The 57,671-nt window shown below is 62.4% G+C and carries 44 protein-coding genes, 1 tRNA gene and 2 riboswitches; of the genes, 27 read left to right on the top strand and 18 right to left on the bottom strand.

Translation table 11 applies throughout. The annotated features are described in order from the left end of the window. Positions 1 to 733: 733 nt before the first annotated feature. The 3 genes from H8S23_RS01775 to H8S23_RS01765 are packed head-to-tail and all read right to left on the bottom strand — an operon-like array spanning position 734 to position 1,611. A complete protein-coding gene (locus H8S23_RS01775; protein ID WP_186886594.1) occupies positions 734 to 931 on the bottom strand; it encodes a hypothetical protein in 198 nt (65 codons plus the stop codon). A gap of 40 nt (positions 932 to 971) precedes the next feature. Next, complete coding sequence (locus tag H8S23_RS01770; RefSeq protein ID WP_186886593.1) at positions 972 to 1,400, bottom strand: hypothetical protein; 429 nt, start codon at positions 1,398 to 1,400, stop codon at positions 972 to 974. Beyond that, positions 1,387 to 1,611, bottom strand: a complete 225-nt coding sequence (locus H8S23_RS01765) for a helix-turn-helix domain-containing protein (protein WP_186886592.1) — start codon at positions 1,609 to 1,611, stop codon at positions 1,387 to 1,389. The genes H8S23_RS01770 and H8S23_RS01765 overlap by 14 nt, the downstream gene beginning before the upstream one ends. Before the next feature lie 192 nt (positions 1,612 to 1,803). Here H8S23_RS01765 and H8S23_RS01760 point away from each other — a divergent pair, with 192 nt between their 5' ends. After that, positions 1,804 to 1,992, top strand: coding sequence for a hypothetical protein (locus H8S23_RS01760; RefSeq protein WP_186886591.1), 189 nt, complete (start codon positions 1,804 to 1,806; stop codon positions 1,990 to 1,992). 641 nt (positions 1,993 to 2,633) lie between these two features. Here H8S23_RS01760 and H8S23_RS01755 read toward each other — a convergent pair. Both H8S23_RS01755 and H8S23_RS01750 read right to left on the bottom strand, forming a co-directional pair. Continuing rightward, on the bottom strand, positions 2,634 to 3,830 hold the full coding sequence (locus H8S23_RS01755; RefSeq protein WP_186886590.1) for an MFS transporter: 1,197 nt from the start codon (positions 3,828 to 3,830) through the stop codon (positions 2,634 to 2,636). Beyond that, positions 3,827 to 4,879 carry an ROK family protein gene (locus H8S23_RS01750; RefSeq protein ID WP_243165858.1) on the bottom strand — a complete coding sequence of 351 codons (1,053 nt, stop codon included), beginning with the start codon at positions 4,877 to 4,879 and terminating at the stop codon, positions 3,827 to 3,829. Before H8S23_RS01750 ends, H8S23_RS01755 begins: the two co-directional genes overlap by 4 nt. A 237-nt stretch (positions 4,880 to 5,116) precedes the next feature. Continuing rightward, positions 5,117 to 5,253: riboswitch (THF riboswitch) on the top strand. Between the two features lie 98 nt (positions 5,254 to 5,351). Here H8S23_RS01750 and H8S23_RS01745 point away from each other — a divergent pair. Both H8S23_RS01745 and H8S23_RS01740 read left to right on the top strand, forming a co-directional pair. Beyond that, positions 5,352 to 5,960, top strand: coding sequence for a folate family ECF transporter S component (locus tag H8S23_RS01745; protein ID WP_186886588.1), 609 nt, complete (start codon positions 5,352 to 5,354; stop codon positions 5,958 to 5,960). 784 nt (positions 5,961 to 6,744) lie between these two features. Then, a complete protein-coding gene (locus H8S23_RS01740; RefSeq protein ID WP_186886587.1) occupies positions 6,745 to 7,440 on the top strand; it encodes a DinB family protein in 696 nt (231 codons plus the stop codon). An 889-nt stretch (positions 7,441 to 8,329) separates the two neighbouring features. Here the strand turns inward: H8S23_RS01740 and H8S23_RS01735 are convergent. After that, positions 8,330 to 10,240 (bottom strand): NAD(+) synthase, encoded by a 1,911-nt coding sequence (locus tag H8S23_RS01735; protein WP_186886586.1) that lies wholly within the window; start codon positions 10,238 to 10,240, stop codon positions 8,330 to 8,332. Positions 10,241 to 10,449: 209 nt separating this feature from the next. Between H8S23_RS01735 and H8S23_RS01730 the strand changes: the two genes are divergently transcribed. The 6 genes from H8S23_RS01730 (at position 10,450) to H8S23_RS01705 (ending at position 20,412) form a co-directional block, all read left to right on the top strand. Next, a tRNA-Ala gene (locus H8S23_RS01730) sits at positions 10,450 to 10,525 on the top strand. Between the two features lie 477 nt (positions 10,526 to 11,002). Further along, positions 11,003 to 13,138 carry an ATP-binding protein gene (locus H8S23_RS01725; protein ID WP_186886585.1) on the top strand — a complete coding sequence of 712 codons (2,136 nt, stop codon included), beginning with the start codon at positions 11,003 to 11,005 and terminating at the stop codon, positions 13,136 to 13,138. Further along, positions 13,135 to 14,460, top strand: a complete 1,326-nt coding sequence (locus H8S23_RS01720) for an ABC transporter substrate-binding protein (protein ID WP_186886584.1) — start codon at positions 13,135 to 13,137, stop codon at positions 14,458 to 14,460. The genes H8S23_RS01725 and H8S23_RS01720 overlap by 4 nt, the downstream gene beginning before the upstream one ends. 52 nt (positions 14,461 to 14,512) lie before the next feature. Beyond that, complete coding sequence (locus tag H8S23_RS01715; protein ID WP_186886583.1) at positions 14,513 to 15,991, top strand: GntR family transcriptional regulator; 1,479 nt, start codon at positions 14,513 to 14,515, stop codon at positions 15,989 to 15,991. 100 nt (positions 15,992 to 16,091) lie between these two features. Further along, complete coding sequence (locus tag H8S23_RS01710; RefSeq protein WP_186886582.1) at positions 16,092 to 17,648, top strand: diguanylate cyclase domain-containing protein; 1,557 nt, start codon at positions 16,092 to 16,094, stop codon at positions 17,646 to 17,648. Positions 17,649 to 17,655: 7 nt separating this feature from the next. Then, the gene (locus H8S23_RS01705; RefSeq protein WP_186886581.1) at positions 17,656 to 20,412 is read left to right on the top strand and encodes a putative bifunctional diguanylate cyclase/phosphodiesterase; all 2,757 of its coding nucleotides are present in this window, start codon (positions 17,656 to 17,658) and stop codon (positions 20,410 to 20,412) included. Positions 20,413 to 20,849: 437 nt separating this feature from the next. On the opposite strand, the gene H8S23_RS01700 is transcribed toward H8S23_RS01705, so the two are convergent. The 5 genes from H8S23_RS01700 to H8S23_RS01680 form a co-directional block, all read right to left on the bottom strand. Continuing rightward, positions 20,850 to 22,529, bottom strand: a complete 1,680-nt coding sequence (locus H8S23_RS01700; RefSeq protein WP_186886580.1) for a sensor domain-containing diguanylate cyclase — start codon at positions 22,527 to 22,529, stop codon at positions 20,850 to 20,852. A gap of 367 nt (positions 22,530 to 22,896) precedes the next feature. After that, entirely contained in the window at positions 22,897 to 23,697 is an 801-nt protein-coding gene (locus H8S23_RS01695; RefSeq protein WP_186886579.1) for a response regulator, read from the bottom strand. Beyond that, positions 23,651 to 24,988, bottom strand: coding sequence for a sensor histidine kinase (locus H8S23_RS01690; RefSeq protein WP_186886578.1), 1,338 nt, complete (start codon positions 24,986 to 24,988; stop codon positions 23,651 to 23,653). Before H8S23_RS01690 ends, H8S23_RS01695 begins: the two co-directional genes overlap by 47 nt. Before the next feature lie 63 nt (positions 24,989 to 25,051). Further along, positions 25,052 to 26,989, bottom strand: a complete 1,938-nt coding sequence (locus tag H8S23_RS01685; RefSeq protein WP_186886577.1) for an elongation factor G — start codon at positions 26,987 to 26,989, stop codon at positions 25,052 to 25,054. Between the two features lie 38 nt (positions 26,990 to 27,027). Then, positions 27,028 to 27,414, bottom strand: coding sequence for a VOC family protein (locus H8S23_RS01680; RefSeq protein WP_186886576.1), 387 nt, complete (start codon positions 27,412 to 27,414; stop codon positions 27,028 to 27,030). A gap of 369 nt (positions 27,415 to 27,783) precedes the next feature. Here H8S23_RS01680 and pepF point away from each other — a divergent pair, with 369 nt between their 5' ends. Then, the gene (pepF, locus tag H8S23_RS01675) at positions 27,784 to 29,556 is read left to right on the top strand and encodes an oligoendopeptidase F (RefSeq protein ID WP_186886575.1); all 1,773 of its coding nucleotides are present in this window, start codon (positions 27,784 to 27,786) and stop codon (positions 29,554 to 29,556) included. A 201-nt stretch (positions 29,557 to 29,757) separates the two neighbouring features. On the opposite strand, the gene H8S23_RS01670 is transcribed toward pepF, so the two are convergent. The 3 genes from H8S23_RS01670 to H8S23_RS01660 form a co-directional block, all read right to left on the bottom strand. Then, positions 29,758 to 30,027 carry a hypothetical protein gene (locus tag H8S23_RS01670; protein ID WP_186886574.1) on the bottom strand — a complete coding sequence of 90 codons (270 nt, stop codon included), beginning with the start codon at positions 30,025 to 30,027 and terminating at the stop codon, positions 29,758 to 29,760. A 305-nt stretch (positions 30,028 to 30,332) separates the two neighbouring features. Further along, positions 30,333 to 31,172 (bottom strand): tyrosine-type recombinase/integrase, encoded by an 840-nt coding sequence (locus tag H8S23_RS01665; protein WP_186886573.1) that lies wholly within the window; start codon positions 31,170 to 31,172, stop codon positions 30,333 to 30,335. Between the two features lie 312 nt (positions 31,173 to 31,484). Then, positions 31,485 to 32,195, bottom strand: coding sequence for an epoxyqueuosine reductase QueH (locus H8S23_RS01660; protein WP_423717446.1), 711 nt, complete (start codon positions 32,193 to 32,195; stop codon positions 31,485 to 31,487). Between the two features lie 167 nt (positions 32,196 to 32,362). Here H8S23_RS01660 and H8S23_RS01655 point away from each other — a divergent pair, with 167 nt between their 5' ends. The 14 genes from H8S23_RS01655 (at position 32,363) to H8S23_RS01590 (ending at position 48,000) form a co-directional block, all read left to right on the top strand. Further along, positions 32,363 to 32,698, top strand: a complete 336-nt coding sequence (locus H8S23_RS01655; RefSeq protein WP_186886572.1) for a hypothetical protein — start codon at positions 32,363 to 32,365, stop codon at positions 32,696 to 32,698. 56 nt (positions 32,699 to 32,754) lie between these two features. Continuing rightward, positions 32,755 to 34,950, top strand: coding sequence for an SF1B family DNA helicase RecD2 (gene recD2 / locus H8S23_RS01650; protein ID WP_186886571.1), 2,196 nt, complete (start codon positions 32,755 to 32,757; stop codon positions 34,948 to 34,950). Positions 34,951 to 34,970: 20 nt separating this feature from the next. Continuing rightward, positions 34,971 to 35,693, top strand: a complete 723-nt coding sequence (locus tag H8S23_RS01645; RefSeq protein ID WP_186886570.1) for a ComF family protein — start codon at positions 34,971 to 34,973, stop codon at positions 35,691 to 35,693. Beyond that, positions 35,680 to 36,705 (top strand): rod shape-determining protein, encoded by a 1,026-nt coding sequence (gene mreB / locus H8S23_RS01640; protein ID WP_186886569.1) that lies wholly within the window; start codon positions 35,680 to 35,682, stop codon positions 36,703 to 36,705. The genes H8S23_RS01645 and mreB overlap by 14 nt, the downstream gene beginning before the upstream one ends. 343 nt (positions 36,706 to 37,048) lie before the next feature. Beyond that, positions 37,049 to 37,405 (top strand): OadG family transporter subunit, encoded by a 357-nt coding sequence (locus H8S23_RS01635; protein WP_186886568.1) that lies wholly within the window; start codon positions 37,049 to 37,051, stop codon positions 37,403 to 37,405. Positions 37,406 to 37,423: 18 nt separating this feature from the next. Beyond that, the gene (locus H8S23_RS01630; protein WP_186886567.1) at positions 37,424 to 38,605 is read left to right on the top strand and encodes a sodium ion-translocating decarboxylase subunit beta; all 1,182 of its coding nucleotides are present in this window, start codon (positions 37,424 to 37,426) and stop codon (positions 38,603 to 38,605) included. A gap of 200 nt (positions 38,606 to 38,805) precedes the next feature. After that, positions 38,806 to 41,220 carry an ATP-dependent helicase gene (locus H8S23_RS01625; protein WP_186886566.1) on the top strand — a complete coding sequence of 805 codons (2,415 nt, stop codon included), beginning with the start codon at positions 38,806 to 38,808 and terminating at the stop codon, positions 41,218 to 41,220. Positions 41,221 to 41,290: 70 nt separating this feature from the next. Further along, positions 41,291 to 42,067 carry an FAD-dependent thymidylate synthase gene (gene thyX / locus H8S23_RS01620; protein ID WP_186886565.1) on the top strand — a complete coding sequence of 259 codons (777 nt, stop codon included), beginning with the start codon at positions 41,291 to 41,293 and terminating at the stop codon, positions 42,065 to 42,067. Between the two features lie 3 nt (positions 42,068 to 42,070). After that, entirely contained in the window at positions 42,071 to 42,733 is a 663-nt protein-coding gene (locus H8S23_RS01615; protein WP_186886564.1) for a dTMP kinase, read from the top strand. Between the two features lie 94 nt (positions 42,734 to 42,827). Beyond that, positions 42,828 to 43,724 carry a DUF2156 domain-containing protein gene (locus tag H8S23_RS01610; RefSeq protein ID WP_186886563.1) on the top strand — a complete coding sequence of 299 codons (897 nt, stop codon included), beginning with the start codon at positions 42,828 to 42,830 and terminating at the stop codon, positions 43,722 to 43,724. A gap of 29 nt (positions 43,725 to 43,753) precedes the next feature. After that, complete coding sequence (locus H8S23_RS01605; protein WP_186886562.1) at positions 43,754 to 44,584, top strand: GNAT family N-acetyltransferase; 831 nt, start codon at positions 43,754 to 43,756, stop codon at positions 44,582 to 44,584. 45 nt (positions 44,585 to 44,629) lie between these two features. Then, positions 44,630 to 45,175, top strand: coding sequence for a DJ-1 family glyoxalase III (locus H8S23_RS01600; RefSeq protein ID WP_186886561.1), 546 nt, complete (start codon positions 44,630 to 44,632; stop codon positions 45,173 to 45,175). Between the two features lie 154 nt (positions 45,176 to 45,329). After that, positions 45,330 to 46,439, top strand: coding sequence for an endolytic transglycosylase MltG (mltG, locus tag H8S23_RS01595; RefSeq protein ID WP_186886560.1), 1,110 nt, complete (start codon positions 45,330 to 45,332; stop codon positions 46,437 to 46,439). Between the two features lie 343 nt (positions 46,440 to 46,782). Continuing rightward, on the top strand, positions 46,783 to 48,000 hold the full coding sequence (locus tag H8S23_RS01590; RefSeq protein ID WP_186886559.1) for a peptidase U32 family protein: 1,218 nt from the start codon (positions 46,783 to 46,785) through the stop codon (positions 47,998 to 48,000). A 709-nt stretch (positions 48,001 to 48,709) separates the two neighbouring features. Here the strand turns inward: H8S23_RS01590 and H8S23_RS01585 are convergent. Genes H8S23_RS01585 through H8S23_RS01575 form a run of 3 tightly spaced genes read right to left on the bottom strand, consistent with a single transcriptional unit; the run spans position 48,710 to position 51,083 of the window. Then, entirely contained in the window at positions 48,710 to 49,426 is a 717-nt protein-coding gene (locus H8S23_RS01585; RefSeq protein ID WP_186886558.1) for an ABC transporter permease, read from the bottom strand. Beyond that, positions 49,423 to 50,292, bottom strand: coding sequence for an ABC transporter ATP-binding protein (locus H8S23_RS01580; protein WP_243165800.1), 870 nt, complete (start codon positions 50,290 to 50,292; stop codon positions 49,423 to 49,425). The genes H8S23_RS01585 and H8S23_RS01580 overlap by 4 nt, the downstream gene beginning before the upstream one ends. Next, positions 50,289 to 51,083 (bottom strand): MerR family transcriptional regulator, encoded by a 795-nt coding sequence (locus H8S23_RS01575; protein ID WP_186886557.1) that lies wholly within the window; start codon positions 51,081 to 51,083, stop codon positions 50,289 to 50,291. Before H8S23_RS01575 ends, H8S23_RS01580 begins: the two co-directional genes overlap by 4 nt. A gap of 819 nt (positions 51,084 to 51,902) precedes the next feature. Here H8S23_RS01575 and H8S23_RS01570 point away from each other — a divergent pair. Together H8S23_RS01570 and H8S23_RS01565 are read left to right on the top strand one after the other, a co-directional pair. Then, entirely contained in the window at positions 51,903 to 53,444 is a 1,542-nt protein-coding gene (locus H8S23_RS01570; RefSeq protein WP_186886556.1) for an oligosaccharide flippase family protein, read from the top strand. Positions 53,445 to 53,674: 230 nt separating this feature from the next. Further along, positions 53,675 to 54,685: a nucleoid-associated protein gene (locus H8S23_RS01565; protein ID WP_186886555.1), complete on the top strand. Its 1,011-nt coding sequence runs from the start codon at positions 53,675 to 53,677 to the stop codon at positions 54,683 to 54,685. Positions 54,686 to 55,396: 711 nt separating this feature from the next. On the opposite strand, the gene H8S23_RS01560 is transcribed toward H8S23_RS01565, so the two are convergent. Then, on the bottom strand, positions 55,397 to 56,485 hold the full coding sequence (locus H8S23_RS01560; protein ID WP_186886554.1) for a mechanosensitive ion channel family protein: 1,089 nt from the start codon (positions 56,483 to 56,485) through the stop codon (positions 55,397 to 55,399). A gap of 236 nt (positions 56,486 to 56,721) precedes the next feature. Then, positions 56,722 to 56,862: riboswitch (FMN riboswitch) on the top strand. Positions 56,863 to 57,033: 171 nt separating this feature from the next. Here H8S23_RS01560 and H8S23_RS01555 point away from each other — a divergent pair. Next, positions 57,034 to 57,609: an ECF transporter S component gene (locus H8S23_RS01555; RefSeq protein ID WP_186886553.1), complete on the top strand. Its 576-nt coding sequence runs from the start codon at positions 57,034 to 57,036 to the stop codon at positions 57,607 to 57,609. The last annotated feature ends 62 nt before the right edge of the window (positions 57,610 to 57,671 follow it).

Here is a 57,671-nt window from a genome sequence, read left to right as displayed (position 1 = left end):
ATGCAGCGCATCGGTCCCTTTTATTGCGTTGTGAAAGCTCGGGCCCTGCCGCAGGCGGTGCAAAAAAAGCTGCGGCAGCAGGAAGCCGATAAAGCCGGTTTCCGCAAAACGCCCACCCCGTGGGCAAAAGCGTTGGCTGGGTGGCCCTGCCGTCTGCCGACGGAAGGGGCTCGGAGTGCGGCCAAGAGATCATGCGCTGCTTTTGGAGGGTCCGCCGCCGAAAGGGCACTGAGGGGCCTGTCAGAGCTGCCGTTCAGCCGGGGGGAGACTTCAGCGGCCGGGGGCACCGTCCCCGCAACGCGGGCATTCCTTTTTTTCGAACTTTTCTGCCTTTTCTGCCGCCGTTTTTGGAGGGGCGGTGCAGGGACGCCGCACTGCAGGGACGCCTGGATGGACAGAAGTAAACGGAGGCAGCCGCGGGGAGGAAAAAGCCGCGGCGTGGCGCGGCCGGCAAGGCCTGAGACGGGAAAAAACGGCTCTGCGGCTGAGATTCAGCGGCCGGATCGCATGGAGCAGGGACGGGACCGCGAGCAGCCGTTCTCCTTTGAGAGAAAAAGGCACACAGAGGCCAAAGCGGAAGATCATGTTTTGCAAAGGGCATGAGGGCCGGGCTTTTGAGGCGCAAAGCGCTGAAATGCAGCAGAGTGCGAGAAAAATGCGGATTACGGGTGAAAGCACCGGCGGCCCTGCGTCTGCTTTTGCGCAGATACAAGGCCGCCGGTGTTGTTTTATTTTACTTTTCTTTATCCCCGCCTGCGCGGCCGAGCGCTCCTCTTGCCACCGTAAAAACGAGAAGCCCTGCGCCCGCCAAAGCGGCGATGCCCGCAGCCCGGACGGCCCAGTCCGGCAGAGGAACGGCCAGGCGGTTTACAGCCATGCCCAGCAGACCCGCAAGCAGCAGGACCGCAGCGCCGGTTTTTAGCCTTTTCATCTCAGGTTCCTTTCTGCCGGGTGTGCGTCCCGGCATCTGCTCAGTATTTTTGACGGTAATAGATCGTGCAGCCCAGCTTGAGCAGACACATGCAGAGCAGGACCCCAAGCAGGGTAAAGACCACAGTAAAGTTGAAGAAGCTGGCGGCCAGGATCGCCAGGCCAAGGCAGAACAGCAGCAGAAACCACCCGCTGGAAAACACCATCAGTTTGATCTGGCAGTTGCGCTCATCGGTCTCCTTGATATACAGCTCTTTGAGCGCAGCCTCATCGCAGAGGGCGCGCCGGGTGCGGATAGCCAGAAAAGCCATGCACAGCTCCAGTCCCAGCAGAACGCCCATCCGAAAGCCGGAAGAAAATTCGTCCGGCGTGCCTAGAAATTTGCCCACAAAAAAGCCGATCAGGGCAAGGATCGCCCCGGCCTGGCACAGGCGGACGCGCCGCGCGAGTTTGTGTTTAAATTGTTCCATTCTGAAATTCCTCCTCGATTTCAGCAAAATCAAAAACATCTTCGATCCTGCATCCAAAAAAGCGCGCGATCTTGTAGGCGAGCGCCAGGCTGGCCGTGTATTTTTCATTTTCCAGACTGATGATGGTTTGGCGAGTCACCCCGACGCGGGCCGCAAGTTCTCCCTGACTGACCCGCAGCGCCCTGCGCAGCTCACGTATCTGGTTTTTCACACAAATACTCCTTAAATCCTGTTTCAAAGTGTCAAGTCGACTTTACAATAAAAGTATAGCTTGCTTTACATAAAATGTCAAGTGAACTGTACAAAAATAGTTGGCGGCGGGGAGGAAAATGAAAAAATGCAGCAGAGATCCGTGCACCGGCAGCGGCCGGATATCCGGGAGACGGGGCCAGAGAAAGAGTAGATGGAGGGAAAGGGGCAGAGGGGCGAGAAAGAACAGACGACCGAGAAAGAGCAGATGAACGGAAAAGAACAGATAGGCGGGAAAAACAAGATGGAGGGGAAAGACCAAATAGAGGGAAAAGACTGGATAGATCGGGAAGGCAGGATAAACGGAAAAGACCAGATGAACAGGAAAGACCCGATGGGCTGAAAGAACAGAAGGGCCAGGATGCCCGCGGGCCCTGTGGACGGCGGAGCTTCCTTTTCTTGCTGCCTACCCCCCGCAGCCCGCAGACGAATGCTCTGTGCGGGCAACAAAAAAGCCTTGCTGCGGCAAGGCTGCTGTTCGTCGGCTGCTTTGCGCCACAGTTGGATGCAGAGGTTTTTTACCCGTCCCGGCAGGGCGGGGCAGCCTTTTGACTCGGGCAGATAACAAAAGAGCATGGATGGTGGACTTCCGAACTGGCGCAGAATGCACGGCCTTTTCACTCGGGCAGATAAAAAGAGAGGACACTCCCCAGTGGGGGACGTCCTCTCTTTCTGCATCGGTCAAAAAATAAAAAAGCCCGGTTTTAAAGCTTGCAGACGCCCGGCGGCTGCCGCCGGGCGCGCAGGAGACGTTTTGGACCTTTCGACTGTCTGTGCCACGGGGGCTGGGTCCCGCCGCAAAAAAAGCGGTGCGCGCAGAAAGGAAGCCGCGCGGCGTGCAGGCCCGGCGCGGCAAAAGCGCAAAAGACGGTCGCGATACTTTTCCGCGAGGCCACTGTGGGAAAAAGACAGGACCCGCCCCGTGAGAAAAACAGCGCGGGGCGCGGCGGGCTCTCGGCTCCCAATACGGCGGCGCCGGCGGGTTCACTGCTTTTGTTCCCGGTGAAAGACCAGTACGCCGGCCAGCATGAGAAGCGGGAAGACCGTCACCGCAAGCAGGCCGCCGCGCAGGCCCGCCTGCTCGGCCCCGGCGGCGGCAAAACGGCCCGAGACCAGACCGGCCAGCCAGGGGCCCACCGCGCCGCCCAGATCGCCGGCTAGGGCGAGCAGGCTGAACATCGCGGTGCCGCCCAGCGGCAGCGCTGCGGAAGACAGGCTGAAAGTCCCCGGCCAGAGCAGACTGACCGAAAGGCCGCAGGCCGCGCATCCCAGCAAAGAGACGACCGGGTGAGGTGCAAAGACGGTGACCAAGTAACAGCACACACAGAAGAGGCTGCTGGCGGCCATCAGCTTTTTCAGCGGCAGCCGCTCGCCGAAAATGCCGTAAAGCGTCCGCCCGGCCCCCATCAGCAGCGCGAACAGGCACGGGCCCAACAGGTCGCCCAGCATTTTGGGAACGCCCAGACCCCGCTCGGCAAAGAGGCTGCTCCACTGGCTCATCGCCAGCTCGCTGGAGCCCGCACACATCATCATCAGCAAAGCCAGCCAGAACACGCGGCGGGAAAAGAGCTCCCGCAGGGACATGGCTGTGCCGCCGGCGATGACCGGGGCCAGCGGCACTTTCAGAAAGCGGAAAAAGTTGTAAAACGGCAGCAAGCCCCAAAGCGCCGTCAGCAGCGGCCAGCAGGCGGGCCACACGCGCAGGAACAGCGTGCTCAGCAGCACCACCAGCACCTGTCCCCAGCAGTAAAAGGCGTGCAGCAGGCTCATGGCGCTGGCCTTGGCGTCGCCGGGCAGGGCCTCTACGATGGGGCTGATAAGCACCTCGATCAGGCCGCCGCCCACCGCGCAGACCATTACAGGGATCACAAGGCCCAGATAGGGGTCCGGCAGCAGGCGGGGCAATACCCCCAGCAGCGCCAGTCCCGCCGCGCTGACAAGATGCGCCGCGCAGGCGCAAAAGCGATAGCCCAGCCGGTCCACCAGCTTGACCGAGGCCAGGTCCACCAGCAGCTGCGTGCCGAAATTGAGCAGGATCAGCTGCCCGATCTTCTCCAGCGGGATGGAGAAATCCGTCTGGAACAGGACGAACAGCAGCGGTGCGAGGTTGTTGACCACGGCTTGGGTCACATAGCCCAAATAACAGGCCCTCAGGGTCGGTCTGTAATTGACGGCCGTCATAAAAACCTCCGATATTCTGATTTTGCCGGGTCGCTCTGCAGCCGGTAGCGCAGGCTTTCCATCGTGATGGATACCACGCCGGACAGGTAACAGCTTTCCACATCGTCCAGATATTCTATCCGGGGCAGATGTTTTTCGGGGATCTGTCCGGCGCAGAGCACACGGACTTCCCCCAGCATTTCAGGCTGGATGGCATCTCCGCACACCGCCAGGGTAGAGGGGTTCAGCAGGGCGATGACGCACTCCGCCATGCGGGCGATCACCGGGATCTGCTTTGCCCGGTCGCCTCCGCTGAACAGCGCCGTCTGCTCGCTGCAGGTGAGCCCCACCGGCAAAAATGAGACCTCACCCGCAAAATTGGTGGCCCCGCGCAGCAGCTGCCCATCCACCACCGCCCCGCTGCCGGGACAGGAGTTTTTGGGGAAGTAAAGCACTGCCACGGTGTCGCCGCAGTTGCCCTCCTGGCGGGCATAAAAGCCGTAGGTGGTAAAAAGCATGTCGTTGTCCACCAGCACCTCCAGCCCCAGATCCTCCGCCAGCTTTTTGCCCAGCGGGAGATTTTCCAGTGCGGGCAGTACGCCCCCCTCAACAACGCCATTCTGGACGACGCAGGGCAGGCCGATCCCCACCGCCCGGATCGCTGGGTAACGGTGCGCGGCCTGCTCCGCCATCGTGCGCAGCAGCTCATAAGTGATGGCGCCCTCGGGCGCGCCGGAGCGCTCTTCTTTGACGTCGCCCACAGCGTTCACCACCCGGCTGAGACAGCGCAGCCGCGGGCCGCTGTGCTCGATCACCAGCGCAAAGATCAGCTGAAAATCCGGGTTGTAGGTAAAGCGCCGCGCCGGACGCCCCCCGTCGGAGGGGGCGGGCTCAGACTCAAACGCTTCCCCGGTCGCGACCATCTCGTCCAGGATGGTGCCGCAGGTGGCGATGCTCAGCGAGGTGAGATGGGAGATCCAGGCTTTGGTGGCGGTGCCGCAGGCCCGCAGCGCTGCGCGCACCTGCTCGGTATTCAGCTTTTTCAGCTGCCGCGTATTGTGAAAATTCATGGATAGCACAAAAAACAACTCACTTTCAATAAGTTTTATCAAAAGTTACTTCGAAAGTATATGCCTTTTGCGTCGCCCTGTCAACAGAAAAAAGGGAAAAAGGGGGCTGTGTCCGCACCCCGAAAAACCACGCGGCCGCCCCGCGCAGAGCATGCCGGGCGGCGGTGCGCGGAAACCAGTGGACAAACGGCTGCGGTCGTGCTATAATCGTGACGTTCAGGGGCCGCTGGCCCATCACACAGAGTAGGGAACTGCGCGTCAGGCCGGGAGATCTCCCGGCCGCCAGTGCCCGCCGGACGGGGAGTTGCCGGCGGGACGAAAGGGGAACGGTCCTATCCGCATCCCCCGCGGTGCAGTTCTCGCATCCCGCTGTACCAAAAAACGAAGGCCGCCGCAGGACCCTGCGGCCCGAGAAGAGCATCCCGCCGGGTGCGTTGGTACAAACCGATGCACAAAAGGAGGGTGTTTTTTTATGTCCGAAACAAGAAATGATCTGGTCTTTTTGTCCCCGTTTTCGGCCGCTTACTGGCGCAGCGCCGCAGCGGAGGCCAAAAAGGTGCGCATGCTGACCCTGACCGCGCTGTTTGTGGCGCTGCGGGTGGTGGTGGGGCTGTTTCCCATCCCGCTGGGGGATAACCTGCACATCTTTTTCGGCTTTTTCATCAATGGCCTGGGCAGTGCCATTTATGGCCCTCTGCTGGGGCTGGTCTCCGGCTTCTGTACCGATATCCTGGGGTTTATCGTTCATCCCACAGGGGCGTTTTTCCCCGGGTACGTGCTCACCAGCATGCTGGGGTCTTTCTTTTACGGCCTGTTTTTTTACAGGGCAAGGATCAGCGGCCTGCGGGTGCTGCTGGCCAAGCTGGTAGTCAATCTGGGCATCAACGTGGGGCTGGGCGCGCTGTGGAGCGCGATCCTCTACGGCAAGGGCTACTACTATTATCTGGCCAAAAGCCTGATCAAAAATATCGGTATGTGGCCGCTGGAAGCGGTGCTGCTGTTTCTGTTTTTCAAGGCGATCCTGCCCGTGACCGCCCGCGCGGCCCTTACCCCGAAACAGGACGGCGTAAAGCTGTGGTGAAGTGCTGAGCGGTTTTTTCGCATTTTGCCCCCTGTGTGGCGCCCTGCCGGAACAGGCGTGCGGCGCCCGCCCGACGGGGCTGTCAAAAATTTGCCGGCAGGTGCGGCCCCGTCCGCGGACCCTGCGCTGCGGGACAGAGCGAGAACGGCGTGGCGGCGCCTGCGCGTATCCGTACCCGCCGCCCCCATCCTGAAAAAAATGGCCGCGGAGAAGCCCGCGCCTCCGGGGCCTGCGGGTCCCCAGAAGATTTCCCGCATGTTAAGATCAGTTGCTTGCTCCCCAAATGTCCGCTGTTATAATAGTAGATGTCGCAGCTTTAAGAAAAAACGGACGAGGCCGGAGGGGCGCGTCGGAGCCGCGTCAAAGAGTGTTTGCCCGGCCGTGAAAGGCCGGGTTTTTGGGATAAGGCTTCTCAGGCGGGGCGGAAGTATTGCGGGATCAGGGAATAAAAAATAGCCGTAAGGCTATTTTTTTTGGCCATACGCCCGGTTGCCGCGCAAACAGCGAGGGCAGGGCCATTGAGATAAGCCATTCCATCTGGTTACGGTTTCTTTACAAGCTGAAAAAAGGTATGGTTATTGGACTTTTGATAAAATGAACCTATATGAAAGCGCAAAATGGTGCCCTGCTTGGAGCCCCAATAAAATAAAAGTTTGTAAGAAGCCCTAAGGCGATATACCTCGCTTTGACAGAATTGGATTGAAATCGTAGAATGAAACAAATGGCAAAGGGTTAATGCACATTAGGCGAAAAAGGTGCCCTTTAGCAAACGGGAAGAACATATATGAAGTATTTTGGAAATGGATTGAGTGAACAGCACAAAGAATTAAATCATATGATCCGAAAAGCGGCACAGTTGGAACGGTCAAAGGCTCTGTTTTTAGAAATTCATGCGAAGCTGCATCTTTCCAACGTTTCGAATACAGAAAAAAACGAAGTCGATGATCTATTGTGCGATTTGGATAGGAACGAATATGCTATTATGCCGACAAGCAAAGATGAAACAATAGCGTGGGTTTTATGGCACATCGCAAGACTTGAAGATTTGACAATGAATATATTGGTCGCCCAAAAAGAACAGATATTTAATCAAGAGTGGAAAGAGCGGCTGAATATTGCGATTACTGACACCGGTAATGCCCTCTCTGATGATGAAATCATGGAGTTAAGCAGAGATATCAATATTGGTGAATTGCATCATTACAGAAACGCCGTCGGGCGGAGGACAAGAGAAATTGTCAATGCCTTAAACGCAGTTGATCTCAAGAGAAAAGTCCGCTTGGCTGATTTAGATATCATACTTTGGGCAGGAGGAGTTACACAGCAGGAAAATTCAAAATGGCTGCTGGATTTTTGGGGTAAAAAAGATGTCGCGGGTCTTTTGCTTATGCCGCCCACTCGGGATGTAATGCTTCATTTAAATGATTGCTGTAAATGGAAAGAATACATCAGAACAAAAAAGAAGTTTTACAGATGTTAATGAACAGGTCTTATTGATATAATGCGCAGATACAAATATGGGCGATTCAATAGAGGCGAGCAGTGTTTGAGCGTACACACATCACTCAAACAGCTTGTTGGGAATATCCCCGATCCTCTATGAACGCCCTGACAGGGCGGCTGCGCTTCTTTCAGGAGCTAAGGCAAAGGGGCACTTGCTTGTGGTTTAAGTGTGGACATTTTGATGTCCTGAAATGGAGCATATGGGCCTGTTTTGGGGAACAACAAAATCGCAGCCGTAACTTTATACCACCACTCCCGAAATACGCTTTAAGTGATCCATGTGTATCGGCTGAAAAGAAAGACTGTGGTGCCCAACTTGTCCCAATGTCTGGTAAAGAGGGTTAAGAGTTTGAACCTCAGTTCGAAAGAAAGTCTGATTTTATGCGGCTTTGTGAGCTTTCTCATAAGAAGTCAAGAGAAGATGTAAGTCCTTTTTTAGCAGCATGCGGACTGCGTTCAGGCCGCGGCCGATCGCAATAAAAAAGCATATCCGAAGGTATGCCTTTTTCTTTTTTATCTTGAGTTTATCTTGAGCGGCAAGACTTGCCCGGCCAGCCGGGGCGACCCAAAGAGCCTCTGCACAGGTGCGGGCAAAACAGGAGACACGCAATGTCCTTATCGCAGCAGAGAGGGGCAAAGCGGGCGCCGGCTTGCGGGCCTCGGGACGGGCGGCGCAGGGGTAAGAAAGTGTGTTGCTTTCAGGGGGATTTTCCGGCCTCAGGCGCTTTCCGGCCTTTCTCTAGGCTCCGCCGCTTCCCCGGGGACTGGCTGTTGAGTGCGCAGTGTCCCATCCGGCCCAGAGGCCGGCAGAAAGGCGAAAGCGGCAGGTTCCGGCGGGGCGCTCCGGCCCGGCTGCGGGGCTGCGCTCAAAGTTCTTCCAGTTCTTTTATCCACAGGGCGGAGCAGGCGTCGCTGGGCATGCGCCAGTCCCCGCGCGGGGAGAGCGAGACGCTGCCCACCTTGGGGCCGTCCGGCAGGCAGCTGCGCTTGAACTGCTGGGAGAAAAAGCGGCGGTAGAAGATTTTCAGCCATTTCAGGATCTCCTCGGCGCTGAACTGTTCCTCAAAGGCAAGCAGGGCCATGCGGTAGATCTTGCGGGGCGAAAAACCAAACCGCACCACATAGTAAAGATAAAAATCGTGCAGGTCGTAAGGCCCGACGATGTCCTCGGTGCGCTGGGCGATATCCTCGCCGTCGGCGGGCAGCAGTTCGGGACTGACAGGGGTGTCCAGGATATCCAGCAGTACCTCCCGCAGCCCGGCTTCTCGGGCGCTGTCGGCCGCATAGCCGACCATATGGCGCACCAGCGTTTTGGGGACCGCGGCGTTGACGCCGTACATCGACATGTGGTCGCCGTTGTAGGTGGCCCATCCCAGCGCCAGCTCGGACAGGTCGCCGGTGCCCACGACCAGGCCGTTCATGTCGTTGGCGATGTCCATCAGCACCTGGGTGCGCTCGCGCGCCTGGGCGTTTTCATACACCACGTCGCGCTCCGCTTCGCTGTGGCCGATATCCCGGAAATGCACCCGCACGGCCTCGCTGATGTCCACCGTGTTGAACGTGACTCCTAACGCCTTGCAGAGCAGTTCAGCGTTGGATTTGGTGCGGGAGGTGGTGCCGAAACAGGGCATGGTCACGGCGATGAGATCGGTGCGGGGCCGGTGCAGCCGGTCAAGGGCGCGCACGGCCACCAGCAGGGCAAGGCAGCTGTCCAGACCGCCGCTGATGCCGATGACCAGCGAGCCGCAGCCGGTGTGCTCGACCCGCTTGCACAGGCCGGCGGCCTGGATGGAAAAGATCTCCTCGCAGCGGCGCGCCCGCTCAGAGGGGTCGTCCGGCACAAAGGGCCGCGGCGGGATGGGGCGGGTGAGCGCCGTTTCCCGCGGGGTCAGGCTGAATTCCACCGTCTGCAGCCCGGCGTCCCGCCCGGCGGCAAAGGTGGTGGCGCGCGCCCGCTCGCCGGTCAAGCGGGCCACGTCGATCTCGCTTACCGTGACCCCCTCGCTGAACAGCGGGCTTTCGGCAAGCAGCGCGCCGTTTTCCGCGATCAGGTTGTGCCCGGCAAAGACCATATCGCCGGTGGATTCCCCCGCGCCCGCATCCGCGTAGATATAGCCGCACAGCAGCCGGGCAGAGTGAGAACAGACCAGCGTGCGGCGATAAGCCGCCTTGCCGGTGGTCTCGTCGCTGGCCGAGGGGTTGGCGATGAGGGTCGCGCCGCCCAGGGCAAGCCGCACCGAGGGAGGGGAGGGGACCCACAGGTCCTCACAGATCTCGACTCCCAGGCAGAGGGCGGGCAGCTCGCGGCAGCGGAACAGCAGCCCCGCGCCAAAGGGGACCTCTCTACCTGCGGCCCATGTGCTGCGCAGCCCCTCAAAAGCGGGGGTGAACTGGCGGCGCTCATAAAATTCGCCGTAGTTGGGCAGGTTGACCTTGGGCACGAGGCCCAGCACCTGCCCGCGGCAGAGCACGGCCGCGCAGTTGTAGAGCTTGCTGTCCTGGCGCCAGGGCAGCCCGGCGACGATCAGAAGCTCCAGCCCGCGGGTCTCCCGCGCAAGCGTCTCCAGCGCCCGCTGCGCCCCGTCCAGCAACGTGTCCTGAAAAAAGAGGTCGCCGCAGGTGTAGCCGGTCAGGCAAAGTTCGGGCAGCACCAGCACCTGAACCCCCAGATCGGCCGCGCGGCGCACAGCTTTCAGGATCTCACTGAGATTATGATCACAGTCAGCGACCCGCAGCTTTGGGCTTGCAGCCGCGACCTTGATGAAGCCGTCTTTCATTTTTTTGTTCCTCCCGCCCATCAAAATGCGCCCGGCAGGTCCGGGCGGCAAAACACAGATCAACTGCCTCTATTATACCCCGCGCGCGGGCGGGATTGCAATCCGAAGCCGGTCCGGGATGAAATCAAAAAAAATAAAAAATTACTCTTGCATAAATCGAGATCATGTCTTATAATATAAAAGCGCCCTCAGGGAGGGCGGCAGTAAATGGGCCCGTAGCTCAGCTGGGAGAGCGTACGGTTCGCATCCGTAAGGTCGAGAGTTCGATCCTCTTCGGGTCCACCAAAACAGACCGCACAGAGTAGCCAAAAGTGGCAGTTCTGTGCGGCTTTTTCTTTTCACAGCAAATTGCAGGCCGGAAAAACAAGATGCTGAAAATCAGGCGGGGGTGGAAAGATCTCCCAGAATGGGGCGCGGCCGCTGTTTTGCGCTTTCAGCGGCTCCGCACCGCGCGGCGGCGTTCCGCAGGCTTCCTGCGGGCCGGAAAAATGCGTTCTCTTTTTCTTTGGACAGGGAAAAGCCGCCCTGCCAATCTTGCAATGCGGGCGGGCAGATGATATAATTTTCACCAGATCACAAAATCACCCGGCCGGCCTGAACACGAAACAGGTGCCGGATCATTTTTTTTAGTTCAATTAGTCTGTATACGTTCCCAGATTTATCCGCAGCGTCACCCCTGCCCGACAGAGCGGGATGCGCCCGGCGTCCGTGCGGCGGGACAGCTTTTCCGCTGACGGCAGCGGCAGAAAAGGAGTTGGAACAATGGGCAAAGCAGGCGGCGGGGAGAGACGCCGGTGGTGGGTATGGACACTGGTCCTGCTCCTCGCTTTCAGCGCCCTGGGCGGCAGCTACTGGCTGTACTATCGCAGTATTAAAGAGGCGGTCTATTCCACCACCCACTCTTTTATGGAGCAGATCGCGGATCACGACCATTTGAACATCGCCAACCAGATGGACAGCAAGACGGAATATCTGGGAATGATCCTCGGCCGCATCGGCGCATCGCGGGACAGCCGGTTTGAAGACGTGATCTATGATCTGGGCGTAGAGGCCCGGACAACGTCTTTCGACACGCTTTATCTGATCACGGCGGAGGACGAGGCATACAGCAGTTCTTATCTGAAAAACGCGCTTGGGGAGATGCCCTGGGCGGAAGAGTTCCGGCGGGCGGACAGCAGGTTTGTGATGCGGTACGATGAGGCCAGCGCAGAGAGATGGGGAGAATTTCTTGTTTACGGCGTTCGCCTGCCCCAGCCGGTCTCCTGCGGGGAGAAAGAGATCAGCGGCGCGGTGGGGCTGGTGCCCATCTCCGAGATCGCCGGCCAGATGAGGCTGGAGAGCTTTGACGGGCAGGGGATCGCCGCCGTGATGCAAAGCTCGGGCGATATCATCACTGCAAGCCGCCAGTACAGCGCGCCGGACAACAACTTTTTGACCCCGCTGGAGCGCGCGCAGTTTAAAAACGGAGGCTCTCTGGAGGCGTGCCGGCAGGCGATCCAGCGCGGCGACAGCCTGTTTGCCGAATACAGCCTGGACGGCAGCTCTTACTACGCGATGTTCCAGCCGCTGGAGCACCACGGCGGGAACGACTGGTATCTGGTGGTCCGCGTTTCCACCCGGGTAACGGAGGACCAGGTGCGGATGCTGATCACACGCTCTGTCCCGTTTTTCCTGGTGCTGGGCCTTTTGGTCCTGGGCGTCACCTATTTTATTTATTACAGTATGAATTCGGTGAAGGTCGCCCGTGCCTCCGCCCAGGCAAAATCGGCGTTTTTGGCCAATATGAGCCACGAGATACGCACGCCGCTCAACGGCATCGTGGGGCTTCAATACCTGATGCGGCAGAACCTGGACGACCGGGAAAAACTGGAGAACTATTTAAAAAAGGCGGAGGTGTCGGCCTCCTTTCTGCAAAACGTGATCACCGACGTGCTGGATATGTCCAAGATCGAGAGCGGACAGATGGAAATTTACCGGGGCCGGATGGATCTGAACGCGCTTATGGAAGAGGTGGGGGTGCTGCTGGAAAACCAGACCGCGCAGAAAGGGCTGCGGTTTTGTGTCGACCGCCAGGGGCTGGCCGAGCCTTTCGTGTGGGGGGATGCGCTGCGGATCAAGCAGATCCTGACAAATCTGCTGGGCAACGCGGTGAAATTCACGCCCGAGGGCGGGGAGATCAGCCTGACCGTGGAACAGGAGATCAAAGACGGGACGGCCCTTACGGTCTTTCGGGTCGCGGACACCGGCTGCGGGATGAACCCGGAGTTTTTAAAGCGGATCTGGAGCCCGTTTGAGCAGGAACGGCGGATCGCCTCCCAAAACGGGACCGGGCTGGGGACCACTCTCAGCAAGACCCTGGTGGAAAAAATGGACGGCTCCATTTCAGTCGAGAGCCAGTTGGGAAAGGGGACGACGTTCACCGTTTCGCTCCCTCTCCCGCTGGCGGACCCGCCGGACGAGGAGCCCAGCGCGGGCGGGGCGGCGCGGACCGGGCACTCGCTGCGGGGAAAACGCGTTCTGGTGGCCGAGGACAATGAGATCAACCGCATGATCGTCGTGTCCATCCTGGAGGAGCTGGGCTGCAGGCTGACCGAAGCCCGCGATGGAAAAGAGGCGCTGGACGCCTTTGAGGGCAGTTCTCCGGACAGCTTTGACCTGATCCTGATGGACATCCAGATGCCGGGGATGGACGGGTACGAGGCGGCCCGGCGCATCCGCGCCCTGCACAGGGAGGACGCGGGGCGGGTGCCGATCATCGCGATGACCGCCAACGCGTTCCGGGAGGATATCGAACGGGCGCTGGCGGCAGGCATGAGCGACGTGGCCACCAAACCGCTGGATATCAAACTGCTGCTCCAAAAGATCGAGCGGCTTTGGGAGGGGGAGGAACTGTCATGAGAAAAAAGCGCCTGCTGTGCGGGATGCTTGCCGCCGCGCTGTGCTTTTCACTGGCAGGCTGCCGCGCGCGGGGCACGGCGGAGCCGGAGAAAGTGACGCTCATCCTGAAGACCCCGCCCATCGGGCTGGGAAACGTGCCCGGCGTGGGCGATGCAGAGGCCTACGACCTGCTCACCGCGGCGGCGGAGCGCTTTCGGGCGCAGTACACCCGCTACGACGTGGAGTTCGTCATCAGCCGCTATGATTATCTGGACGAACAGACGCAGCTTGCGGACAAATACGGCACGCCCGAGTCTGCGGACCTGTTCTTTTCCGGCTCCTGGAACGTGCCGCTGTATGCGGAGCGGGGATGGCTCGTCCCGCTGGACGACCTGATCGATGACGAACTGCGCGCGGATATCAGCGAATCGATCTGGGAGCAGAACACCGTCGGCGGAAAGGTCTACACGATGCCGTTCCATCAGCTTCAGAACACGCTGATGGTGAACCGGGAAATGATGACGGCGGCCGGCCTGCAGGACTATATCCCGCCCAAGGACGCCGTGGCGCGCTGGTCCGTGGAAGACTTCGACCTGATCTGCCGGGCGCTGAGAGACGCTTTTGCAGACGAAAACACCTTCGCGTTCATGATGTACGCCGCCAACAGCCAGGGCGACAGCCATATCATGACCCTGCTGCGGGCCTACGGCGGGACGCTGTATGACAGGCAGGGCAACTTTGCGGTCAACACGCCGCAGGGGGTGCAGGCCCTTGCCTGGCTGCGGGAGATGGACCAAGAGGGCATCACGCCGCGGGGCGCCGAAAACCTGGAACTGCGGGATTGCATGAACCTGTTCTATAACGGCCAGCTGGCGATTTGCGTGGGCAACCTGACCAACCTGTGGGAGGCGGAGAACAGGGGGATGGATGTCTTTGCGGCAAATTTCCCGGGGCCGTCGGGGGGCTACTGCACCACCTCCACCAACGGTCTGTGCGTGTTCGACAACGGCGACGAGGCCAGGATCCAGGCGGCGAAGGATTTTATCCGCTTTCTTTATACAGATGAGGGATCGATGAAGTACACGCTGGGCACCCTGCCTGTCAACCGTTCCATCATCGAGCGCTATCAGGATGAAATATGGATGCTGCGGGCATACGGCGGCAACATGGCCCACACGGTGGATAATGTCCGCAGCAATCTCAACTGGCAGGGCGTGCGGGACGTTTTTTATACGCAGATACGCGCTCTGCTCACAGGGGAACAGTCCCCGGAGGAAACGGCTGCGGCCATTGACGAGAGCTGCAACGCCGCGCTGGCCCGGGGCCGCGCCGGCACGGGCTGAGTGAGCGGCGCGGCGGGAAAACCGGGATATCAGACGAAAAGGCGGGTCGGGGATGAAAGGCGATGTCATTCAATACGAGCGGGCGTACCGCCAGCTGAAAAGCAGGATCGAGTGCGGCGTTCTGCCCGTGGGGGCAAGGCTGCCGGGCAGGTCTGTCCTGTGCGGGGAACTGCAGACGTCGGAGCGCACTGTCCGGCACGCGCTCGCGCTGCTGGAACAGGACGGTTTTCTGCGGATCGAGCCCAGAAAAAAGCCCGTTGTGATCTCGGCTTTCCCCTCGCCGGAGGGCCGGGCGCTGCAGGATACCAAAAAAGCGGATGCGGCGCAGGTCAACGACCTGATGCAGACCGCGGAGCTGCTGTGCTACCCGATCTATCTGCGGGGGCTGCGCCTTTGCGCGGGCAGCGACTGGCGCACGCCGGAGACGCTGCTGGCCGCGATGGACCCGGACCGTCCGGGCGGGGAGTTCTGGCATCTTTCCAGCCGGCTGGGGCGGTTTTTTATCGCCAGAAATGAAAACGAACTGACCCTGCGGGTCGTGGACAGCCTGGGGTTTCGGGAAAAAGAGCCGCTGCACAGCTCCCGGGAGGAGCGGGCGCGTTACCGCTCGCATCTGGAGACCCTGTTTCAGACGGTAAAAAGCGGCGGCGCGCCGGGCAGGGAGCAGCTGGATGTGATCTTTTCCCAGTACCGGGCCATTGCCGAGCAGGCGGGGGAGACGCAGTTCATCCAGCTGCGCTCCCCCTGTCCCATGCTGGCTGAGGCGGACGGACTGGTCCGGCAGTTCAGCGCCGCGCAGGAGCGGTATTCCACGGTCTGCCTGGACCTGCTGGGGCTGATCGCGATCGGCCGCTACCAGCCCGGCGACCGCCTGCCGACCCACGACCAGCTTCAGCGGTATTATGGGGTCAGCCGGGACACCACCGTCAAAGCGGTCCGCATGCTGCAGGACTGGGGTATCGTGACGGCAGCGCCCCGTCGCGGCATCGTGGTGATGATGAACCTGGAAAAGCTCAAGGAGATCCGCATCACGCCCGGATCCATCGCCTGTCACGTGCGGCGATACCTGGACAGTCTGGAGCTGCTGTCCCTGACGGTGGAGCGGACGGCCGCCCACGCGGCGGCCCATGTGGGACCCGGGGATGCAGAGCGGCTGCACAGGGAGCTCCTGCGCCAGTGGGAGCAGCCCTATGAGCATCAGCTGATCCCGCGCACTTTGCTGCGCTTTATCACGGACCATATCCAATACCAGGCGCTGGGGGCGATCTATGAACTGCTGACCCGCAATTTCAGCATCGGCAGAAGCATCCCCAAACTGGTGAGCCCGGACAAAAATGCTGAAAACTGTAAACTTTACCAGCGGTGCATAGAAGCGTCCGCCATCCTGGGCCGCGGCGACGGCACCCTGTTCGCGAAAGTGGCGGCGGAGATGTTTGAGCAGACCCGCAGCCTTGTGGCCGCCGAGTGCAGGCGGCTGGGCTACTGGGACGCAGCCGCACAGGTCTACGACGGGGAGGCCCTGTGGCGGTGACACGCGCCTGGGCGGACGCCCGGCAAAGTCAATCATCTTGTGACGCCGCTCTGGCGGGTCCGGTCCGCCCCGCGGACCGGAAGAAAGGCCGGTCATTTTTATGAAAAGAGACAAAAGCAGAAAAAAAGATGGAAAATGGGGCATCTCGTTTGCCCCGATCGTTCGCTACAGCGCCGTATTCAGCGCCCTGATCCTGGTCATCGTGTTTTTGGGGGGCGGCATCCTCTCGGCCGTGCGGATGAGGTCCCTGGCCAAAGCGTCGCTGATCGCGGGCCATGCCCAGGTCTCGCAGCGGGTGACCGAGGCGATCAACCTGCTGGAATCGCTGGCGGGCCTGCCCGAGTTTTACGACCCCGAGGTCCCGCCGCTGGAGAAAGTAAAAAAGCTGGATCAGATCAGCCCCGGTTTTGGGTACATGATGATCTGCTATGTGGATGCGGACATCATCGTTTATTCGGACGGTTCCGAACCGGCCAGCCTTGCCAGCCGGGATTATATGCAAAGGCTGTTCTCCACCGGCCAGCGGCAGGTGACGGACAGCTTTGCCGCGGGGGCGGACGGGGCGACGCTGAATTACACCGTGGCGGTGCCCCTGTTCGACCAGCAGAAAAACATCACCGGCTGCCTGTTTTGCGCGATCTATTTTGACGAGGTGGTGCAGATCTTAAAGCAGTCGGCGGGGGCCGGCGGCGCGGAGATCACACTGGTGGGTTCACAGGGACAGGTCATGTCCTCCACCTCAGGGCTGCCTTATGGAAACTCGGTGATGGAGGTCCTGCGCAGCAGCGCGCTTTTCGGCGGCGCGACCCCGGACCGGCTGGAGGAACAGCTTCTGGCGGCTCTGCCCGGGGATTACTGGAGTTTCCGGGACGGCAGCCTCTATTACACGTCGTACCAGCGGGTGGAAAATACGGGCTGGGATATCCTGTGCTCGGTGAGCTTCTGGACGCCGTTCCAGGAGGTGCTTCCCACCCTTGGGCTGGTCTCAGGGCTGTCGGTTTTGCTCTGCATCGGGCTGCTGTGGCTGGTGCGGCGGTATATCGCGGGCCAGATGAAGATCGTGGATACGCTGGTCCACTCTGTAGAGGAGCTGGAAAAGCGGATCTATCAGCACGAGCGGCCGGAAGAGGTGGACTTTCAGGAGGTGCTTCGGCTGACGAGCAACGGCCTCTCCGACAGCCTGACCGGTGTGGTCACCCGCTCGGTCTTTCTCAACCAGGCCGCCTCGCTGATGAAAAAAGCGGATGCCGGCCAGGTCCAGGCCCTGTGTTTTGTGGACATGGATAATCTGAAATACATCAACGACAGCTGCGGGCACGCGGGGGGCGACATCGCGCTGAAAAGCGTGGGCTATATCCTGCGGGAGTACGAGAAAAAATATGACGGCGTGGTGGGCCGGTACGGCGGGGACGAATTTGTGCTGCTGCTGACCAGCCTGGACGACGAAAAGGAACTGCGCAGCGTGCTGGACGAGCTTGTCCTCCGCTTGAAAACAGAGGTGCAGTCCGGCGGCCAGGGCATCCCGGTGCAGTGCAGCGTCGGCGTGGCCGTCTACCGGCAGGGGGCGGAGCTGGAACAGATGATCGCGGATGCAGACGAAGCTCTCTATTATGTAAAACAGAACGGAAAAGGCTATTATCACATCCATCAGAAGTGAGGGACATATGAACAGACTCATCAGACGGAGGCTGGCCTGGCTCGCGGTCCTGCTGCTGATCCTTGCCGCGTCGGCCGCCTCAGGCCTTGGGCTGCGCTATGCCATCCGCGGGCTCCGCCAGAAAGAGGCGGAGAACGTTTTGGTGTATTACAGCGAAAAGATCCTGCTGCAGATGCAGGGGACGCTGAACGAGGCCGACGCACTGGCGCAGACCGCCTATGTGATGGGCGCGGGAGAGGGAGAACCGGCCACCTGGTTTGGGCGCGCGGCGGCCCCCCTGCTGGAACGGGACGAGGTGCGCCTGGTCTGCCTGTTTCAGGGGGACGTCATGGCCGCGGCCCTGCCCGCCGAGAGCTTTGGGGGGCTGGTGGGAAAGGACCTGCAGGATTTTTCTTACATTTATACCCTGGCAAAGGTCGTGAAAGAGCTGGTAGTCGAGGGCCCCGTGGCCCTGGACGACGCCCCCGGGCTGCAGAGCGTCTTTTTGTTTCTGCAGCCAATCGTGGAGGACGGGGCCTATCTGGGCCAGGTGGCTGTGGCGCTGGACCGGGACTATGTGCTGGAGCAGCTGGGCCTGGACGAACTGTACGCCCAGGGCTATGATTACGAGCTCTGGCGCGTGGAGCCGCAGAACGGGAACAAAGAGGTCGTGGCGACCTCCCGCCCGCAGGCGGACTTTTCCCAGGCGCAGAAAGAGGTCTTTTATCTCCCTACCCAGTGGACGCTCAGCATCCAGCCGGCGGGCGGGTGGCTCAGCGGGGGTCAGCGCGCGGGCCTGTTTTTCTGGTGTGCGGCGTTTGCGGCGCTTTTGCTGACGCTGGCCTGCCTGGCGGACAGGACGGCGCGGCAGAACCGCGCGCTGCGCCGTGCGGCCACGCTGGATGGGGCCACCGGCCTTTATAACCGCAGCGGCTTCCGGGCTGCGCTGGACAGCTGGCTGTCCCAGCCGGGCAGCGGCCCGGTCACGCTGTTTTACTTTTCCATCGAGGGATATGCCCAGGCCGCCCGCCTGATCGGGCCGCAGGCGGAGGAGGCGTATCTGCGCAGCATCCCGGCCCGGCTGGAAGAATATATCCACAGCCCCTTTCTCGCCGGGCGGCCGGACGCGGGCAGCTATATCGTGGCGCTGCGCGAAGAGATGGACGAAGCGCAGCGCAAGGACTTTGCCAAGGGCCTTGCGCTGGAACTTCTGCTGCAGGTGCGCATCAACGGCGAAAAAAGCTTTTTGATGGCGCGTTACCAGTACGCCCTCTGTCAGCCGGGCGGAGGCGGGGCCGAGGACGCGGTCGCAGAGCTGATCCGCGCGTATTATCTGCGGGTGGCGGAGGAATCCCCCGTGCGCAAGCTGACCGAAAAATGCCGGCAGCTCATCGAGGGGAAAAACGACGTGACCTTTGACGAGTACACGGATATCGAGATGATGGAGCTGTCCAAAGCTTTCAACCGCTACCGCAAGCAGGTGGAGCAGCTGGCCTACTCCGACCCCGTGTTTGCCGTCGGCAACCGCCCAAAATTCCTGCGCGATACCAATATGCTGATCTCGTACGACAAAAAAAGGCGGTTCAGCCTTTACTGTGTGGATGTCTGCACGTTCAGCCAGTACAACGAATTGTTCAGCGTGGAGATCGGGGACGAGATCCTGCACGAGGTTTTGCACCGGCTGTCCCGCCCGTTTGGGGCATATCTCTACCGCATCAACGGCGACGTGTTTGTGGGGATCTCGCTCTCCAACGAAAAAGCGGAATCCTTTGTTGCGCGGCTGGAGGACCTGTTCGCCCTGCCCATCACGGTGGGCAGCCTTTCCTTTCCGCTGCAGGTCCGGGTGGCGGCCTGCCTGTATCCGCAGCACGGCGACACGCCCAACGCGCTGCTGGATCACATCCAGTCCGCCCTGCGCTATGCCAAGGAGTCAGGGCAGGGGGCGGTCATTTACAACGAGCGCCTGGACGAACTGATCCGGACCGAGGCCGACGTCCTGCGCCGGCTGAAAGAGTCGATACAGCAGGGGACGCTGGAGGTCTGGTATCAGCCCATCGTGCTGCTGGAAAACGGCGGCTACAGCGCTGCCGAAGCGCTGGTGCGCCTGCCCGACGGCAGGGGCGGCTACTTCTCCGCGGGCCAGGTCATCTCGCTGGCGGAACGCAACGGCCTGGTGGAGGAGCTGGGAGACTATGTGCTCTCCCGGGCCTGCGCTTTTATGCGCACGCAGGGGGAACGGCTGGGGCTGCGGCGGATCAGCGTCAACCTGTCCGTGCAGCAGCTTCTGGTGGGCAACAGCGCAGATCACCTACTGGCCCTGATCGAGGCCTCGGGCGCGGACACGGGCCGGATCACGCTGGAGATCACCGAGAGCGTCCTGATCCAGTCCCTTGACCGGGCGGCGCAGGCCCTTGACAAGCTGCGGCAGACCGGTATCCACATCGCCCTGGACGATTTTGGGGTGGGGTACAGCAGCCTCAATTATCTGTCGAATCTGCCGGTGGATATCCTCAAGATCGACCGCTCCCTGACCAAACAGATCCTGACCAGCCCCAAGCAGTATGCGCTGCTCAGGTCCATTGTGGAAATGGCGGCCATCAACGGGCTGATGGTTGTGGCGGAGGGCGTGGAGACGCGGGCGGAGCAGGAGGCCATCGCCTCCGCGGGGGTGCAGTATATCCAGGGGTATTACTATGCCAGGCCGATGGCGGAAAAAGAACTGAAACAGTTTTTGGCCGAAAAAAGCGGCGCGCGGGGCGAAGAAACGGCCCTCCCCCGAGCCTGAAAGGGCGCAGGGGGGAGCGGGGGATCCCGCCGTGAGGGGGCGTCCTGGGCACACGACGGGGCGGCCGCGCGCAGTGCGCGGTGTGTGCGCGCAAACAAAGCGCCCGGTCCGCGGGACCGCACGGGCCCCGGGGAACTGGGGTGTGATCTGTACCCCAGTTGAAATGCGCGCGGTCCGCAAAACGTGGCGGAGCGCTTTAAAAAACGGCTCTTCCGGCCGCGTGCGGGATGCCGGCGGCGTCCTGTGCGGCCGCGGGGGAGAAGCTGCTGCACCTCTGCTGTGCGCTGCCGTAAAAGCGGTGGCGGCGCGGCGGTTTGCGGCGGGGCGGAAAAGAGACGCGGTGCGGCAGCACCCTCAAAAAAGCCGGCGGACCCTGAACTTTTTTGGAGTTCAGGGCCCGCCGGCTTTTCCTCTCATGTCTTTGCGGCGCCCGCCGTTCAGCGGGCCGCAGGTTCGCCGGGTGCGGCGCTCTGCGCCGGCCGCGCTTTCATGGCGGCCTTGTTCTGATACATGGCGTCGTCGGCCCGCTTGAATACGTTGGCGAATACCAAGTCCGTCTGGCTGTCATAGACGGCGATGCCGCGGGCGATCGAGAGCGCTTCCCCCGGGCGGGCGCTGTAGCAGCCGGCCATCCCGCGCTCAAATTCCTCCAGCAGTTCTGCGTAGTGCTCCAGGTCTCCGTTTTCCAGGATCACCACAAACTCATCGCCGCCGATGCGGTAGACCGGGCTGCGCTTGAACGTGCGGCAGATCAGCTTGCAGGCGTCGATGATCAGAATGTCGCCGAAATCATGGCCGCAGGTGTCGTTGACTGTTTTCAGCCCGTTGATGTCCATGACCACCACCGCAAATTCCGGCTGCCCGGTCCGCATCCGCTCTTCCATCTGGCGCTCTGCTTCCAGATAAGCGGTCTTGTTTTTCACCCCTGTGAGGGGGTCCCGGTAGGCCAGGCCGTTGATGTAGGAGATATATTTTTGCAGGCTGTCCACCGTTTTTTGAAAACTTTCGGCCAGAGTGCCCACCTCGTCCCGGGTCTGGTTGCGGATGGTGACGCTGTAATCTCCCTGGGCGATCTTCTGCGCCGCCACATTGAGCTCTTTCAGGGGCCGCACCAGGCGGCGGGTGAAAAGCACGGTCAGCGCGACGAACAAAACGGAGATCAGCAGCAGCGCCGTGAGGATATGCCGGACCAGCCCGTTTCTTGAGGCGTCGATCTCGGCCAGGGGCGCGGTGACGGCCAAGCGCATCGTGTTGCGCAGGGTGCGGAACGACAGCTCCTTTTCGGTCCCTTTCCAGCCATAGGTGAAAAGGCCGCTGCCCGTTGTGCCGTTCTCCAGCTCGGCCACCACGGGGATCAGGCTTTCATCCGCGCTGCCCATGGGGGTGCCCATCGGGATCTCCCGGTGGCACATCACCAGGCCCCGCGCGTCCACCAGAAAGGCATAGCCGCTGTCATAGACCCGGATATTGTTCACAACCTCTTCGATCACGCCAAAGTCGATATCCATCCCAACCACGCCCACCGTCTCGTTGTCCCGGTAGAGGGGGATGACGTAGGAGACCATCTGAACGTCGATGTTCTGGTTGTAATAAGGCTCCATCCAGGTGGCGCAGCCGTTGTTCACCGGGATATAGTACCAGCCCACATGCTCGTCGTCGCTGGGGCTGTAGGTGGAAAAATCGGTGGGGACCAGCTTTTGGAAGCTGCCGTTCCGCGTGGTCCTGCTCCAGAAAAGGCCGGAGGTGGGCGGGGCGAAGGTGGGGTTGAAGCGCACGTAGACCGCCAGCGCCCCCTCGGTGTTGTCGGCCGCGTTGACGGCCACGTCCGTCAGCCGCGCGGTATAGGCCTCCCTGTAATCCGCGTCGTTTTTCAGCCGGTCCAGGCTGTCCAGCTGCTCGGACGCATAGAGCGCCAGCGTTTTTACCGACTGTTCGATACGGGAGAATAGTCCGTCCAGTTCGCCGGCTTTTTCGCTGCACAGCAGGTTCATGATCTGGGCGGAATCCCGGTCCACCACCGTGTGGGCGATGCGCACGCCCGCGCCGCCGATCACCAGCGAGGAGAGCAGAACGCAGCTCAGGATCAGGGCGATGAATTTTGTCTGAATGGATCTCATAGAGAGCCCCCTCTCACTCAATAGGGTCCCGCCCGCCCTGCCGGAGCGGAGGGACAGCCCACCCGCAGCGGCCCCGCAAAGGCGGTCCGGCCGGCGGCGGGATACGCTGTCATTATGAGCCGTGGACCGTGACAAAAGCGTGACAAACGGGGCGGCGGTATAACGGGCCCGCAGAAAAAAGGGGCGGCTTTGCCGGCAGGAGGAATCCAACCCACAGGCGGTGCCCGGCATGCGGGCGGGAAGCTTTGTAAAAGCTGTGCCGATCAGGCGCAGACGGCTTCGGGGGGGCAGTCTTATCGGCAGCGGTCCCAAAAGCCCCGCCTGAAAAAAGTTTTCAGGCGGGGCTTTTGGAGAGGAGGAACGGGGGTCAGTGCCGGTCCAGATAGGCGACGACAAATTCAGCCCAGCTGTACTGGGCCATATATTCGCCCATATAGGCGTTTACCATCTGCACGTCGCCCCGGATAAAATCGTAATAATCGCAGGAGAACGCGTCCGGCAGCACGGCAAGGCGGCCGCGCTCTTTAAAAAGCACACCGGACGCCCCCACGGCCGCCAGCGTATCGGACAGGTCTTTGACCAGCTGCCGCAGATGGCTTTGAAGCGCGGGGGAGCAGGGCCGGTCCTCCCACAGCACGGCGGCGAGCTCCTGTACGGTGCAGACAGCCCCGCGCCGGCTCACAAGATAGGCGAACAGCTCTTTGGTCTTGCTGCGTGAAAATTCCAGCGGCCGGTCCCCGCAAAATACCGCGAAGCTGCCAAAGCACTGCACGCGCAGGCGGCTGTCCTCCCCGCGCTTTACCGGGTGCCGCAGATCGTCCAGCTCCCGGCGGACAGCTTCCGGCTGCGCCGGCTTGAGGACATAGCCCGAGGCGTGCAGATGGAATGCTTCTTCCATGTATTCTGCGTGCCCGGTCACGAAGATGATGTTCACGCCGGCGCAGACGTCTTTCAAAAGCTTGGCGAGCTCCAGCCCGGTCAGGTCGAACATCGCCACGTCCAAAAAGGCTGCGTCGGGGGAAAGCGCGCCGCATTTTACCTGTTCCAAAGCGGCCCGGGGGTCGGTGAAAGCGGACAGGGCGCAGCCCGGCACGGCCTGGCGCACAGCGCGGCACAGGACGTCAAGGGCGATCGGTTCGTCGTCCACAGCCAATATCGTCATGCTCATGTTCCATTTGCCCTCCTCTTGGAAGATCGATCTCCACGGCCGTCCCCTCACCGGGCGCGCTTTTTACGGTCAGGCAGCCTTTGCACTGTGCGGCCAGCCGCGCCCGCACGTTTTCGATCCCCGTGTGAGGGCGGCCGTCGGCGCATTTTTGCTGCGGGTCGAACCCCACGCCATCGTCCGCCACCGTGATTCTCCAGCCGCTGTCCGTCTCCTCGGTGCGCAGCCAGATGGTGCCGCCCTCCCTGCGCCGCGTCACGCCGTGGCGCACCGCGTTTTCCACAAGGGGCTGCAGGGTGAGGGTGGGGATGCAAAAATCCGCCGCGCCCAGCTGGCAGATCACCTTCACCCGCCCGCCGAAGCGCAGCTGTTCCAGCTCCAGATAGCTTTTGCAATGTGCAAGTTCCTGTGAAAACGGGATCAGCCCGCGGGCCGTCAGCGAATCCATATTGCCGCGCAGGAAAGCGGAAAAGCTGTCCACCGCTTTTTCTGCCCGGGCCGGATCGGACGCGCACAGCCCCTTGATCGTGGTCAGCGCATTGTAAAGGAAGTGGGGCTGTATCTGGCTGAGCATGACTGAGATGCGCAGTTCGGTCAGTTCCAGCTCCCGCTCTTTCACGCGATGGGCCTGTTCCACCTGAAGAAACAGAAAGATCGCCAGGATGGAAATGGTGACCGCCAGGTTCAAAAGAGCCACGCCGTAGACGAAGATCTGGACGCACATGGCGAGGACCGGCAGCGCGATATAGGACCACAGCGGCGCGAGGTCCTGCGGCTCCACCGCTTTGTGATAGCAGATCAGCAGGCCGGCGTTTACGCCCATCCCCACAATGCCGCCCGCCTGCGAAAGCCAGAACCACGCCCCGCGGTGATAGACGTTCTGCGCGTCGATGCTATAAAACATATGGTTGAACTGGGAGAAAATCACCAGCAGGACCGAGAACACGCACATGGCCCGCATCACCCGCAGCGGCAGAGGGGAGACGCGGACGCGCAGGCCCAGATAGGCGGTGAGGTAGTGCGTAAAGGCGGCCAGCAGCACATATCCCAGCGCAAACACCAGAAAATTGGAGACCCGTACCCCCCACCAGTTCACCCTGCCTGGCCGCCCTTTAAAAAGCCAGGCGGCCGCGTCAAAGAACAGAATGGCGGCGTTGCAGATCAGCAGCCTTAAAAAAAGACGGTCCAATGCGGCGCGGGTGCGCCCGCCCGCAAGCAGGCAGACCGCCACGACAAAGGACAGGATGCAGCCGCTCGCTTCCAGAGAAACGTTGACATACCCGATATTGCTCATGCCGGCGTCCCACCTCCTTGTTTTGTCCCGCCCCGCGCCGCGGCCGCCCGGGGCGGCGCGGGTTCACGGCGCGCAGTGCGCGTGGGCAGGGACCTCGTCCCAGCGCACCGGGTATCCGGCCCCGTGGGAGCAAAAGACAGAGCCGGCCGGGTCCTCGGCGTCGCGTTCAAAGTCGTAGCCCGCGGCGGCGATCACCTCGTCCGCGTTGTGACAGGGCTCATAGCCGCCGAAAGCGGCGGTAAAGCTGCCGCGCCCGCCGGTGAAAGCGGGCAGTTCGGCGGCATAATCCAAAAAGCAGACCGCAGGCCCCCGGCCGCGGATCACAGCGGACGCACCCGCTGTTTCCGGCGGCGAAAAGCTGCCGTGCCGCCGCTGGATATCGGACAAGACACGGCCCACCGCGTCTGCAGGCACAGTGACCATGAGATCGTAAAACGGCTCCAACAGAACGCTTTTTGCCGAGGCCAGGCCCTGGCGGACAGCGCGATACACCGCCTCGCGGAAATCGCCCCCCTCGGTGTGTTTGAGGTGGCTGCGGCCGGTGAGCAGCGTCACCCGCAGGTCCGTGACCGGGGCGCCCGTGAGCACGCCCCGATGCTCCTTTTCAAAAATATGGGTGCGGATGAGGTTTTGAAAGCTCGCATCCAGCAGGTCGGTGGAACAGGCGCTCTCAAACGTGATGCCGCTGCCCCGGGGGCCCGGCGAAAGGCGCAGCCAGACCTCGGCATAGTGGCGCAGAGGCTCGAAGTGGCCCACGCCCACTGCCGGTGCGGCGATGGTCTCAAGATACCGCACCGCGGGCGGCCCAAAGCGCACCTGCAGCCCAAAGCGCTCCAGCGCCAGGGCCTGCAGCACCTCCAGCTGCACGCGGCCCATCACCCGCACCTCCAGCGACCGCAGCGCAGGGTCCCAGCGGACGCCCAGGGCCGGGTCCTCGTCGGCCAGCAGCGCAAAGGCCCGCCGTGCCGCCGGCTCGTCCGCCGCCCCGGTTTCCACCCGCGCGGCCAGCACCGGGGCAAATACCGGCGCTTTTGCCGCGCCGCCCGGGCCCAGCAGCGCGCCTGCCGGGCAGGACAGCCCCAGCGCGGCGGCCACCTGTCCGGCCAGGATCTCGGGCGCGGGGGCAAAGCGGGGGCCGGTATAAACGCGCAGTTCACTGACCTTTTCTTCCCCTACGGCCGCCCGCACTGGCAGACGGCCGGACAGGACCTTCAAAAAGGCCAGCCGGTTTCCCTTTTGATCGTGACGGATCTGGTAAACGCGGGCTGAAAAAGGGGCGGATTCCAGCGCTTCGTAGCGGGTGCGGAGCAGAAGATCCAACCCGTCCAGCAGCGCGCCGACCCCGTCGCCGGTGAGGGCGCTGCCGCAGAAAACGGGAAAAAGCCGCCGCGCCGCGGTCAGACGACGCGCTGCGTCAAGGAACGCCTCCGCCCCCGCCGCGCCCTCGAGATAAGCCTCCAGCAGCGCGTCATCCCGCTCCGCCAGGGCTTCCATCAGCGGCTGCGGGACGGCGTCCGGCAGCTTTGCGGCCCAAAAGGGCAGGCAGCTGGGGGAAAAACGCCGCTGCAGCTCCCCCAGCACGCGCTCCGGGTCGGCCCCGTTTTGCCTGCGGTCCGCCTTGTTCAAAAAAAGCAGCACGGGCAGCCCGTGGCGTTCCAGCAGCCGCCAGAGCGCCTCCGTGTGTCCCTGGACGCCCTCCACCGCGCTGACGACCAGCACCGCGCAGTCCAGCACCGGCGCACAGCGCTCCGCCTCGGCGCAGAAATCCACATGGCCCGGTGTGTCGATGAGCGTGTACTCCTGCCCGCCGTGGGTAAAATGCGCGTTGCTGGAAAAGATAGTGATGCCGCGCCGGCGCTCCAGCGGGGCGTCGTCCAGCAGCAGCTCCCGTCCACCCGGGGCGGCCTGGTCCCGCAGCGCGCCGGTCAGCAGCAGGATCTGCTGCGACAGGGTCGTCTTGCCCGCGTCGACATGGGCGAAAATACCGATGGTCTTTCTCATCTGCGTCCCTTTCCTGTTTTTGATACCGGCCGGCGGGGTCAAGCGGTCAATTCCACCTCGTTGCCGTCCGGGTCCAGCACACAGCTCTCATAATAGCCGTCCCCGGTGAGGTGCGGCCCGCTTTTGACCGCATATCCGTCCGCCGCAAGCCGGGCGGTAAGGGCGTCCACCGCCGGACGGCTGCCCAGGGAAAAGGCAAGGTGGGCGTATCCGGGGCAAAAGGCCGGCCGCTCCGTCGGCTGCAGCTGCGGGCGGGTCATCAGTTCCAGCCGGCCGCCGCCGTCGGGAAAGGTGAGAAAACAGGTGGAAAGGCCGGTGACGGGGTTGTGATAGGGCTTGCCCTCCACGGCGCTGAAATAGACCGTGTAAAAATATTTCAGCTTTTCCATTTCAAAGGTATAAAGGGCGACGTGTTCGATCTTCATGGCAAAACAGCCTCGCTTTCGGGTTTCTCCCGCCGCGCGGCGGGGAGGCGGAGGGCTTCCCCCCGGCCCGGTTCGCCCGGCGGGAGGAGCGGGGTCTCCGGCGGCGTTTTGCCGCAAAAGGGGACGGCCCGCCGGACGCCGCGGCGAAAAAAGAAAGATATAGCCTGATTGTAGCATAGGGCAAAATGAAAATCCAGCGAAAGGGAAAATCAGCGGGCGCGCTGGGGCCCGGCGCGGCGAACAGAAAAAAATTGTCCTTTTTTTCGCAGCGGCGCCGTGCTACAATAACCGTGTAAAAGATGATTGAGACGGCGGTCCCGCCGGCGGGCAAAAGCGCCGCGGGCCGCCGCGAAAAAAGGAGAGAAAGCTTTGAAGCTGAACAGTGACAGCACCTGGGACCTGGCCGATATGTTCCCCGACGACGCGGCGTGGGAGCGCCAGATGGAGGAAGTGCGCGCCCTGGGCGCGCAGCTTGCCGCGCGCAGAGGCCACGCGGCGGACAGCGCAGGGGCGCTGATGGAGACCGCAGCCCTTTACGACAGCTTGAACCGCAAGGGGGCGCAGTGCGCGGTATACGCCGAGTGCCGCTTTCACACCGACATGTCCTCGCCCCGGGGCAAAGAGATGGTGGGCAAATTGGAGATCCTGTTCACGGCGCTGGGGGAGCAGACGGCTTTTCTCGCGCCGGAGTTGATGCGATACAGCTATGCGGACTTTGAGCGCTACTGTGCCGAATGCCCGGAGCTGAAGATTTACGACCAGCTGGCAAAAGACTTTTTTGCCCGCAAGGAACATGTGCTGGACGACGCGGGCGAGGCCATGCTGACCCGCATGGCCGACCTGGGCGGCACCTACCGGCAGGTGTTCGAGGACCTGGTCATCAACGATACCCCCTCGCCGGAGGTGGAGGGCCCGGACGGCACGCCGGTCAAGGTCACCGAGGCGGGCTACGGCGCCGCGCTGCAAAACCCGGATCGTCCGTTTCGCGCCCGGTACTACAACGCGCTGCTGGGCCTTTACGGCGGGCATATCAACACGCTGTCCTCCAGCTATTACGGCAAGGTGAAAGCCGACGTCTACCTGGCCAAAAGCCGCCGTTATCCCAGCGCCCGCGCCGCCGCGCTGGCGGACAATTTCATCCCCGAAGAGGTCTATGACAATCTGGTCTCCACCGCCCGGGCGCACACGGGGCCGCTGCAGGAGTATGTGTCGCTGCGCAAGCGGGTGCTGGGCATTGAGGATTTTCATTTCTATGACTTTTTTGTTCCCCTGGCAAAGGAGGTGGCGCGCGCGTATCCCTTTGAGGAGGCGGCGGGTCTCGTGATGGACGCCACCGCCCCCCTGGGCCCGGATTATGCGGATAAAATGCGCCGGGCGCTGGAAAACCGCTGGATCGACATTTACCCCAAGCAGAACAAACAGACCGGGGCCTATTCCACCGGCACCTACGGTTTCCACCCGTATATGCTGCTCAATTATGATGGAACGCTGGAGGATGTTTTTACGCTGGTGCATGAGCTGGGCCATTCGATGCACACCATGTATTCGTGTGAAAACCAGCCTTTCGTCTACTCGGACTACTCTATTTTCTGCGCCGAAGTGGCTTCCACCGCCAACGAGCAGCTGCTGTACCACTATCTGCTGGACCACTGCGAGTCGCAGGAGCTGCGCCGTCTGCTGCTGGCAAAACACCTGGACGATCTGCGCTCCACCTTTTACCGGCAGACCATGTTTGCGGATTTTGAGCGCGAGACCCACGCCCGGGTAGAGGCGGGAGAGCCGCTGCTGCCCGCGACCCTCTGCGGCATCCACAAAAAGCTGAACGAGGACTATTACGGGCCGGAGCTGGTGGTGGACGACGTCCTGTCTTACGAGTGGGCGCGCATCCCCCATTACTACCGCGGTTTCTATGTGTACCAGTATGCCACCGGCATCTCGGCGGCCATCGCCATCTCCAACCGCATCCTTGCCGGCACGCCGGGCGCGGTGGAAGATTACAAAAAATTCCTCTCGGGCGGCAGCAGCAGCCATCCCATCGAGCTTTTGCGGACGGCGGGCGTGGATATGGCTTCCCCTCAGCCCATTCTGGACACAGTGGCCGAGTTCAGCGCCACACTGGACGAGCTGAAAAAACTGATCTGATCCTGAAAAAACGGCAAAGAAACGGCAAAAACAGCGCGCAAAAAGAGCAGGGTACAGGCCCTGCTCTTTTTTGTGTTAAGGAGGAAACAAAAAGGAGAGCGCTGCTTGGCAAAGGCTCTCCACAAAATGTAACAGTTATAGACAAAACAAAAAATCAAAAATTTTAAACAGGGAAAAGCGGCAGGCAAAAGCAGCCGGCCGCTACCGCTCTTTTTCTGCAAAGGAGATCAAAAAGTCGCATGCGTCCTGCGGGGCGTCAAAGGTCAGACGGCGGTCGGCGATATAGGACACGGCGTCGTTCCAGGCGCGCAGGGAATAGGCGCCGACCTCTATCCCCTCCAGCACCTGGGGCAGCCGCCGGTACCATTGCCGCTGATGCAGCTCAGAGAGGGCGTAGCAGCCCAACTGGGCGGCGAGGTCGTCCAGCAGGCGGTCGCTGACAGCGTCTGGACAGGGGGAGGAGCAGGACATGAGAGGTCACCATCCTTACGACAGAATACGGATTATGTGGTGGGGCACGTAGAACCAATGTATTTGTTACATATTATTATGCACGATGGAGGATAAAAAATCAAGAAAAAGCGCGATTTCTGTCGTCGTTCCGGGCGCACTTCAAAAGCGCGAAACTGCGGGCTCTTTTTTGAGGGCCGGCTTTGCCGTGTCGGCGCGCTTTTGCCGCTTCCATAAAAGGCGATCTCGCCGAAAACGGCGGGCTTCTGCTTTTTTCAAGGTGCGGACACACCACATAATCCGTATTATGTGGTGGGGCTTTTTTGTCACGCGATCAGCCGCAGCCGGGACAGGCGCCGGGCCTGTTCGTCGCCGCTCGTGGCGATATAGATGCGGGTGGTGTCGATGCTGGAATGTCCCAGCAGATCGGCAAGCCGCACCACGTCCTTGTCCAGCGCATAATAGCTCACTGCAAACAGATGCCGCAGGTTATGGGGAAAGACCTTGCCCGGTTCCACCCGTGCAGCGTGGCACAGCGCTTTCATCATGGCCCAGATGTTGCTGCGGTCCAGCGGGTTGCCGTGCCGCGTCACAAAGACGGCGCCGCTGCGGATGCCTTCTGCCCGGCAGTACTCCCGCAGGGCGCGGCAGAGCTCCCGCGGCAGCAGCACCAGCCGCTCTTTGCCCTTGTTGCACACCCTTGCGCGGCCGGTGCGCGCGGCGTCGACGGTGATAAAGCGGTGCTCGCTCACCCGGATGCCGGTGCTGCACAGGGCCTGCAGCAGCAGCGCCAGCCGCGCGTCGCCGCGTCCGCGCGCGGCACAGACCAGGCGCAGGTATTCCTCACGGCTGAGCTCCCGGGCGCGGTCGCGGAACACCCGGCGCTGGCATTTGAACAGGCGCACGCGGCAGCCCTCCCAGCCGAAAAGGTGAAAAAAACAGCCCAGGGCCACCAGCATCGAGTTGGCGCTGGCGGTGGCATAGCTCTGCTGCAGCTGCCGCTTATAGCACAGCACCAGCTCTTTGTCCACAGCGCGGCCCGCTGCGAACTGCTGAAAGGCGCGCACGTCGCGCAGATACTTGGCGACGGTAGAGGGGCTTTTCTCCTGCTGACGCAGTTCCTGCGCAAAGCGGTCGATCAGGGACTCGGTGATAAAACGCTCCATTTTGGTTCCTCCTCAAAAAAGCAATATAGTTAAAAGTATTGCCGTTTTTGCAGAAGGTTAAAAGACAGAAAAAGGCAAATGGGCAAAAGAAGCGTTAAAATGCGGTTAAAATTTTAAAAAACGGTTCAAGACGCGTTCGCGGCAGACAAAAACGCGGCGGCCCGCTTGGGGCCGCCGCTGCCGGCGTATGCAGAAAAGACGGTGGGGCGGGCCTGCGTCCCGCCGCTTTTTTTGCGCCGGAAAAGGCGGGGGCGGGCCCCATCTTTGAAAATGCGGCGCCGCCGCAAAAGCGCCCCGGCGCGCGCCGGGCTTCTATAGCTTGTCGCCGCGGGGCGGCGGGCAGGGGGGAGAGGCGGCCTGCCCGCCGGCATTTTCCGCGGGGCTGTCCGCCTTGGCCCGCGCGGCAAGTTCGCTTTCCCGCGCCGCGCGGCTGAAAGCGCAGCCGCAGTAGTCCTGCCGGTAAAGCCCGTACTCTTTCGACAGCTCGATGCTGCGCTTATAGCCCTCGCGCTTTTTAAAGTCGGAGGGGAGAAAGCGCACGCCGTATTCCTCCGCCAGCTCCGCGCCGATCTGGTTGAGGCGGGCGGCGTTTTTGAGCGGGCTGATCGTAAGGGTGGTGGTGAACCAGTCAAAACCGCCCTCCTTGGCGCGCCGGGCGGCCTGTTCCAGCCGCAGCCGGTAACAGCGCAGGCAGCGCTCGCCGCCTTCGGGGCAGTCCTCCAGCCCGCGCGCGATCTCGGCAAACCGCTGGGGCTCATAGGGCACGGCCTCAAAAAGCACGGGCGAGGAGAGCGGCAGCTCGCCGATGAGGCGGCGCAGCTCGGCGGCGCGGTGGTCATGCTCCTGGCGGGGGGAGATGTTGGGGTTATAAAAATCAGCCGTGATGGAAAAATAGCGGCTGAGATATTCGAGCACGTAGCTGCTGCAGGGGGCGCAGCAGCAGTGCAGCAGCAGCCGCGGCCGGTTTTCTTCCGGCCGCAGGCGGGCAAGGATCTTTTCCAGCTCTTTTTGATAGTTGATCACAGCGGGGCCTCCCTGACAGAGTTTGCTTTGCTTCTCTGTAATAAGTATAGGAAAAGAGGCCAAAAAGTCAAACAAAGGCGGCGCTTTTCACAGGATCGCCCCTGTGCGCATAAGATGGCGCAGATAAAAAACGGCGGCCCAACGGCGGCCAAAAGGGGGCTTGTCTTGTGAACAGTCTGCTCGTGATCCTGATCACCGGCATGGCGGTGCTGGGGGCGTATTATCTGGCGGAGCTGTTTTCCGAGGGGATGGAAAAACCAAAAAATGAAGAGGCGGTGCTGGTGCTGCCCGGGCCGGTATCGCCCGCCCAGGTGCTGGAGATCACCGCCATGGTGCGGCAGAAACTGCCCCGCTGCCAGGTGATCGCCGGCATGGGGGACAGCGTGCCGGACGCCCCGATGCCCGCGGCGGGCCTGCGCGGGGTCGCTTTTGCGGCTTCCTGCGATTTGGAGGCCGCCGTGATAAGGGAGCTGCATTTACAAAGCCCGGCCGAAGATTTATAATAACAGGGTACGGCCGCGGGGCTGTAGAAAGACGGGGACGGGAAGGAGGCGGGCGCATGGAGCATCTGTCCGGCTCGGTGGAGCATATCACCTTTGCCAATACCGACACCGGGTTTGCCGTGGTGGAATTGGACGCGGAGGGCGAGCTGGTGACCGCTGTGGGCACCATGCCGGGGGTGGCCGAGGGCGAAGAGGTCGATCTGGAGGGTGAGTTCGTCACCCATCCCAGCTTTGGCCCCCAGTTCAGGGTCAATTCTTTCACCTGCCGCCTGCCGCAGGACACCGCGGCGGTGCTGCGGTATCTTGCCAGCGGCGTGCTGCCCGGCATCGGTCCCGTCACCGCGCGCCGCATTGTGGACGAATTTGGCGCCGACACGCTTTTTGTCATCGAAAACCAGCCGGAGCTGCTGGCAAAGGTCAAGGGGATGACCGCGTCCAAGGCGCGGGCGGCCAGCGAGGAGTTCCGGCGCGTTTTCGGCGTGCGGGAGGCGATCACCGCCCTGGCGCGGCTGGGCCTCCCCGCCGCGTCGGCCATTGCGCTTTACCGGGCGCTGGGGCCCGCAACGCTGGACCTGATCCATGAAAATCCTTACCTGCTTTGCGGCGCGCCGGTCTATCTGCCCTTTGACCGGGCCGACGATATCGCCGCAGAGATGAATTTTGAGCGGGAGGCCAGGATCCGCATCCAGGCGGGCCTGGCCTTTATCCTGCGCCACAACAACGGCAACGGGCACACCTGCCTGCCGGCCTTTAAGCTGCTGCCCACGGCGGCGCGCTTTTTGGGGGTGGACGAGCCCACCCTGCGCGAAACGCTGGATGCAGGCCTGGCGGAGGGGGAGTTTGACGCGCTGGAATACGACGGAGCCGAGTATATCTATCTGCCCGAGTTTCTGCGCGCGGAGATGCTGGTGGCGGGGCATCTGAAAGCCCTGATGTCCCTGCCGCTGCAGAAGATGAAAGACCCGGACAAGGCCATCGGCCTGCTGGAACTTACCGGGGGCATCCGCTACGCGCCGCTGCAGCGGCAGGCCATAGCGACCGCCCTCACCAGCAACTGCATGGTGCTTACCGGGGGGCCGGGCACCGGCAAGACCACCGCCATCAACGCCATCATCGCGCTGTTTGAACAGCAGGCGGACCGGGTGTTCCTGGCGGCGCCCACCGGCCGCGCCGCCAAGCGGATGAGCGAGCTTTGCCGCCGCGAGGCCAAGACCATCCACCGGCTGCTGGAGGTGGACTACAGCGGCCCGGACCAGATCCGCTTCACCCATAATGAGAAGAACCCGCTCAAATGCGACGTGGTCATTGTCGATGAGATGAGCATGGTGGACGTGCAGCTGTTTGAAAGCCTGCTGCGTGCCCTGAGGCCCCAGTGCAAGATCGTCCTGGTGGGGGACGGCGACCAGCTGCCCAGTGTGGGCCCGGGCAACGTGCTGCGGGACGTGGTGGACTCCGGCGTGGTGCCGGTGGTACGGCTGACCGAGATCTTCCGTCAGGCGGCTGAGAGCCAGATCGTGCGCACGGCCCACCGCATCGTGTCCGGCGAGGACCCGGAGCCCAACGCGCGCGAGGGAGACTGCTTTTTTCTGCAGGCGGACGGGGAAGCGTGTCAGGAGCTGGTGTGCGAGCTGGTGTCCGCGCGGCTGCCCAGGACCTATGGCTTTGACCCGGTGGAGGATATCCAGGTGCTCTGCCCCAGCAAGCTGGGCCCCACGGGCACCGCGGCGCTCAACGCGCGGCTGCAGCAGCTGCTCAATCCGCCGGGGCCCGGCAAACGGCAGCTGACCTATTTTGGCGTCACCTACCGCGAGGGGGACAAGGTCATGCAGGTGCGCAACAACTATGACATCCTCTATGAGCGGGAAGACGGCGAGGGCGGCGTGGGGGCTTTTAACGGCGATCTCGGCGTTATAGAGGCGGTGGACCCGCGGGCGGGCAGCCTGCGGGTGCGCGCGGACGACCGGCTGCTCACCTACTCCGGCGAGAACATCCGCGAATTGGAGATCGCCTATGCGGTCACCATCCACAAAAGCCAGGGCAGCGAGTTTGGGGCGGTGGTGCTGCCGGTGGCGGCGGATACCCCCAAGCGCCTGTGTTACCGCAACCTGATCTATACGGGCGTGACCCGGGCAAAGCAGCTGCTGGTGTTGGCGGGCAGTCGCGGCACCCTGCACGCGATGATCGAAAACGACCGCAAGATGCTGCGCTATTCCTGCCTGACGCGGCTGCTGCAGGATGAAAGCGTCTGCTGAGCGCGGGAGGGGAGCGCGAAATGGAAAAAGCGTCTGCCGCTTTGAAAAATCTGTTTTTCCCCCGCCGCTGCCCCTACTGCGGGCAGGTGATGGGGTTTGCGCCCGGCTGTGAGTGCGCGCCGCGGGTGGAGGAATGCCGCCTTTTTGGGCCGTCGGCCCTGCTGGACGGGGAGGGGCGGCGGTTCGCGTTTCTGGACGGGGGCGCGGCCTGTTACGCCTATGCCGGGCCCATCCGGCAGGGGGTCCGCCGGCTGAAATTTGAGGGCGCCTGCGGCCTGGCGGCAGTTTATGGCAGAGAGATGGCGGCCCTGGCGGCGCAGCTGGAGCCGGGAGGGCCCTTTGACGGCGTGATGCCGGTGCCCTCCACCAAAAAAGAGCGCCGCCGCCGCGGGTACGACGTGCCGCTGCTGCTGGCCCGCGCGCTGTCCGGGGCGCTTGCAATCCCGCTTTGGGATGATATACTGATAAAGGAATTTGAGACCAGGCGCCAGCACGAGCTGCCGCTCGCAGAGCGGAAAGCCAACCTGCTGGGGGCGTTCGGCCTGCGGGGCACCGCCGCTGTGCAGGGGCGCAGGGTGCTGCTCTGCGACGACGTCGCGACCAGCGGCGCCACGCTGGACGAATGTGCAAAGATGCTCAGGGCGGGCGGCGCCGCATCGGTGTGGGCCGTGGTGTTTGCGGCGACGCCGCGGCCGGGAGCGCGCAAAGCAGGGAAAGGAGAACGCAGGCATGGCACAGAATGATATCGGGATCGACCTTGGCACCACCTCGGTGGTGATCTATGTAGAGGGCAAGGGCATCGTGCTGAGCGAGCCCACCGTGGTGGCGGTGGACACCGATACGGGCAAGGTGCTGGCGGTGGGGGACGATGCCTACCGCATGGTGGGACGCACGCCGGCCCATATCATGGCGGTGCGCCCGCTCAAGGACGGGGTCATCTCCGACCACGTCCTCACCCGCGAGATCGTCCGCCGCTTTCTCGTCAAAGCTTACCAGTCCCCGGTGGTGAAGCCGCGGGTCGCGGTGTGCGTGCCCGCGGCGATCTCCGGCATCGAGAGCGACGCCGCGGTGGAAGCCGTGGTGGCGGCGGGGGCGCGGCAGGTTTTTTTGATCGATGAGCCCATCGCTGCCGCCCTTGGGGCGGGCATCGACATCACCCGCCCGCGGGGACATCTGGTGGTGGACATCGGCGGCGGCACCAGCGACATCGCGGTGATCTCGATGGGGGGCAAAGTGCAGTCCAGCTCCATCAAGGTGGCCGGCAACACGCTGGACGCGGCCATCGTGCGGGTGGTGAGGGATAAATTCAAGCTGGCGATCGGGGAAAAGACCGCCGAGATCCTCAAGCGCACCGTGGGCTGCTGCGCGCCGGAGGCCGGTTTTTCGGCCTCCATGGAGGTCAAGGGGCGCAGCCTGGAAAACGGCCTGCCCAGGCGCCAGCTCGTGACCACCGGGGACCTCTATGAGGCCATTACAGAGTGTGTGGAAGAACTGGCGACCGCCATCCATGCCGTATTGGAGCGCACGCCCCCTGAACTGGCGGGAGACATCTATACCGAGGGCATGCTGCTGACCGGCGGCGGCGCGCTGCTGCCGGGCCTGAGCCTGTATATGTCGCGCCGCCTCAAGATCCGGACGCAGGCCGCTGAGGACCCGGTCAACTGCGTGGCGCGCGGCACCGGCATGAGCCTTTCGATGGCGGACCGGCTGGAATCCGGCTTCCGGGACGCGACGCCGGGCATCGGCAGAAGATAAAAAGGCTGCAAAGCGGCTTGGCCGGGGCGGGCGTCCCGCTGTGGGCGCCGCGGCGCAGGCCGCTTCACGCTTTCCCCCGGGCGGCCGCCCGGGGGCTCTTTTTTTCGCCCGCGCTTTACGCGTCCGGGCGCGGGCGTCGGCAGGCACCGTACTTGCAGGTCGGAGATGAGTAGATGCAGCTGCAGCCGCCCGGGCACGGGCACAGGCCCCCGTGTGCGGCCCGCCGGATCTTGATTAAAAAAATATTGCCAAAAAATTAACGATTTGTGGTTTTGCCTGTTGAAACAAAATCTCAAATCAATTATAATACAAAAAGATATCGCTTTTTAAGGAGGGATCTGAAATGGAGCCAAGTGTTGCTACCGTGATCATCACGGGTTTGGTTCTGGTCTTTGCCATTCTGGTACTGCTCTATCTGATCATTACCCTGCAGGGCAAGATCTTTGTGAGCATCGACAACAAGAAGAAAGCCAAGACGGAGGCCGCCAAGGCTGTCCCCGCCCCCGCGGCAAAGGCGGCCCCCGCAGCCCCGGCCCCCGTGGTACAGGCCGGCATCTCCGGCGAGGTCGTCGCTGCGATCAGCGCCGCCGTGGCCGCCGTATCTGACGGGCCGGTCGCCGTGCGCAGCATCGCCAAGGCGCCCGCGCGGAAAAACGGCTGGGGCCTTGCGGCAGTGTATTCCTACACTGAACCATTTTAAGAGAGGGGACGATTAACCATGCAGGGATTTTTAGACGCCGTCGCCGGTATCGCACGGGAATCCGGCTTCGCGGGCATCATCGAGAACCCGGGTTATCTGATCATGATCGTCATCGCCTGCGTACTGCTGTACCTTGCGATCGTCAAACAGTTCGAGCCGCTGCTGCTGCTGCCCATCGCTTTCGGCATGCTGCTGGCAAACCTGCCGGGGTCCGGCATCATCCATATGGAGTTTTTCCTGACCGAGTCGGGCCACCCGGATTTTCTGAATGTGCTCAATAACGGCGGCCTTGCGGACATGCTATACTTAGGCGTCAAACTGGGCATCTATCCGCCGCTGATCTTCCTGGGCATCGGCACCATGACCGACTTCGGCCCGCTGATCTCCAACCCCAAGAGCCTGCTGCTGGGTGCGGCTGCGCAGCTGGGCATTTTCATGACCTACTTCGGCGCCAAGATGCTGGGCTTTACCGCCCAGGAGGCCGGCTCCATCGGCATCATCGGCGGCGCGGACGGCCCCACTGCCATCTATGTCACCTCCAAGCTGGCCCCGCATCTGCTGGGCGCGATCGCTGTGGCGGCCTACAGCTATATGGCCCTGGTACCGGTCATACAGCCGCCCATCATGAAAGCGCTCACCACCAAAAAAGAGCGTCAGATCAAGATGACTCAGCTGCGCCCGGTCTCCAAGACGGAAAAGGTCATCTTCCCGATCATGTGCACCATCCTCATCTCGCTGATCCTGCCCAGCGCCGCCCCCCTGGTGGGCATGCTGATGCTGGGCAACCTGATGAAAGAGTCGGGCGTGGTCGAGCGCATCTGCAAGACCGCGGGCAACGAGCTGATGAATATCATCACCATCTTCCTCGGCTTCTCGGTGGGCTGCACGACCAGCGCGGACACTTTCTTCACCACTCAGACCCTCTTTATCATCCTGCTGGGCATCATCGCCTTTGGCTTCGGCACTGCCGGCGGCGTGCTGCTGGGCAAGCTCATGTGCTGGGCCACCCACGGCAAGGTCAACCCGCTCATCGGCTCGGCCGGCGTTTCCGCGGTCCCGATGGCGGCCCGCGTGTCCCAGAAGGTCGGCCAGCAGGAGGATCCCTCCAACTTCCTGCTCATGCATGCCATGGGCCCCAACGTGGCGGGCGTGATCGGCAGCGCTGTGGCCGCAGGTATCCTCATCAATATGCTGGGCTGATCTTCAGCCTGAAAAATTCCCGGACAGTTTCTGTCCGGGAATTTTGTCGTTTTGCCCTCCCGCCGGGCGGGCGAGAGGGCCGTGGCCCTTTTCCTCGGGGCCCGATTGTGATATAATAAACTTGATTTTGCATTGGCAGGCGCGGCGCGCAGAGATCACTGGCACGGCGCAGGGTCAAAAAAGAGTGTAGGCGGTGTCGGATGAGCAGCGAATTGGAAAAACGATTTTTATCTCTCAGAAAACAGGTGATCGAGGCGAGCTTCGGCAGGCTCAACCCGGTGCAGCGGGACGCGGTCTTTACCGTCAACGGCCCGCTGCTGATCCTGGCAGGCGCGGGCAGCGGCAAGACCACGGTGCTGGTCAATCGCATCGCCAATCTGGTGCGGTACGGCACGGCCCACGACAGCGACAAGATCTTCGGCACCGCCGGGGAAGAGGACGTGGCCGCGCTGGAGGCGCTGCTGAAAGACGGTGGCAAGCTGACGGCGCGCCTTGCCTCGCTGCTGTCGGTGAACGCAGTGCGGCCCTGGCATGTGCTGGCCATCACCTTTACCAACAAGGCGGCCGGCGAGCTGAAGACGCGCCTGGAGGCCATGCTGGGCAGCGATGCGCAGGACATCGCCGCCAGCACGTTCCATTCCGCCTGCGTGCGCATCCTGCGGCGGGAGGCGGAGCATCTGGGCTATCCCAAAAGCTTCACCATCTACGACAGCGACGACTCGCTGCGGGCCATGAAAGAGGTCTACAAGCAATACAATATCGACGACAAATTTTTGCCCGTCAAGTCGGCGCTTTCCGCCATCGGCCGGCTGAAAGACCAGATGGTCAGCCCGGCCGCGGCGGCGGCGCAGGCCAGCGAGTACCGCACCAAGCTGGTGGCGACCGCCTACGAGGGATATGCAAAACGGCTTTTTTCCGCCGGGGCGCTGGACTTTGACGATCTCATCTATCAAACCGTGCTTTTGTTTCAGGAGCATCCCGACGTGCTGGAATACTACCGCGACCGCTGGCAGTACATCCTGGTGGACGAATACCAGGATACCAGCGTGGCACAGTTTCTGCTGGTGAGCCTGCTGGCCGGCGGCCACAACAACATCTGCGTGGTGGGCGACGACGACCAGAGCATCTACCGCTTCCGGGGCGCCACCATCGAAAATATCCTCAGCTTTGAGCAGCATTTCCCCGGGGCCAAGGTGGTGCGGCTGGAACAGAATTACCGCTCCACCACCAGCATCCTGGACGCTGCGAACAGGGTCATCAAAAACAATGTGGGGCGCAAGGGCAAGACGCTGTGGACCGACAACGGCGAGGGCGACAGGGTCTGCCTTTACCGCGCCGACAATGAGCAGGACGAGGCGGCGCATATCGCCTCGGTCATCGGCCAGAACCTGAAAAACGGGGCGCACCTGCGCGACCATGCGGTCCTCTACCGCATGAACGCCCAGTCCGGCCCGATCGAGACCTATTTTGCCCGTGCGGGCATCCCGTATAAGATCGTGGGCGGGCACCGCTTCTTTGACCGCAAAGAAGTCAAGGATATCATCTCCTATCTGTCGGTGATCGCGAACCCGCGCGACGACCTGCGCCTGCGCCGCATCATCAACGAACCCGCGCGCAAGATCGGCGCCGCCACGCTGGACGCGGCCGCCGGCATCGCCGCGGGCCTTGGCTGCGGTCTGATGGAGGTCATCGCGGAGGCACAGAATTACCCGGCCCTGGGGCGGGCGCTGGTGCCGCTGAAAAATTTCTGCGCCATCTGTGACGACCTGACGGCCGCGGCGCAGGAGCAGCCGCTGGATGAACTGGTCTCCACCGTCATCGACCGCAGCGGTTACCGACAGATGCTGGAGGCACAGGGAGAAGAGGGACGCACCCGCCTGGAAAACCTGGGCGAACTGGTCTCCTCTGTAAAGACCTATGCGGATGAAAAGGGCGACGAGGCCAGCCTGGAGGGCTATCTGGAAGAGGTCGCCCTGATCTCGGACATCGATGGCTATGATGAAGAGGCCGATACCGTGGTCATGATGACCATGCACGCGGCCAAAGGGCTGGAATTTGATTATGTGTTTCTGGTGGGCCTGGAAGAGGGCGTTTTCCCCGGTGAGATGAGCCGCTATTCCGACGAGGACCTGGAGGAAGAGCGCCGTCTGTGCTATGTGGGCATCACCCGCGCAAAGAAAGAACTTTACCTCTCCTGCGCGCGCACCCGCATGATCTTTGGGCAGACCAAACGCAACCCCGAGTCGCGCTTTTTGACCGAGATCGGCGAGGGGGAGCTGCAGGTGGAGGAGAGCCCTGTCGCGGCGATGGCGACCACCCGCATCAGCGCCGGCGCAGCCCGCCAGAGGGAGACCACGCGGCAGGCGGAGTCTTTCCGCAGCTTTACCGCCCGCAGCGGCCTGACCGGCACGGCCCCGCGCCCCACGGCCGCGGCCAAGCGGGGGGCGGGCATCGCGTTCAAGCCGGGCGATCTGGTCGAGCACAAGGTGTTCGGCCGCGGCACGGTGCTGAAAGTGACCCCCATCGCCGGGGATACGATCGTTGAGATCAGGTTTGATACCGCGGGGGTCAAAAAGACCATGGCAAACTACGCGCCGCTGACCCTGGCGCACTGAGCCCTGCGCGGGCGCGGGACCTGTGCGCCCCCGGGGACAGAACAGAGGGGATAGAAAGGATGGACCGAGCATGAAAGTACAGCTGCTGGCCTATACGCCGGAACCGGAAAAGATTGTTGCAGCGGCGGCAAAGCTCTGCTATGCCCACTGCGGCGTGGATGAACTGCTGGAGGGGCTGACGGCCGAAAAGGCGCGCGAGTTCGTGCTGCGCCTCGCGGAGATGGGGCACGAAAGCCCTGTCGAACACGTCAGCTTTACCTTTGCCATCGAGGGGGTGTCCCGCAGCCTGCTGGCGCAGATCACCCGCCACCGCATCGCCTCGTACAGCGTGCAGAGCCAGCGCTATGTGCGGCTGGAAAACTTTGAGTATGTGGTGCCGCCGGAGATCGAAAAAAATGAGGCCGCGAAAGAGGCCTATCTCGAGATGATGCGCGCAGAGGCCGAAAGCTATGAAAAGATCGCCTCGCTGCTGAAAGAAGACCACAAAAAAGCCCTGATGGAAGCGGGGGAGGAGGAAAAGTCCGCCGCCCGCAAAGCCGAGAAGCTGGCCATTGAAGACGCGCGCTTTGTGCTGCCCAACGCATGCGACACCAAGATGATCGTCACGATGAACGCCCGCAGCCTTTACAACTTTTTCGCGCACCGGTGCTGCAGCCGGGCCCAGTGGGAGATCCGGGCGCTGGCGGAGGAGATGCTGCGGCTGGTTTATCCGATCGCGCCGGCTCTTTTTGCCAAAGCCGGGCCGCCCTGCGTCAAGGGCCCCTGCCCGGAGGGCAGGATGAGCTGCGGCCGCGCCGCAGAGGTGCGGGACCGCTATGCGGCTTTGAAAGAGGAGCTGGTGAAATAAAACATGGGCAAACTGATCGTGATCGAGGGGCTGGACGGCTCCGGCAAGGCCACCCAGAGCGCCCTGCTGCAGCAGGCTTTTGAGCGGGAGGGGATCGCCAGCCGGAAGATCAGCTTTCCCAACTATGCATCACCGTCCAGTGCGCTGGTCAGAATGTATCTGGGGGGAAAGTTCGGCCGCCGCCCGGACGATGTAAACGCCTACGCGGCCTCCACGTTTTACGCGGTGGACCGCTTTGCGGGTTTCAAGACCGACTGGGGAGGCTTTTATGAGGGTGGCGGGGTGCTGATCGCCGACCGGTACACCACCTCCAACGCCGTGCATCAGTGCTCCAAACTGCCCCGGACGGGCTGGGACGCCTATCTGGACTGGCTGTTTGATTTTGAGTACGGCAAGATCGGCATCCCGGCGCCGGATGCGGTGCTGTATCTGGACGTGGACCCGGCCGTCAGCCAGCGGCTCATGAGCGGCCGCTACGGGGGCCGCGAAGAGAAAAAGGACATCCACGAGCGGGACGTGGTTTATCTGGAAAAAAGCAGGGCCGCGGCCGTTTACTGCGCGGACAGGCTGGGGTGGTGCTCCATCCGCTGCTGCAGGGACGGCGCGATGCGCCCCCTGGACGAGATCGCCGCCGAAGTGCTGGCGGCGGCACGGCAGGCCCTGTAACAAAAAGGACCGCTGTGCGGTTTCAAAAAAGGCGCGGCCGGCGCGATTTTGGCGCGCGGGCGCCCAGGCAACAAATTGAGAAGGGAACGGGTTTATGCAATTTCATGAGATCACCGCGGCGGACGGCGAATGGGCCAGGCCGCGCCTTGAGGGCGCGGGCTTTAGGTCCTGTGAGTTCGCGTTCGCCAATGTCTATATGTGGAGCCATGTTTACGGGACCGAGATCGCCGAATACCGGGACTATGTGGTGGCGCGCAACATCGGGCGCACCCATCATCACTTTCTTTACCCGGTCGGGGGGAAAGATCTGGAGGCGGTGCTGAGCGCCTGCGTGGAGGACGCGCTGGCCGCCGGCAAAGAGCCGATGTTTTACTCCATCCCGGAAAGCGAGGTCGCTGTGGTCGAGGCGCTGTTCCCCGGGAAATTCACTTTCAGCGAGGACCGGGACGAAGAGGATTATCTCTATCTGTCCACCGATCTGCAGGAGCTGCCGGGGAAGATCTTTCAAAAAAAGCGCAACCACATCAGCCGCTTCGGCAAGGATCACCCGGATTATGTGTTTGAACCCATCGCGCCGGAAAATCTGGCCGAGGTGCGCGCTTTCAATAACCGCTGGTGCCAGACCTACGGCTGCGACGCGGACGAGGGGCTGGCGCGGGAGCACCGGGCCATCGAGATGGTGTTCGACCACTATTTTGAACTGGGCCTGGTGGGCGGGCTGGTCCGCACCGGCGGGCAGCTGGTGGCGTTCTGCTACGGCAGCAAGATATCCGCGGAGGTGCTGGGCACCCATGTGGAAAAGGCCTGGCACGACGTCAACGGCGCTTACCCGATCATCAACCGGGAGTATGCCCGGGCTTTTGGCGGGGCGTACCGATATATCAACCGGGAGGAGGACCTGGGGGAGGAGGGCCTGCGCAAGGCAAAGCTTTCCTATAACCCGGCGATCCTGGAAAAGAAGTTCTGCGCGGTGCTGCGCAGCGGGGGCTGAGTCCCTGTAATCCGCAAAGGGAAGGACGCATGAGAGAAATGCGCACGGCAACGGAAAGCGACCGTCCTGCGCTCGCCGCGCTCTGGCGCGAAGCGTTTGGGGACGGGCCCGAATTTATTGATTTTGTCTTTGACCGGTTTGCCGGTCTTGAAAACGTCTGGCTGGAAGAGCGGGACGGCGCGCCCATCGCCTCCGCCTGCGCGGTGCCGGTCACGATGGGGCAGCTGCGGGGAGTGTATCTGTATGGGGTCAATACCCGCGCCGATCTGCGCGGGCAGGGGGTCATGAGCGGCCTGCTGGACGGCATCCACGCCGAGGCCGCCCGCAGGGGGCGCGACTTCGCAGTGCTGGTGCCGGAGGGGGAACGGCTGTTCTCCTTTTATGCCGGATTGGGCTATGAGACGCGCTTTTACCACCGGCTGGTGGAAAAGGAGATCCGGCCCAACCTGTGGGCGCAGGCGGAGTTCGACACCCTGACGGCGCAGCGGCTGGCGGCGGCGCGGCAGCGCTTTCTTGAGCCGCCCTATGTGGCGTTTGAGCCGCAGGCGCACGCGGCCATGGTGCAGAACCTGTACACGGACGGCGCCACCACGGTGGAGACCGAAGATGGGTATGGGGTGTTTTTTACCCAGGGGGACACGTTGGTGTTCAAAGAGCTGGCCGCCGCAGGAAACCTCGCGGCGACCCGCATCCTGGAAGCTGCGCGCCAGCACACCGCCTGCGACCGGGCACTGCTGGAACTGCCCCGTTACGGAGAGGTGTTTCTGGGCGAGGGGGAAGCGCGGCCCTACGGCATGCTCAAGTGGCTGGCGGGAGAAAAAAAGCTGGAAGAGCCTTCGATGTCGCTGATGTGCGACTGAGCAGGGCAGCGGAGCGGAAAACAATTGTATAAAGGAGCGGTAACCATGGTTTATGAGTTTTTGGCGGATGGGTTCGAAGTGGTCGAAGCGCTGTTCCCCGTGGACCTGCTGCGCAGGGCGGGGATCGAGGTGACCACCGTGGGCATTGCAGGGACCGAGGTGACCAGCAGCGCCAGGGTGACGGTGCGCGCCGACCTGGACGGACGCGGTTTTGAGCTGCCGCAGGACGCGGAGATGGTACTGCTGCCCGGCGGCCTGCCGGGCACCACCAACCTGCTCGCTTCCCCGGAGGTCTCCCGAGCCCTGGCCGAGGCGCGGCGGCGGGACATCTTTGCGGCCGCCATCTGCGCTGCGCCCTGGGTGCTGGACGCCAACGGCCTGCTGGACGGCAAAAAGGGGACGATGTACCCCACGATGAGCCAGCACATGGAGCATGGCGCTTTTACCGGCGAGCCGGTGGTGCGGGACGGAAAGGTCATCACCGGGCGCGCCGCGGGCGTGGCACAGGAGTTTGCGCTTGCGCTGATCGCCGCGCTGCGCGGCGACGCGGCGGCGGAAAAGGTAAAACAGTCGATCTACCCCAATTTTTAAAGCCCGGGGCGCTGCAGAGCGCAGAAAAACGCCCCGTGACCCTTGCGGCGAGGCGCTCGCTGATCTGAAAAAAGCGGCGGGCGCGGAAAAACACTGCGCCCTGCGCTGTTCGCAGCCGAAAGACCGGCATTCCCCGGAAAGGAAGGAAGTTTTCATGAAAAAAGTACTCGCGATCCTGGCGGCCCTGATGCTGGTCTGCGTTTTGGCATTGGGGGGCGGCTATCTGTATTACCGCTCAGAGGCGGACGGCACAGGAAATCCCGGCCAGCGGCAGCAGTTTGTAGTGGAACAGGGAGAGAGCCCCAACGCCATCGCCGACCGCCTGGAGGAGGAGGGCATCATCGGCTCCGGCTTTTTCTTCCGCCTTTATCTGAAGCAGACGGGGGCTGGCCCCAGTCTGCAGTACGGCACTTTTACGCTGGCCCCGGGCATGAGCTATGACGACATCATCACCGAGCTGCAGACCCCGGCCAAGCGGGACGTGGTGCAGCTGACCTTCCCGGAGGGCACGCCGGCCCTGGGGATCGCCCAGAGCATGGAGGATGCGGGCCTGTGCACGGCGGAGGAATTCCTGGCCTGTGCCAACGGAGAGGACGGGAGCGATTTTTCCCAGTATGAGTTCTGGGGACAGATCCCGCAGAACACCGCGCGTTTCATGAAGTGCGAGGGCTATCTGTTCCCTGAGACGTATGAGTTTCATGTGGACGACAGCGTTTACAACTATGTGGACACCTTTTACGGCGAGTTCGACCGCCGGGTGGATGCCGGGCTGCGCCAAAAGATCGCAGACAGCGGCATGACCCTGGACGAAGCGGTCATTCTGGCCTCTTTTGTGCAGGAAGAGGCGGGCAACGCCGAGGACAGAAACGTGGCGGAGGTCTTTTTGAACCGGCTGACGGACGGCTCGCCCTACCCGCGGCTGGAGAGCAACGCCAGCAGTTATGTGCAAAACCCGGACGACAACAATTATCTTTACAATTGGGTGGCGCCCTATTACGGCGGCTGGGAGAATATCCCCGCCGAGCTGTACGCCGCCTATAACACCTACGAACACGTGGGCCTGCCCGCAGGCGCGATCTCCAACCCCGGGCTGGACGCCATCCAGGCCACGGTGGAGCCCAATACCGCCTTGGTGAGTGAAAATGGGAGCAGCCCCTGCTATTTCTTTGTGACAGACCTGACCGGCAAGTATTATTATGCCGCCACGGCCGCCGAGCACCAGGCCAATGTGGACCGGGCCTGGAAAGTGAACGGCAGCCTGTAACCGGGTGCAGCACAAAGCGCCCGCCGGGAGGCGGTTCCATGTCGGCGCCCCTCACAAGTAGCCGCAGGCCGTTTGTGAGCGGCCCTGCGGCCTGGCCCAGGGCTGCGGCGAAGCGAAACAAAACAGCCTTTGGCTGTTGTTCCAGGCCGCTGCCCGGGCTGCCCTGCGGGGACAGGGGGGAGATATGCCGTCAGGGGGCGGCATCGCTGCGGCCGGGCTGCCGCAGCGACCTTACAGCGGACCGTTTTTGCGGTCCTGCGGGGTCCGCAATTAAAAAAAGACAGATGCACCGGGCCGGTTTCAGCAGAGGGGCCCGGTGCTTTTTGAGGGGGAGAACGGAAAGATGCGGCATCGCCCGGAATTGTTGGCCCCTGCGGGGGATATGGAGCGGCTGCGCTTTGCGCTGCTCTACGGCGCAGACGCGGTCTATCTGGCGGGAGACCGGTTCGGCATGCGGGGAGCGCCGAAGAATTTTTCAATGGAAGAGCTGGATACCGCCGCGAAACTCTGTCACGCGGCGGGAAAACGGATGTATATCACCGTGAACACCATGCCTACCAACGAGGAGATCGACGCGCTGCCCGGATATCTCGCCGCCCTGCGGGAGATCGGCCCGGACGCGCTGATCGTGGCGGACCTGGGGGTGCTTTCCTTGGCGAAGAAGTATGCGCCCGAGCTGGAGCTGCATGTCTCCACCCAGGCGGGCATCGTCAACTGGGCCGCAGCGGCAGCTGCCTACGAGCTGGGGGCAAAGCGGGTGGTCCTTGCGCGGGAGCTCACGCTGGAAGAGATTACCGGCATCCGCGAAAAAGCGCCCGCAGGTCTGGAGATCGAGGCGTTTGTGCACGGGGCCATGTGCATGAGCGTGTCGGGGCGCTGCCTGCTGTCCAATTACATGACCGGCCGGGACGGCAACCGGGGCCAATGCGCCCAGCCCTGCCGGTGGAAATACGCCCTGGTGGAGGAAAAGCGCCCCGGAGAGTATTTTGAGATCGGCGAGAACGAAGAGGGCAGCTATATCCTCAGCGCCGAGGACCTCTGCGCGGCCCCCTTTCTCGGCCGGGTGGCCGCCGCCGGGGTCGACAGCTTCAAGCTGGAGGGACGGGCCAAAAGCTTTTACTATGTCGCCAGCGTGACCGCCGCCTACCGGCGGGCCATCGACGCGATCGGCGAAGACCCGGCGGATTACCTCTGCCCGCCAGAGACCCTGGCGGAGCTGGAAAAGTCCAGTCATCGGCGCTATTCTCCGGGCTTTTATCTGGGGCGGGAATTTGCCGTGCAGAACGTCACCGACGACCGCTACCAGCGGGGCTGGCAGATCGTGGCGGTGGTGGAGCGCTACGGCGCTGCTGCGGCCGTCTGTACCCAGCGGGGCAAGTTTGAACTGGGAGAGACTATTGAGGCGCTGCTGCCGGACGGCTCGGTGCTCCCCTTTGCGCCGGCCTGGCTGCGGGATGCCGATGGACAGGAGATTAGCTCCACGCCCCATGCCATGATGGAGTTCACCCTGCCCGTGCCCCGGCCGCTGCCCGCAGGGTCGATCCTGCGCAGAAAGAAATAGCGCCGGGCGAGCGCATCCTGCGGGGGGCGAGGGCGCCGCGGGGCTTTTGCCGCCGGATTTTCCCCCGGCCTAAAAGCGGACGGCGGGGACGAACTGCCGCCCCGCCAACAAAGCCGCTGTTTCGCAGAGCGGAGGCAGCGGGTATCGCCGCGGCTTTTTCCTCTGCCGGGGACCGTTAAAACGGCTTGTCAGGGCCGCCGTGCCTTGTCCTTTTTGGCAGGCCTGTCAAAAAGCAGGACGAAAATAAAAAAACAGTCTCCGAGCTGCGGAGACTGTTTTTTTATTGCATGGAAAAGCTGCGGGATTGGCCGCGGCAGCAGCCCCCCAAAAGGGTCCCGCGGCTAAAACAGGAGAAATGTGTTTTCCGCATAAAACGGCCCGAGAAGCAGACAGATCGCTTCCGCAGGCGGCAGATTTGGGTGCAGACAGGCAGACGCGGGGGCTGGGCGAAAGCGTTTTTATCGCGGCTGTCTTTTGCGGCGTCTGCTGCTGAGCGCTTTTTACAGGCCCTGCCCGGGCCGCGGTCCGGCTGCCGGACATACCTCGGGGGCATACTTCGCAGTGCGGGACACCCGGCAGATGGCTTTGAAAAATTCCCGTCAGGCTGCACCCGGAACCCCCTGAAAATCTGAAAATAGAAAAACAGGGCGCGCTCATTGTCGCTGGGGAGAGACGCCCGGCGGTGGGAACGAGCGCGGGGGAGGGATGCTCACTCCTGCCCCAGCCGCCGCAGCCGCCAGGCGCTCAGCACAAGGCAGGCGAGGGCGATCCCCAGCAGCACCAGTGCCGCCGGCAGGTCAAAGCTTTCCGCACAGAGCAGCCCGTAACCCCAGGTCGCGGGCAGCAGCTTGCCTGCGGCCTGCAGCGCCCGCGGCAGAAACGATACCGGCATCATGGCGCCGGAGAGCAGCACCGAGGGCAGGAAGATGAGCTGGGACAGCATGGTCAGCCGCGCAGAGTTGGGGGCAAGCAGGCCCAGCAGGGTGCCCACACACAGGCAGGCGAACAGAAAAAGCGCCAGCTCGGCAAAAAAGACCGCCGGGCGCTGGGGGACCGCCGCACCGTAAAGACGCGGGGCCGCAAGATAAATGATCGTGCTCATGAGAAGCAGGTGGAGAAAGGCGGAAAACAGATTGCCGGCGGCGGCGGTCCACAGCGGTACCCCGCCCACCCGGTATGCCTTGCGGATCTCCCCGCCGTAGGTCTCGGTCAGCGCCGCCGGGCTGCCCAGCATCGCCCCCATCGTGATGCCGAACACGGTCATCGACTGGATGAGCGTATGCTCGGAGCCCGGCATCACGGCGGAAAAGACAGCGCCCATGAAGAGAAAAAACACCAGCGGCACTGCGTAGTAAAGGATCACGATCTCCCGGTTTCGCAGGTCCATCCTCCACTGCAGGCCGATGCTGTACAAAAATGCTTTCATGCCGTCTCCTCCCTCGCAATATCCAGAAAACGCTCTTCGATGCTGGCGTGCTCCGTCGTCACGTTCTGGATCTCGACCTGACTTTCCGCGGCTCTGGCTGCCAGTTCCGCCAGAGCCGCTCTGAGATCGTCGGCTTCAAAGATCATTTCGCCCTGTTCTTCGCCGCACAGACGGCAAAAGGCCAGGCCCGCGAGCGACGGCGGCGCGGAAAAGCGCATCCGCAGCCGGCGGCTGCCGCCCCATTGGCCGGTCAGCTCGGCCGCAGTGCCCAGAAAGGCGATCGAACCGTCTTTTAAAATGGCCAGGCTGTCACAGAGTTCTTCCACCTCCGCCATGTCGTGGCTGGCCATCAGGATCGTCATCCCCGACCCGCGCAGACGCTGGATCTCGGCGTGAAGCGCGGCGCGGCCCTCCACGTCCAGCCCGGCGGTGGGCTCATCCAGAAACAGCACCTCCGGCCCGCCCACCAGCGCCAGCGCCAGGTGCAGCCGCCGCTTTTGCCCGGTGGACAGCTCTCTGTACTGCCGCCGCAGGAATGCGTCCACCCCCAGCCGGGCAAGCTGGCCGCGGTCCACCGGGGCGTTTGCCCAGCGGGCAAAAAGCTCCACCGCCTCGCCTGCGCGCAGGTTGGCCGGCAGCGAGGCGCTCTGCAGCTGCACGCCGCGCCTGCCCTGTACCTCCACCGCGCCGTCATCCCAGCGCCGGATCCCCTCCAGACACTCCAGCGTGGTGGTCTTGCCCGCGCCGTTGGCCCCCAGCAGCGCAAAGATCTCCCCGCGCCGCACGCAAAAGTCGATGCCGTGCAGTACCTCGCGCCCGCCGTAGCTTTTGCGCAGCGCTTTTACCGTCACCGCCAGTTCCATCATTTTTCCTCCAGTTCGGGAATATGGATGCCCTCCCGCTCAAAATAAGCGCCCAGGAGCGCCCCCATATACGCGTCGATCTCGCTCTGTTTTTCCGCCATCCCGGCAGCCCAGCCGGCCTTGCTCTGGTTAAAGTCCATCAGTTTGGGCAAAAGGTCCATGTCGCCGCCCGTAAACTCCAGGATCATCTGCCACCAGCGCCTGCCCAGGTCTATCGCTTCCTCGTTTTCCGGCGCGCAGCCCGCCTGTTTCAGCGCCAGGATCTCGTCCACCATGCTGTGATAGCTCTCCAAAATGTGGGTGCCCAGCTCCGGGCGGTCGGCAAAACGTCGGCGCACATGGTCGTTGAGGTCGGTGTCGAACAGCTTCAGTATCCAATAGCTTTCGTTGTGCATCCGCAGCAGGGCGATGATGTCCGCATAGCGGTCAAAGTCAACCGTATTCATCTGCAGGACCTCGCCGCGAAAGGCGACCAACGCCTCCAGCGCAGTGTTCAGCTCGTCGATCTGGCGGCGCACCAGCTGCTCCTGACGGTCCAGCATGTCGGCCACCTGCTGCGGCGTGTCCAGGTTGAACAGCTGGCCCTGGATCTCCTGCAGTGAAAAGCCCAGGTATTTGAGGGACAAGATCTGGTGCAGCCGCACCATGTCCCGTGCAGAATACAGTCTGCGGCCGCCCTCGCTGAGCGCCGTGGGCTTCAGCAGGCCCACCCGGTCGTAATATTGCAGGGTGCGCACCGTGACCCCCATTTTTTTTGCCAGCTGCCCCACGGTGAGCAGTTCTCCGTTTGCCATAGCCTCGCCCTCCTGTTGTGCAGTATAACATGTGACGCAGCGTCACATGCAAGCTTTTTTCGGCCGCGGCTCAAAGGGAAAATAAGCCGGTTTTGAGCGGCTTGCTGTACAGGGTACCAGAAAAGCGAGTTCCCAGACACCCTGCGCCAGGGGCCGTTCAGCTTTGTTGAGCGTGCCCGCGGGGACGGGTACGGGTGAAAAGCAGCGGCGCGACAGAAGATCCGCCCGCGGCAGGAGTTTGGGAGAAAGACCCGCTGCGCGTTGCCCGCATACTTTTTAAATCGACGCCTCTGCCCGGTCATTTTGCGCGGCGGCCGGTAGATGCCTCCAGTAGCCTGTGGCTGTTTTTTATTGCTTTGCAATAAAAAATGACTTATTCTCATTCGCCGTGGCCTGAGGACAGGCCACATGGCCACTAAAAAATAGCCTCCGGCTATTTTTTATTTCTGCGCAATAAAAAATGATTTATCCTAACGGCCTGCCCCTCGTCCCTGTGGGACAACCGGGGCATTGGCCCAAACATAGCCGCTATGCGGCTATGTTTTGCGACACGCCAAAGCGCAGCGGCGCAGCAGAAGATCTGTTCCCCCCAGGCTTTCAGCAGCGGCTCGGACATCGCGGCGCGCGATACTATTTTTTGTTCTTCCGCCATATAGTTGAGAAAGGAATTTGCCCCGCCCGGCAGGGCGGAGCGGTCAAAAGACTGCTCTCTGCGCGCGGTGCGGGGGCGGGCCGCAGGGAACGCACGGGCGAACGGAGCGGCAGGCAAAAGCCGCGGCTCCCGTACTCTCTGCGGCAAATCAGGGCGGGGGGATCGGTTTGAAAAAGCTGCTCTTTTTGAAAAATGCGGTCATCCTCACCGGCACGGCGCTGCTGCTGCGGGCGGTGGGGATGTTTTTTCGCGTTTATATCGCCGGGCAGGTGGGCGACGAGGGGATGGGGCTGTATCAGCTCATCTTTACCCTTTATAATCTGGCCATCACGCTGGCGACTTCGGGGGTGACGGTGGCCGCCACGCGGCTGACCGCCGACTGGCTGGCGCGGGACCGGGGCGCGCCGACAGCGCTCTGCCGGCGGCTGGTGTTTTATGCGCTCTGCCTGGGCGGCGCGGCCGGGCTGCTGCAATTTTTTCTGGCACAGCCGGCCAGCACCCTGTGGCTGGGCGATGCGCGGGCCGCGCTGTCGCTGCGCATCCTGGCGCCCAGCCTGCCCTTTATGGCGGTGGGTGCGACGCTGCGCGGTTATTTTATGGCGCGGCGCAATGTGAGCAGCTCTTCCCGGGCCCAGATCTTTGAACAGGCGGTGCGCATCGGGGTGGTGGCCCTGCTGATCGGCAAGGCGTTGCCCCGCGGCATCGAGACGGCCTGCGCCGTCATCGTGCTGGGCAACACCGTATCCGAGGCGCTGTCCTGTCTTTATATGGCGCTCAGCTGGCGGCGCGATCTGAAGCGCTTTGCATCCGGCAAAATACAGAAGCCGCAGGGGCTGCTGCGCGAATATGGGGGCATCGTGGCGCCCATCACGGCGACCCGGGGCGTCGGCAGCCTGCTGGTGACGGTGGAAAACATCCTGGTGCCCGGCTGCCTTGCGGCTTTTCTCGGGGCACGGGAGACGGCGCTGGCCCAGTTCGGGCAGCTCAAAGGCATGGCGATGCCGGTGCTGTTTTTTCCGTTTTCGTTCCTCTCCACCCTTTCCACCCTGCTGCTGCCCGAGATCGCCGAGGCGCACGGCGCTGGCAAAAAGGAACGTCTGCAGGCGCTGATCTGCCGCACGGTGCTGATCACGGTGACCCTGTCGGTGCTGATGGGCGGCCTCTTCCGCGCCTTTTCTTCCGAGCTGGGCGAAACGCTCTACCACTCTGCGGAGATCGGCTTTTATATCGGGGTGCTGGGCCCTGTAATGCCTTTTATGTATCTTGAAAGCATGGTGGACGGCATCCTGAAAGGGTTGGGGGAACAGCTTTCCACCTTTAAATACAGCGTTTGCGACTCGGTGCTGCGCATCCTGCTGGTGGTGACGCTCGTGCCGCGTCTGGGCATGCAGGGCTTTTTGTTCGTGATGCTGTTTTCCAACATCTTCACCGGCTTTTTGAACCTGCACCGGCTGATCCGGGTAACCGGGATAAAGGTGCAGTGGATGCGCTGGGTGGTAAAGCCGCTGTTTTCCGTGGGGGCGGCATGGGCGGCCTATTACTTTGCCTTTGCGGTCTGGGCGGCGCCGCTGCTGCCGCCTTTGGCGGCCTTTCTCTGCGGCGCGGTGCTAATGGCGCTGGTCTATTTTCTCTTTCTCTGGCTTACGGGATGCGTTTCCCTGCAGGATCTTTCCGGTCTGAAAAGAGAGAAAAACAGCGGGAAAGCCTGAAAGAGCGCGCAGCGAAGCATCTCCACCGGCGGGCGGGGAAAGCCGCCGCCGGCTGAAAGCCAGCGGCCGGGCCGCCGCTTGCAAAAAACCACAGGAAAATGCTATACTGCAAGAGCGTCTTGAAAAAAAGCAAAAGACGGGCATCCGGCGGGGGGACTGGTGCGAGTGGGTCCCCGCTTCGCCGCGGGCGGGTGTTCGTCTTTTTGTGTGCAAAAAAGGGAGTAATAGCGATGATCAACCTCACCAAAGCGATTTTACATATTTTGGACGGCAACGCAGGCGTGACCGTTATTTCGGCCGCGCAGCTTGATCTGGCGGACGACGCGGCCTATGGCTATGTCTGCAAGCATCTGGAAAAAGCGGCAGGCGATCCGGGCCTGCACAGCGGGGAGTTCATCGGGGTGGAGAATGAGTTCAAGATCAAGCTGAGCCAGTATGCCCGGGAGATGCTTGCATTTGAACCCTTTTCCGCCTGGATCGCCGCCCAGGCCTGGGAGATCCTGTCCAATTCCAACCGGCCGGATTCCTCCGACCTGCTGGTGGCCGAGTATTTTGAGGGAGAAAAGAAGATGCTCGCGATCCTCAAATGCACCGGCAAGCTGGGGTATACCCATATGGTGGAGCTGGACGAGCAGGGGCAGCAGGTCTGCCGCATCGTCAACCAGTACGATATCCTGCCCGGCACGGGGCAAAAGCTGGATGAGGCGGCGTTTATCGAGGTGGAAACAGGCGCTGTGCGCTTTACGGAAAAGCCACGCACCGTCGACGGGGAAGAGCGGCCCCTCTTCACCAAGGGGATCCTGAAATGCACTTCGGGCGTGTCGGCAGGGGAAACGGTGGAGCTGATCCGCTCGATCGCCGAGACGGTGGCGGAGACCTACGGGGTGGACAAGACCGCGGCGGTGACCCGGGCCAAGGCCGGCATTGCGGAGCATCTGGATGAGAACGAGAACCTGGCGCCCTTTGATCTGGGGGTGGAGGTGTTTGCGGGCAACGAGGAAATGGAGCGGGAGTTCCGGCGGCAGGCCAGCGCGGCCGGCGTGCCGGAGCGGGTCTCGGTCCCCAAAAAGCTTGCGGTGCGCACAGCGCGCAGCCAGAAGATCAAAACCGATACGGGCATTGAGATCATCTTTCCTCTGGATTATGCGGAAAACACAGAGTTTCTGGAGTTTGTTCACAACCCGGACGGCACCATCGCCATCGAGATCAAAAATGTGGGCAGCATCGAGAACCGCGGATAGCGCCGGGAAGTGGGACCCGTTTGGAGCGGGGAGCCGGAAGCGGGCGCTGCCGCGGAAAAGAATTGCACGACACAAAGCCCCCGGGCCCGCCAAAAATGGGTCCGGGAGTTTTCGTGTGCCCCAGAGCAGCGGGACGCAGGGCGCGCAGGGCACCGCTTCCGGCGCTGGGCACGGCGCCGGTTTACTGAAGAAAAAAGCCCCGGCGAGCGGCGGTCCGGGACTTGGAGATTTTTGAGCCCCGAACCCACGGCGGAAAAAATTGTCACCTGGAGGAGGAAGCGAGCCCATCGGGAGACAGGCTGGCCCTTGAGCAGAATCGGATAGGCGGAGGCCCCGCAGGGGGTACGGGAGCGCTTTGCGGGGACGGGGGGCCGGCGCTGCCTCATCTGCGCGGGGACAGCTTTGCCCGTTCAGCAAAACCGGGTTTCTGCGGGGTGAGGAAAAGCGCCTGAACGGCCGTCCTGCATGGCCGACAGAATGCCCGCCGCGGTCACTGACCGCCGCGCGCGGGGTATGGGGCGGACCGAAGTTCCCGGGGCGTTTTGCGCTGCATCTCCCATGCCATCTTTTTAGCGGTGCGCGGCCGGACGCTGCGCTTTTGGCCGCAGGGGGCGCAAAAAGCAAGGGGGCGACCCTGCTGGATCGCCCCCTTGTTCTGTAGTTGTCACGCGTTGAGACCGCGGGCCCGCACATTTTTGCCCGGCACGGGTTTTATTGGGACGTGTCTTTCCCCGTGTCCCCCAGATACACCGTGGTGCTGGGAAAGGCGAAAGAGACGCCGTTTTTGGCCATCAGGTCCAGGATCGCCAGGTTCAGCCGCTCGCCCACGGCCAAAAATTCGCCGTAGTCGGTGGTCCCCGTATAATACCGCACCAGCACGTCCATGCTACTGGCTGAAAAACCGGTGAAGCGCACCACTACCGTTTCCGCCCGCACCGCAGCATCGCCGGTGAGCAGGGCGCGCAGATCGGCCATCATCTGTTCCAGCGCAGCGCGGGGCGTGTCGTAGCACACGCCGATCGTGAACTCCGCCATGCGCATCTTGCGTTCGCTGCCGTTGGAGATCAGCCCCGCGCTGACCACGGAATTCGGCACCACGGTCAGGGTGTTGGCAAGGGTGCGTATTTTGGTGCTGCGGAAAGTGATATCCTCCACCGCACCCTCCACGCCCGCACAGGTGACCCAGTCGCCGATGGCAAAGGGCTTTTCCACCAGCAGCACCAGCCCGGCAAACAGGTTGGACGCCGTGTCCTTGGCGGCCAGCGAGACGGTGAGGCCCCCCAGCCCCAGGCCTGCGATCAGGCTGCCCACCGGGAAGCCGAGGATCTCCAGCATGGCCAGCGCCGCAAAGGCGGCGATCAGCACCTTTACCACCCGGCGCAGCATCCGCCGCACGGCCTCGGCAGAGCCGAGAAATTTGAACTCAAAGACGGGCACTGTGTCTACAATGGCGCAGCCCGCCCAGCCGATCAGGCCGGTGGAGACCAGCTGCAAAGCCGTGGAGAGAAAGGCCCGCAGCGGGCCGGTCACCCCGGCGGGGAGCGGCAGGTTCCACAGCGCGAAAGCGGCGCCCAGCAGCAGCAGCAGGGCGGCCACGGGCCGGGAGAGCGCGCGCAGCAGCTCCTCCCAGGAGGTGCCGCGCAGCCGTTTTGCAAATTTAAGGATCACAGACACCGCCTTATACCTGTACAGGCGGCTGAGCAGCAGAAAGATGAGAAACACCGCCGCACAGAACGCCCACTGCCAAAGCGGGTTCCCGCTGCCGGTCAGCCGCTCAATGACGGAGGCTACGTCGTCCATGCGTCCTCCTCCTTTCAATTTATGGCGTCGTTTGTCCTGTTAGAATAGTACCATATCGGGCGGCGGCACGCAATGGCCCGCGCGAAGAGCCGCCCGGCGCTGAAAACGGAGCAAGAGGGCAAAAACGCCCGCCCGCGCCCGCACGGCGGACAGTGCGCGGGCTGAGGGCTGAAAAAACGACCTTTTTGCCGCTGCCGGAACTTGCAAAGGGGACGGCGGCGCGCTATACTTTTTATAGTCTGTTTCAGGGCGGGGTGTAAGTCCCCACCGGTGGTGAGGCCCCAGGGCCAAGCCCACGACCGCTTTTCCATGCGGAAAGCGCTGATCTGGTGAGATTCCAGAGCCGACGGTTAAAGTCCGGATGAAAGAAACTGCGGCTGTTTTCATTCGCAATGCGCCCTTTTTGCAGCAGCATGCAAAAAGGGCTTTTTTGTGCCTTTTCGCCGGTGACGGCGGCAGGGCGGGGATGAAGAGCGGCACAGCCTCCCGGACCGGCGCGGGGCCCCGCGGCCGGTCGGCAGACCAACATTTTAAAGGAGGCCTTTCTCATGCAACAACAGCTCAATGTCACAAACAAGACCCGCAGGCTCACGACCATGGCGCTGCTGGCCGCCCTGGCGGTCATCCTGGTGGCGCTGATCCATTTTCCGCTGCTGCCGGCCGCGCCCTTTCTTGAGTACGACCCCGCGGATATCGCCATCTTCATCGGGGCATTCCTCTTTGGCCCGCTGCCCGGCCTGGCCCTGACCGTGGTGACCAGCGTTATCCAGGGGGTCACGGTCAGCGCGGGCAGCAGCTGGATCGGCATCGTCATGCACATCCTTGCCACCGGCTCTTATGTTCTGGTGGCGGGCACGATCTACCAGCGCCGCCGCAGCCGCAGCGGCGCGGTGCTGGCCCTGGCTGCGGGCACCCTGACCATGACGGTGGTGATGTGCGGCTGCAACCTGGTCTTTACGCCGCTGTTTATGGGCCAGCCGGTGCAGTCGGTGGTCGCCATGCTGCTGCCGGTCATCGCCCCGTTCAACCTGATGAAAGCGGGCATCAACAGCGTGATCACCTTTTTGGTCTACAAGCCGATCAGCCGTTTTGTCTTTGGCGAGCGGCACGGGGCCGGGTCCTGAGCTGCCGCTTTTATCCCGCGGCAGCTCCCGCACAGGGCGGATATCGTCGAAAGTCCTTGACA

Source organism: Anaerofilum hominis (assembly GCF_014287275.1).
Taxonomy (GTDB): Bacteria; Bacillota; Clostridia; order Oscillospirales; family Ruminococcaceae; genus Pygmaiobacter; species Pygmaiobacter hominis.
The sequence above is the reverse complement of the archived record's forward strand: the minus strand, read 5'-3'. Positions and strand labels throughout refer to the sequence as shown.

Coding starts and splice junctions, on each gene's coding strand:
- H8S23_RS01610 (WP_186886563.1), top strand. CDS start 42,828: ATGCAATTTCATGAGATCACCGCGGCGGACGGCGAATGGGCCAGGCCG.
- H8S23_RS01625 (WP_186886566.1), top strand. CDS start 38,806: ATGAGCAGCGAATTGGAAAAACGATTTTTATCTCTCAGAAAACAGGTG.
- H8S23_RS01710 (WP_186886582.1), top strand. CDS start 16,092: ATGAAAAGAGACAAAAGCAGAAAAAAAGATGGAAAATGGGGCATCTCG.
- H8S23_RS01630 (WP_186886567.1), top strand. CDS start 37,424: ATGCAGGGATTTTTAGACGCCGTCGCCGGTATCGCACGGGAATCCGGC.
- H8S23_RS01580 (WP_243165800.1), bottom strand. CDS start 50,292: ATGATGGAACTGGCGGTGACGGTAAAAGCGCTGCGCAAAAGCTACGGC.
- H8S23_RS01755 (WP_186886590.1), bottom strand. CDS start 3,830: ATGACGGCCGTCAATTACAGACCGACCCTGAGGGCCTGTTATTTGGGC.
- H8S23_RS01645 (WP_186886570.1), top strand. CDS start 34,971: ATGGAAAAAGCGTCTGCCGCTTTGAAAAATCTGTTTTTCCCCCGCCGC.
- H8S23_RS01690 (WP_186886578.1), bottom strand. CDS start 24,988: ATGAGCAATATCGGGTATGTCAACGTTTCTCTGGAAGCGAGCGGCTGC.
- H8S23_RS01600 (WP_186886561.1), top strand. CDS start 44,630: ATGGTTTATGAGTTTTTGGCGGATGGGTTCGAAGTGGTCGAAGCGCTG.
- H8S23_RS01680 (WP_186886576.1), bottom strand. CDS start 27,414: ATGAAGATCGAACACGTCGCCCTTTATACCTTTGAAATGGAAAAGCTG.
- H8S23_RS01775 (WP_186886594.1), bottom strand. CDS start 931: ATGAAAAGGCTAAAAACCGGCGCTGCGGTCCTGCTGCTTGCGGGTCTG.
- H8S23_RS01715 (WP_186886583.1), top strand. CDS start 14,513: ATGAAAGGCGATGTCATTCAATACGAGCGGGCGTACCGCCAGCTGAAA.
- H8S23_RS01745 (WP_186886588.1), top strand. CDS start 5,352: ATGTCCGAAACAAGAAATGATCTGGTCTTTTTGTCCCCGTTTTCGGCC.
- H8S23_RS01670 (WP_186886574.1), bottom strand. CDS start 30,027: ATGTCCTGCTCCTCCCCCTGTCCAGACGCTGTCAGCGACCGCCTGCTG.
- thyX (WP_186886565.1), top strand. CDS start 41,291: ATGAAAGTACAGCTGCTGGCCTATACGCCGGAACCGGAAAAGATTGTT.
- recD2 (WP_186886571.1), top strand. CDS start 32,755: ATGGAGCATCTGTCCGGCTCGGTGGAGCATATCACCTTTGCCAATACC.
- H8S23_RS01575 (WP_186886557.1), bottom strand. CDS start 51,083: ATGGCAAACGGAGAACTGCTCACCGTGGGGCAGCTGGCAAAAAAAATG.
- mltG (WP_186886560.1), top strand. CDS start 45,330: ATGAAAAAAGTACTCGCGATCCTGGCGGCCCTGATGCTGGTCTGCGTT.
- H8S23_RS01685 (WP_186886577.1), bottom strand. CDS start 26,989: ATGAGAAAGACCATCGGTATTTTCGCCCATGTCGACGCGGGCAAGACG.
- H8S23_RS01700 (WP_186886580.1), bottom strand. CDS start 22,529: ATGAGATCCATTCAGACAAAATTCATCGCCCTGATCCTGAGCTGCGTT.
- H8S23_RS01740 (WP_186886587.1), top strand. CDS start 6,745: ATGAAGTATTTTGGAAATGGATTGAGTGAACAGCACAAAGAATTAAAT.
- H8S23_RS01560 (WP_186886554.1), bottom strand. CDS start 56,485: ATGGACGACGTAGCCTCCGTCATTGAGCGGCTGACCGGCAGCGGGAAC.
- H8S23_RS01615 (WP_186886564.1), top strand. CDS start 42,071: ATGGGCAAACTGATCGTGATCGAGGGGCTGGACGGCTCCGGCAAGGCC.
- H8S23_RS01705 (WP_186886581.1), top strand. CDS start 17,656: ATGAACAGACTCATCAGACGGAGGCTGGCCTGGCTCGCGGTCCTGCTG.
- H8S23_RS01565 (WP_186886555.1), top strand. CDS start 53,675: ATGATCAACCTCACCAAAGCGATTTTACATATTTTGGACGGCAACGCA.
- H8S23_RS01695 (WP_186886579.1), bottom strand. CDS start 23,697: ATGAGCATGACGATATTGGCTGTGGACGACGAACCGATCGCCCTTGAC.
- H8S23_RS01665 (WP_186886573.1), bottom strand. CDS start 31,172: ATGGAGCGTTTTATCACCGAGTCCCTGATCGACCGCTTTGCGCAGGAA.
- H8S23_RS01585 (WP_186886558.1), bottom strand. CDS start 49,426: ATGAAAGCATTTTTGTACAGCATCGGCCTGCAGTGGAGGATGGACCTG.
- H8S23_RS01735 (WP_186886586.1), bottom strand. CDS start 10,240: ATGAAAGACGGCTTCATCAAGGTCGCGGCTGCAAGCCCAAAGCTGCGG.
- H8S23_RS01635 (WP_186886568.1), top strand. CDS start 37,049: ATGGAGCCAAGTGTTGCTACCGTGATCATCACGGGTTTGGTTCTGGTC.
- H8S23_RS01760 (WP_186886591.1), top strand. CDS start 1,804: ATGGAGGGAAAGGGGCAGAGGGGCGAGAAAGAACAGACGACCGAGAAA.
- H8S23_RS01720 (WP_186886584.1), top strand. CDS start 13,135: ATGAGAAAAAAGCGCCTGCTGTGCGGGATGCTTGCCGCCGCGCTGTGC.
- H8S23_RS01605 (WP_186886562.1), top strand. CDS start 43,754: ATGAGAGAAATGCGCACGGCAACGGAAAGCGACCGTCCTGCGCTCGCC.
- H8S23_RS01590 (WP_186886559.1), top strand. CDS start 46,783: ATGCGGCATCGCCCGGAATTGTTGGCCCCTGCGGGGGATATGGAGCGG.
- H8S23_RS01725 (WP_186886585.1), top strand. CDS start 11,003: ATGGGCAAAGCAGGCGGCGGGGAGAGACGCCGGTGGTGGGTATGGACA.
- H8S23_RS01750 (WP_243165858.1), bottom strand. CDS start 4,879: ATGAATTTTCACAATACGCGGCAGCTGAAAAAGCTGAATACCGAGCAG.
- mreB (WP_186886569.1), top strand. CDS start 35,680: ATGGCACAGAATGATATCGGGATCGACCTTGGCACCACCTCGGTGGTG.
- H8S23_RS01555 (WP_186886553.1), top strand. CDS start 57,034: ATGCAACAACAGCTCAATGTCACAAACAAGACCCGCAGGCTCACGACC.
- H8S23_RS01770 (WP_186886593.1), bottom strand. CDS start 1,400: ATGGAACAATTTAAACACAAACTCGCGCGGCGCGTCCGCCTGTGCCAG.